This window comes from Streptomyces sp. DSM 116793 (genome assembly GCF_057320905.1).
In genome coordinates this window covers 8395339-8453009 of record NZ_CM170494.1, presented here as the reverse complement: position 1 = coordinate 8453009, position 57671 = coordinate 8395339, and the positions used below count along the sequence as shown (strand labels likewise).

39 protein-coding genes and 3 pseudogenes (1 of these 42 running past the window's edge) are annotated in these 57671 nt (G+C 71.9%); 10 read left to right on the top strand and 32 right to left on the bottom strand.

Annotated elements, in window-relative coordinates; genetic code table 11:
* Nucleotides 1-1067 carry the 3' portion of an aldehyde dehydrogenase family protein gene (locus ACSMXW_RS33310; protein WP_485808462.1) on the top strand. Its footprint begins 352 nt before the window's first position, so 1067 of the gene's 1419 nt are visible here — the last part of the coding sequence; its start codon lies beyond the left edge, outside the window; its stop codon occupies nucleotides 1065-1067.
* Between the two features lie 200 nt (nucleotides 1068-1267).
* On the opposite strand, the gene ACSMXW_RS33305 is transcribed toward ACSMXW_RS33310, so the two are convergent.
* On the bottom strand, nucleotides 1268-1390 hold the full coding sequence (locus ACSMXW_RS33305) for a hypothetical protein (protein ID WP_485801858.1): 123 nt from the start codon (nucleotides 1388-1390) through the stop codon (nucleotides 1268-1270).
* A 381-nt stretch (nucleotides 1391-1771) separates the two neighbouring features.
* On the opposite strand from ACSMXW_RS33305, the pseudogene ACSMXW_RS33300 reads away from it, so the two are divergent.
* Nucleotides 1772-1831: pseudogene (locus tag ACSMXW_RS33300) on the top strand (adenylyl-sulfate kinase); the annotation flags it as partial.
* 93 nt (nucleotides 1832-1924) lie between these two features.
* On the opposite strand, the gene ACSMXW_RS33295 reads toward ACSMXW_RS33300, so the two are convergent.
* The 10 genes from ACSMXW_RS33295 to ACSMXW_RS33250 form a co-directional block, all read right to left on the bottom strand.
* Entirely contained in the window at nucleotides 1925-3190 is a 1266-nt protein-coding gene (locus ACSMXW_RS33295) for an MFS transporter (RefSeq protein WP_485801857.1), read from the bottom strand.
* A gap of 170 nt (nucleotides 3191-3360) precedes the next feature.
* Nucleotides 3361-5169, bottom strand: coding sequence for a non-ribosomal peptide synthetase (locus ACSMXW_RS33290; RefSeq protein WP_485801855.1), 1809 nt, complete (start codon nucleotides 5167-5169; stop codon nucleotides 3361-3363).
* A gap of 8 nt (nucleotides 5170-5177) precedes the next feature.
* Nucleotides 5178-6140, bottom strand: coding sequence for a TauD/TfdA family dioxygenase (locus tag ACSMXW_RS33285; RefSeq protein ID WP_485801853.1), 963 nt, complete (start codon nucleotides 6138-6140; stop codon nucleotides 5178-5180).
* A 102-nt stretch (nucleotides 6141-6242) separates the two neighbouring features.
* Complete coding sequence (locus tag ACSMXW_RS33280; RefSeq protein ID WP_485801851.1) at nucleotides 6243-7061, bottom strand: thioesterase II family protein; 819 nt, start codon at nucleotides 7059-7061, stop codon at nucleotides 6243-6245.
* On the bottom strand, nucleotides 7058-7999 hold the full coding sequence (locus ACSMXW_RS33275; RefSeq protein ID WP_485801849.1) for a thioesterase II family protein: 942 nt from the start codon (nucleotides 7997-7999) through the stop codon (nucleotides 7058-7060). Before ACSMXW_RS33275 ends, ACSMXW_RS33280 begins: the two co-directional genes overlap by 4 nt.
* Nucleotides 7996-8202: an MbtH family protein gene (locus tag ACSMXW_RS33270; RefSeq protein WP_485801847.1), complete on the bottom strand. Its 207-nt coding sequence runs from the start codon at nucleotides 8200-8202 to the stop codon at nucleotides 7996-7998. Before ACSMXW_RS33270 ends, ACSMXW_RS33275 begins: the two co-directional genes overlap by 4 nt.
* A gap of 56 nt (nucleotides 8203-8258) precedes the next feature.
* Nucleotides 8259-14453 (bottom strand): amino acid adenylation domain-containing protein, encoded by a 6195-nt coding sequence (locus ACSMXW_RS33265; protein ID WP_485801846.1) that lies wholly within the window; start codon nucleotides 14451-14453, stop codon nucleotides 8259-8261.
* A complete protein-coding gene (locus ACSMXW_RS33260; protein ID WP_485801844.1) occupies nucleotides 14435-17803 on the bottom strand; it encodes a non-ribosomal peptide synthetase in 3369 nt (1122 codons plus the stop codon). Before ACSMXW_RS33260 ends, ACSMXW_RS33265 begins: the two co-directional genes overlap by 19 nt.
* Nucleotides 17803-24114, bottom strand: a complete 6312-nt coding sequence (locus ACSMXW_RS33255; RefSeq protein WP_485801843.1) for an amino acid adenylation domain-containing protein — start codon at nucleotides 24112-24114, stop codon at nucleotides 17803-17805. Before ACSMXW_RS33255 ends, ACSMXW_RS33260 begins: the two co-directional genes overlap by 1 nt.
* A gap of 978 nt (nucleotides 24115-25092) precedes the next feature.
* Nucleotides 25093-25713 carry a LysE family translocator gene (locus ACSMXW_RS33250; RefSeq protein WP_485801841.1) on the bottom strand — a complete coding sequence of 207 codons (621 nt, stop codon included), beginning with the start codon at nucleotides 25711-25713 and terminating at the stop codon, nucleotides 25093-25095.
* A gap of 638 nt (nucleotides 25714-26351) precedes the next feature.
* Here ACSMXW_RS33250 and ACSMXW_RS33245 point away from each other — a divergent pair.
* Complete coding sequence (locus tag ACSMXW_RS33245; RefSeq protein WP_485801840.1) at nucleotides 26352-27146, top strand: alpha/beta fold hydrolase; 795 nt, start codon at nucleotides 26352-26354, stop codon at nucleotides 27144-27146.
* A gap of 325 nt (nucleotides 27147-27471) precedes the next feature.
* Here ACSMXW_RS33245 and ACSMXW_RS33240 read toward each other — a convergent pair whose 3' ends face one another.
* From ACSMXW_RS33240 to ACSMXW_RS33210, 7 genes are all read right to left on the bottom strand, one after another.
* Entirely contained in the window at nucleotides 27472-28653 is a 1182-nt protein-coding gene (locus ACSMXW_RS33240; protein WP_485801839.1) for an enolase C-terminal domain-like protein, read from the bottom strand.
* A 136-nt stretch (nucleotides 28654-28789) separates the two neighbouring features.
* Nucleotides 28790-30229, bottom strand: coding sequence for an NAD-dependent succinate-semialdehyde dehydrogenase (locus ACSMXW_RS33235; RefSeq protein ID WP_485801838.1), 1440 nt, complete (start codon nucleotides 30227-30229; stop codon nucleotides 28790-28792).
* A 5-nt stretch (nucleotides 30230-30234) separates the two neighbouring features.
* The gene (locus ACSMXW_RS33230; RefSeq protein WP_485801837.1) at nucleotides 30235-31713 is read right to left on the bottom strand and encodes an iron-containing alcohol dehydrogenase; all 1479 of its coding nucleotides are present in this window, start codon (nucleotides 31711-31713) and stop codon (nucleotides 30235-30237) included.
* On the bottom strand, nucleotides 31710-32789 hold the full coding sequence (locus tag ACSMXW_RS33225) for an Ldh family oxidoreductase (protein WP_485801836.1): 1080 nt from the start codon (nucleotides 32787-32789) through the stop codon (nucleotides 31710-31712). Before ACSMXW_RS33225 ends, ACSMXW_RS33230 begins: the two co-directional genes overlap by 4 nt.
* A gap of 9 nt (nucleotides 32790-32798) precedes the next feature.
* Complete coding sequence (locus tag ACSMXW_RS33220; RefSeq protein WP_485801835.1) at nucleotides 32799-33614, bottom strand: ABC transporter permease; 816 nt, start codon at nucleotides 33612-33614, stop codon at nucleotides 32799-32801.
* Nucleotides 33611-34528 carry an ABC transporter ATP-binding protein gene (locus ACSMXW_RS33215; protein WP_485801834.1) on the bottom strand — a complete coding sequence of 306 codons (918 nt, stop codon included), beginning with the start codon at nucleotides 34526-34528 and terminating at the stop codon, nucleotides 33611-33613. Before ACSMXW_RS33215 ends, ACSMXW_RS33220 begins: the two co-directional genes overlap by 4 nt.
* Before the next feature lie 2 nt (nucleotides 34529-34530).
* Entirely contained in the window at nucleotides 34531-35658 is a 1128-nt protein-coding gene (locus ACSMXW_RS33210) for an ABC transporter substrate-binding protein (protein WP_485801833.1), read from the bottom strand.
* Nucleotides 35659-35749: 91 nt separating this feature from the next.
* Between ACSMXW_RS33210 and ACSMXW_RS33205 the strand changes: the two genes are divergently transcribed.
* The gene (locus ACSMXW_RS33205; RefSeq protein ID WP_485801831.1) at nucleotides 35750-36514 is read left to right on the top strand and encodes an IclR family transcriptional regulator; all 765 of its coding nucleotides are present in this window, start codon (nucleotides 35750-35752) and stop codon (nucleotides 36512-36514) included.
* A gap of 103 nt (nucleotides 36515-36617) precedes the next feature.
* On the opposite strand, the gene ACSMXW_RS33200 is transcribed toward ACSMXW_RS33205, so the two are convergent.
* The 3 genes from ACSMXW_RS33200 to ACSMXW_RS33190 all read right to left on the bottom strand — a co-directional run bounded on the left by ACSMXW_RS33200 (nucleotide 36618) and on the right by ACSMXW_RS33190 (nucleotide 40238).
* A complete protein-coding gene (locus tag ACSMXW_RS33200) occupies nucleotides 36618-37781 on the bottom strand; it encodes a mandelate racemase/muconate lactonizing enzyme family protein (RefSeq protein WP_485801830.1) in 1164 nt (387 codons plus the stop codon).
* A 154-nt stretch (nucleotides 37782-37935) separates the two neighbouring features.
* The gene (locus tag ACSMXW_RS33195; protein ID WP_485801828.1) at nucleotides 37936-39111 is read right to left on the bottom strand and encodes a mandelate racemase/muconate lactonizing enzyme family protein; all 1176 of its coding nucleotides are present in this window, start codon (nucleotides 39109-39111) and stop codon (nucleotides 37936-37938) included.
* Between the two features lie 26 nt (nucleotides 39112-39137).
* The gene (locus tag ACSMXW_RS33190; protein ID WP_485801826.1) at nucleotides 39138-40238 is read right to left on the bottom strand and encodes an ABC transporter substrate-binding protein; all 1101 of its coding nucleotides are present in this window, start codon (nucleotides 40236-40238) and stop codon (nucleotides 39138-39140) included.
* 321 nt (nucleotides 40239-40559) lie between these two features.
* On the opposite strand from ACSMXW_RS33190, the gene ACSMXW_RS33185 reads away from it, so the two are divergent.
* Together ACSMXW_RS33185 and ACSMXW_RS33180 are read left to right on the top strand one after the other, a co-directional pair.
* Nucleotides 40560-41396: an alpha/beta fold hydrolase gene (locus ACSMXW_RS33185; protein WP_485808460.1), complete on the top strand. Its 837-nt coding sequence runs from the start codon at nucleotides 40560-40562 to the stop codon at nucleotides 41394-41396.
* Nucleotides 41389-41985: a TetR/AcrR family transcriptional regulator gene (locus tag ACSMXW_RS33180; protein ID WP_485801824.1), complete on the top strand. Its 597-nt coding sequence runs from the start codon at nucleotides 41389-41391 to the stop codon at nucleotides 41983-41985. The genes ACSMXW_RS33185 and ACSMXW_RS33180 overlap by 8 nt, the downstream gene beginning before the upstream one ends.
* Before the next feature lie 31 nt (nucleotides 41986-42016).
* On the opposite strand, the pseudogene ACSMXW_RS33175 reads toward ACSMXW_RS33180, so the two are convergent.
* The 9 genes and pseudogenes from ACSMXW_RS33175 to ACSMXW_RS33135 all read right to left on the bottom strand — a co-directional run.
* A pseudogene (locus ACSMXW_RS33175) lies at nucleotides 42017-42485 on the bottom strand (hypothetical protein); the annotation flags it as partial.
* Nucleotides 42486-42646: 161 nt separating this feature from the next.
* A complete protein-coding gene (locus ACSMXW_RS33170; protein WP_485801823.1) occupies nucleotides 42647-43150 on the bottom strand; it encodes a peptidoglycan-binding domain-containing protein in 504 nt (167 codons plus the stop codon).
* Between the two features lie 223 nt (nucleotides 43151-43373).
* Nucleotides 43374-43903 (bottom strand): annotated as a pseudogene (locus ACSMXW_RS33165) (DinB family protein).
* A 267-nt stretch (nucleotides 43904-44170) separates the two neighbouring features.
* Entirely contained in the window at nucleotides 44171-44782 is a 612-nt protein-coding gene (locus ACSMXW_RS33160; RefSeq protein ID WP_485801822.1) for a GTP-binding protein, read from the bottom strand.
* The gene (locus tag ACSMXW_RS33155) at nucleotides 44763-45209 is read right to left on the bottom strand and encodes a DUF742 domain-containing protein (protein WP_485801820.1); all 447 of its coding nucleotides are present in this window, start codon (nucleotides 45207-45209) and stop codon (nucleotides 44763-44765) included. The genes ACSMXW_RS33160 and ACSMXW_RS33155 overlap by 20 nt, the downstream gene beginning before the upstream one ends.
* Nucleotides 45210-45219: 10 nt before the next feature.
* On the bottom strand, nucleotides 45220-45642 hold the full coding sequence (locus ACSMXW_RS33150; protein WP_485801819.1) for a roadblock/LC7 domain-containing protein: 423 nt from the start codon (nucleotides 45640-45642) through the stop codon (nucleotides 45220-45222).
* Nucleotides 45642-48842 (bottom strand): sensor histidine kinase, encoded by a 3201-nt coding sequence (locus tag ACSMXW_RS33145; protein WP_485801817.1) that lies wholly within the window; start codon nucleotides 48840-48842, stop codon nucleotides 45642-45644. The genes ACSMXW_RS33150 and ACSMXW_RS33145 overlap by 1 nt, the downstream gene beginning before the upstream one ends.
* A gap of 11 nt (nucleotides 48843-48853) precedes the next feature.
* Complete coding sequence (locus tag ACSMXW_RS33140; protein WP_485801816.1) at nucleotides 48854-49693, bottom strand: MHYT domain-containing protein; 840 nt, start codon at nucleotides 49691-49693, stop codon at nucleotides 48854-48856.
* A gap of 694 nt (nucleotides 49694-50387) precedes the next feature.
* A complete protein-coding gene (locus ACSMXW_RS33135; protein WP_485801814.1) occupies nucleotides 50388-51386 on the bottom strand; it encodes a hypothetical protein in 999 nt (332 codons plus the stop codon).
* A gap of 474 nt (nucleotides 51387-51860) precedes the next feature.
* On the opposite strand from ACSMXW_RS33135, the gene ACSMXW_RS33130 reads away from it, so the two are divergent.
* Entirely contained in the window at nucleotides 51861-52526 is a 666-nt protein-coding gene (locus tag ACSMXW_RS33130) for a lytic polysaccharide monooxygenase auxiliary activity family 9 protein (protein WP_485801812.1), read from the top strand.
* A gap of 255 nt (nucleotides 52527-52781) precedes the next feature.
* On the opposite strand, the gene ACSMXW_RS33125 is transcribed toward ACSMXW_RS33130, so the two are convergent.
* Nucleotides 52782-53174, bottom strand: coding sequence for a CopD family protein (locus ACSMXW_RS33125; protein ID WP_485801810.1), 393 nt, complete (start codon nucleotides 53172-53174; stop codon nucleotides 52782-52784).
* Between the two features lie 53 nt (nucleotides 53175-53227).
* Between ACSMXW_RS33125 and ACSMXW_RS33120 the strand changes: the two genes are divergently transcribed.
* Nucleotides 53228-53725, top strand: coding sequence for a GNAT family N-acetyltransferase (locus tag ACSMXW_RS33120; protein WP_485801809.1), 498 nt, complete (start codon nucleotides 53228-53230; stop codon nucleotides 53723-53725).
* Nucleotides 53726-53915: 190 nt separating this feature from the next.
* Here the strand turns inward: ACSMXW_RS33120 and ACSMXW_RS33115 are convergent, their stop codons facing one another.
* Nucleotides 53916-54581, bottom strand: a complete 666-nt coding sequence (locus ACSMXW_RS33115) for a peptidoglycan recognition protein family protein (protein WP_485801807.1) — start codon at nucleotides 54579-54581, stop codon at nucleotides 53916-53918.
* Between the two features lie 307 nt (nucleotides 54582-54888).
* Here ACSMXW_RS33115 and ACSMXW_RS33110 point away from each other — a divergent pair, with 307 nt between their 5' ends.
* Together ACSMXW_RS33110 and ACSMXW_RS33105 are read left to right on the top strand one after the other, a co-directional pair.
* Entirely contained in the window at nucleotides 54889-56292 is a 1404-nt protein-coding gene (locus ACSMXW_RS33110; RefSeq protein WP_485801806.1) for an MFS transporter, read from the top strand.
* On the top strand, nucleotides 56285-57475 hold the full coding sequence (locus ACSMXW_RS33105; protein ID WP_485801805.1) for an enolase C-terminal domain-like protein: 1191 nt from the start codon (nucleotides 56285-56287) through the stop codon (nucleotides 57473-57475). The genes ACSMXW_RS33110 and ACSMXW_RS33105 overlap by 8 nt, the downstream gene beginning before the upstream one ends.
* The last annotated feature ends 196 nt before the right edge of the window (nucleotides 57476-57671 follow it).

The window sequence follows — 57671 nt, the reverse complement described above, 5'->3', positions numbered from 1 at the left end:
TGGCGGAGTTCGACTTCGCACGGCAGATCGGCCGGGCCACCGTGGAACTGGCCCCGGTCGGTGTCGCCGGCTTGATCACGCCATGGAACGCGGATGCGTTCATCGTCTGCGACAAACTCGCGACCGCTCTGGCAGCCGGCTGCACCGTCGTCATCAAGCCCAGCGAGATGAGCGCGACGCAGACCCACGTCCTCACCCAGGCGCTGCACGAGGCCGGGCTGCCCAAGGGCGTCCTGAACATCGTGACGGGACGCGGGGACGTCGTCGGCTCGGTGATCAACCGCCACCCCGACGTCTCCAAGATCTCCTTCACGGGCTCCACCGCGACCGGCAAGGTCATCGCGAGCGAGGCGGTCGACACGTTGAAGCGCCTGACGCTGGAACTCGGCGGCAAGTCTCCGTCGATCATCCTCGACGACGCCGACCTCGAAGAAGCGATCTCCGGTGCGCTCCAGGCCGGGTTCTGGAACAGCGGCCAGGCGTGCGTCGCCGGTACCCGCATCCTGCTCCCGGAGAGCCGGCTCGACGAGGCGCTCACCCTCATCGCGAAGAAGGTCGAGGAGGAGTGGCCCGTCGGCGATCCGCGCGATACGGCGACGGCGATCGGTCCGATGGTGAGCGAGCGGCAGTGGGAGCGCGTCCAGAGCTACATCCGTCGCGGTATCGAGGAAGGCGCCCGAGTCGTCGTCGGTGGCCCCGGGCGCCCCGAGGGTCTCGAGAACGGGTACTTCGTGCGACCGACCGTGTTCGCCGACGTCACCAACGACATGACGATCGCTCGGGAGGAGATCTTCGGCCCGGTGCTGTCGGTCATCACGTACCGGGACGACGACCACGCCGTCGGCATCGCCAACGACACCACATACGGCCTGCATGCCTACGTGTTCGCGTCGGACCCCGAGCGGGCGCGCCGCATCGCATCGCGGATCGAGGCGGGCCGGGTCTCCATCAACGGTGGTTTCGAGAACCGGTCCCCCTTCGGCGGGTTCAAGCAGTCCGGCATCGGGCGGGAGTACGGCGTCTACGGTCTCGAGGGCTTCCTCGAACCGCGGTCCGTGATGGTGTGACCGGATAGGCACGGCCGGTCCCGGTCGGGTCGGTGTGACCGTGTGTACGACGATGCCACGGTTCACGGCGCTCCCGACCGGGTCGGCCCGATACCCGACCACGCTCTTGCGCGCCCTGCTTGTGCTGGCCAACACCGATGTCGCGGGCTGTTGGCCATCTGAGGAGTGGGCAACCGCCGGGGGCAAGCATCACGACCGGTTCACCGGTACGGCTCAGCGACCTGAGTCAGCACCGCGACGTACCCGCCCAAGGAGCCGTCCAGGTCTACTGCGAGCGCGCAGGAATCGCCGGTGGGGTCGTTGCGGCCCCAGGCCCTGAACATCTCGACGAGGGTTCACGTGGTTGCGGCACGGGCCATTCCGACTGCATCGCCATGACGTCGTCGTGGATCCACCAGGTCGCCGGTTTCGCCAGGTCCTCTTCCCGGACCGCCCGGAGGCTGACCTCGCGCTGCTGTCCGGGCATTCTGACGGGACTGTTTCGACGGACATCATCGCTGGTCGCTGTCACACCCTTTGACGATAGGCGCAGCGACTGCGCTCACAGCTGGCCTCTGTCTCATCATCGGGAGGAGGATCTCCCGTCAGCGCTCTGACAGTCCCTGACACACCGCGCCGGGTGAGAGACGCCGTCGAACACGGGAGGACACCATGAAAGCCTCAGCGGTGGTGGGCCGAAAAAACAGACGAAGGCCGGGGCCGTCATATGGATCACCGGTTTGTCCGGCGCCGGGAAGACCACCGTTTCCAGGGCGGTCGTGGAACTCCTTGAGCAGGGGGATGCCGGCCGGTCGTCCTGGACTTCGCCGGCCGACAACGGCGGTACGGCACCTGCCCAGGGGCTGTGTGCCAGGGAATCACGGACCAGGCGCGGACCTCCGCAGCAGCGGCGCGGCGAGCGCGCCGACCGTGATGAGGACGGCAGCGCCTGCTCCCACGAGCGGAGTACGCAGGCTCGTGGCGGCGGCCAGTGCGCCGGCGAGGCCGCTGCCGAGCGGGGTCAGGCCCCAGGAGACCATGCGGTACACACCGGAGACCCGTCCCATGGCGCTTGAGGGCGTGAGTCGTTGCCGCCGCGCGGCGCCCAGTACGTTCCACAGTCCCAGCCCGACGCCGGCCGCCACGACACCTCCCCAGACCATTTCCATGGTGTCGCTCGCCCCGACGACGAGAAAGCCGCCACCTCCCAGGGCCATGCCGGCAACCATCGCGAGTCCGTCGGTGATCCGCCTCGTCAGGCGGGGAGCGAGCCATGTGCCGACCAGGGCCGCCATGCCGAAGACCACCACCAGAAATCCGACGTTCCCAGGACGCATCGACAGCTGATCCACCGCGTACAGCGGCAACAGCGTGTTGAACACCGCCGCCGCCATGCTGCCGACCAGCACCATACAGACCAGCGGGCGCAGCCCGGTTTGGCCGAACAGGATCCGCAGGCCTTCGACGACGCCGGTGGAGAGCCGGGCGCCGGAGGTTCCTTGGGCGGCGAGGTCGGGCAGGGCCAGCGAGACGAGGGCGGAGAGCAGGAAGCAGGCGCCCAGCGCGGCGATGGCCGGTCCGGGGCCGAGGGAGAACAGGATCCCTCCCATGAACGGCCCGGCGAACCCGCCGGCGAGCGTGTTGACGGCGTAGAAACGGGCGTTCGCCGCGTCGATCTCCCGCGGCCCGGCCAGTCGCACCATCATGACCTGTGCGGCGGGGTCGGCGAAGGTCTCGGCGACCGTCAGCACGAACCCGAACGCGCACAGCACGGCCACCGACTCCGCCCCGGCGAGGACGATCGTCACCATGGCGGCCGTGACGAGGGCCCGAGCGGCATGGGCTGCGACCAGCACCGTGCGCGGCGGAAGCCCGTCCACCAGCGCGCCGGCCGGGAGTCCGCCCAGCAGCCACGGCAGGGCCTCCGCGACCGCCACCGCCGAGACCGCCAGCGGATCCCTGCTCTGTACTGCCGCGAGGAGCGGCAGGACGACGAATCTGATGCCGTCTCCGCACAGCGCGCTCGCCCACGTCAGGGTCAGCCTTCGGAAGCCGGGCGTGGCGATGCCGGTCGGCCGTTCGCACGACGGGGCCGGTGCGCGCCGGGCCGGCGGTGGTTGGCGAGCGGTAGGGGAGGTACTCACGGTCGTCATTCCTTCCGTGGCGTCCATGGCCGGGGCAGCCGGGTGTGGGCCTGTGGCCGGGGGCAGCCGGGTCTGCGCCGACGGTGCAAGCCGCGGGGCCGCGGCCTCCCGTCGTCGTGGGAGGCCGCGGAACCCCTGAAGGCGCACGTTGGTCGTGGCGGAAACGACCGTCAGCCCGCCGCCCGGACGCCGGCCCGGTCCGCAAGCGACTCGATCCGCTGCGCCAGATCACGCAGCCGTGGATTCTCGTAGACCATCCGGATCGGCAGGGTGAGGCCCAGTTCGGACCGCACCCGGGCGACCAGCTTGATCGCCAGCAGAGAGTGCCCGCCGAGTTTGAAGAAGTTGTCGTCAGCGCTGATCCGGGGCACCGCGAGCACCTCCGACCAGACCCGGGCGATCAGCTCCTCCGCCGAGCCTGACAGCCCGGCACCGGACGACCGGCCAGCCGGTTCCGCCGGCAGCGGCAGCCCCTGCCGGTCCATCTTGCCGCTGGCGGTGGTGGGGAAGCGTTCGAGCTCCATCAGCGCCGACGGCACCATGTACTCCGGCAGAGCGGCCGCCAGGTGCGCGCGCAGTTCCTCCTTCCCGAGCGCGGTCCGCGTCCGGTAGTAGGCGATCAGCCCCGGCGCACCGTGCAGGTCGTCCCGGTGGATCACGGCCGCCTCGACGACCGCCGGATGCCCCGCCACGGCGGACTCGATCTCGCCCAGCTCTATGCGGTGGCCGCGCAGCTTGACCTGTCCGTCCGCCCGGCCCACGTACTCCAGCCGGCCGTCGGGCAGCCGGCGGCAACGGTCCCCCGTCCGGTACATCCGGGTGCCGGTGCCGTACGGATCCGCGACAAAACGCTCGGCGGTGAGTCCGGTGCGGTGTCGGTAGCCACGGCCCACCTGCCGGCCTGCCAGGTGGAGTTCGCCGACCGCGCCGTCGGGTACCGGGCGCAGTTTCTCGTCCAGCAGCCGCCCGGTCAGCCCGGGCAGCACGGTGCCGATGTGTGGCTCCTCGCCGGAGGAGATGGCCCCGGCGGTTGCGTCGACGGTGCACTCCGTGGGCCCGTACAGATTGACCGCCCGCAGCGTTCCCTCGTCGACGAGTGCGGCGATGCGTTCCCACAGCTCCGCGTTGATCGCCTCGCCGCCGACGAGCAGGGTGAGGCGCGAGTCCGTGTGGCGCGACCGGAGCCGGGCCCCGTCGAGGTACTCCAGAAGCGGCTCCAGGTGGGACGGGGTGATGTCGAGGTCCGTGATTCCGGCCTCGACGACCGTCCGGGCCAGCAGCTCCGGGTCCGACCGGGTGGCCTCGCCGAGCATGACCAGAGTGTCGCCACGGCACAGCCGCACCCACTGCTGCACGGAAGCGTCGAAAGAGGGCGAGGCGTTCCAGGCGACCCGGCGTGTCGAGCCGCGGGCGATGCCCTCGGACTCCAGGTCCGCCAGCAGCGCGGCGATGGACGCCCGGCTGATCTCGACGCCCTTGGGGCGACCGGTCGAGCCTGAGGTGTAGATGACGTAGCACAGGGAACCGGGCCGGGCCAGCGCCGGGCGGAAGCCCGGTCCCTCCGGGCCGTGGTTCCCTTCGGCGGTGGGTGCGCACAGTTCGCCGACGGCCATCTGGGGGACGTCCGGGGCGTTGACCGGGGCGGACGGGCCGTCAGTGATCACCAGCCCCGCGGCGGCGTCCGTGACCAGGTAGCGCCTGCGCTCCGCGGGCAGCCGGGGGTCCACCGGCAGGTACGCGGCGCCCGCGGTGAGCACCCCGAGGAGGGCGGCCACCAAGGCGGCGCCGCGTGGCAGGCACAGAGCCACCACGCTCTCCTGGGTCATTCCCCTCTCGGCGAGCCTGGCGGCGATCCGCGCCGCGGCGGCCCGCAGTTCGCCGAAGGTGAGGCTCCGGTCCTCGGCGATCACGGCAGTGCGATCACCGGGAACCTCGGCGAGGCGGGCCAACAGGTCCTGTGGATCGGCAGTCTGAGCCATGGCGCGCCTCACTCCCCGCAGGCCGTCGTGGCGGGGGCGGTCACCGGACGGCAGTCGCCGAGCGCTACCGGATCACCCATGGCCACCAAGATCTTTCGATCGCCGCGGAACGGCTCCCGGCCGTGTGCGCACAGGATGTTGTCCACCAGCATGAGGTCACCGGGCTGCCAGGACTCGCGCAGCGTGACTTGGGAGTAGACCCGGTCCAGCGACTCGACCTCCTCCTTGGTCAGGCGGGAACCGTCCCCCACGTAGGTGTCGAAAGGCAGTCCGTCCTCGCCATAGGTCTCCAGGAGCACGTCACGCACGTCGGCGTCCAGGGTCCAGCTGTTCCAGAACGTGAAGTGGTTGAACCACACCTGCTCGCCGGTGACCGGGTGGGTGATGATGGCGGACCTGCGCTGGCGGGTGCGCAGCGAGCCGCCGGCGAGCCATTCGTGGCCGATCGTGTTGTCCCGGCAGTACGCCTCCACCGCCTCCGGGTCGTCGGTGGCGAAGCTCTTGTTCCAGGGCAGGCCCGCCAGCTCCGAGTAGGTGCGCACCAGCAGCCAGCCGGCCGCTTCGAAACGCGCGCGTAGCGCGGGCGGAATCATGCCGAGTGCCGCACGCATGTCGCCGACCGTGGTCGCGCCGCCCTCTTCCGGAGCGGTCACACATCCGAACAGCAGGATGCCCGGGAAGTCCAGCGTGTAGCTGTTCTCGTTGTGCAGCCTGATCGGCTGGACGGCGGGGAGGTCGGTGGACGAGTAGACGCCCTCGCCGAAGTCGGTACGGGGGGTGGCCTTCTCCTTGTACGCGGCCCGCTGGGGCAGGAGCACGTCACGCAGCATGGCGAAGTCCCCGGCGTCGGCCATGGGGAGGCCGCGGATCATGAGGCATCCTGAGCGGAGCAGTTCCTCCTTGATCGGAACCGCCTGTGCGGTCAGCCACTTGGCGGCCCGCTCGGCGTCCTTGAGGCCTGGAACATGCATGATGGGGGGTTTACCGGTCTCCCGGGAGATGTGCGGATCAGTCGGTGGCAGCACGGTGCCGGCTCCTGGCATGGTCGTCTCTCCTGGCAGTGGGTTGGTCGGTCAGGCGCATTCGGGCCGTGGCGCAGCGTCCTCGATCACCGAGGTGACGAGGGCGAGGAAGGCTCCGAGTTGCTCTTGGAAGTAGAAGTGCTCCCCTGGCAGCAGGGTCGCCGACGCCGGGCCGTCGGTCGTCTCGGACCAGCGGGAGAGCGCATCACCGGGGACGACGGGGTCAGCGGAGCCTCCGATCGCGGTGACCGGGCAGCGCAGGGCCGGCATGGCGCCGGTGAACCGGTAGGCGTCGTCGACAGCGAAGTCGGCCCGGAGGGAGGGGAGGAGGAGTTCGCGGAGTTCAGGCTCGTCGAGGATCGCGTTGTCGGTGCCGCCGCGCGCTTTGACGGCCGCGACAAGCTCGTCGTCGGCCAGCCGCTCCGGGTGGACGGGCGCGGGGTTGCGCAGGAACGGTGCGCGACACGCCGAGACGATCAGGGCCTTCGGTGGCCGTCCCTGCTCGGTCAGGACCAGGGCGACCTCGAAAGCGACAAGGGATCCCATACTGTGTCCCAGCACCACCAGATCGCCGGTGTCCGGCGGCAGGCTTGCGATCACCGGTGCGGCGAGTTCTCCGATGCTGCGCGGCAGCGGTTCGCTGAACCGGGCGCCCCGCCCCGGGTACTGGCCGACGAGCAGGCGCACATGGTCGGGCAGCCCCTCGCGCCATTCGGTGTAGGTGTGGGCGTTGCCGCCCGCGTGTGGCAGGACCAGCAGGGAGATGCCGTGGCGGGCCGGGTCGCCGTCCAGCGTCCAGACGATATCGTCGGCGGCTGTCGGGGGGTCGTCGCCGATCGAAGCCCGACCGTACATGGGAGTGCTGTTCACGAGGCGCTCCGCTCGCCGGTCGGGGGGACCGAGGTGGAACACGCGGGGGTCGGCAGGGGGTGGTCGGTCACAGTTCTCCGTTCGGTTGGCGGCCGGTGGCGCCCGGCGGCAGCCGGGTCCGCGGGGCCGAGCCCGGACACGATGCCGGCACTGATCCGGCGGACTACGTCGGCGGCTCTTGGGATGAGGTAGAAGTGGTTGCCCGGGAGTACCTCCACGGTGAGCCCCGCCGTCGTGGCCCGCTGCCACGACCACAACTGCGCCGGGGCGCACCCGGGGTCGTGGTCTCCCCCCAAGGCCGTGATCGGCACACGCAACGGCTGAAGCCGATCCGGGCGGTAGGTGTCGACCAGTCGGTAGTCGGCACGCAGTGACGGCAGAACCAAGGGACGCAGCTCCGGATCGTCGTACACGGCCGGGCCGGAGCTCCCCAGTCTGCGTGTGGCGGCGACCAGCGCCTCGTCGTCCTGCAGGTGAAGGGTGCCGGCCGGGCCCGTCCGCGGCGCCTGGTGGCTGGAGACGAACAGCCGTACCAGCAGTCGTCGGTGTCGCGCCTCCAGGCGCCGGGCCACCTCATAGGCGACCGAGGAGCCCATGCTGTGTCCGAAGAGGGCAAGAGGCCGGTCGCGGAAGGGGGTGAGGGCCTGAGTCACCTGGTCCGCGAGGTCTTCCAGGCTCTCGGCCGGAGAGTCCTCCAGGCGTTCCTGTCTGCCGGGGTACTGCACGGCAAGCATCTCGATCTCCGGGGGGACCCAGGGTGCAAAGCAGTGGTAGGTGCCGGCGGTCCCGCCGGCGTGCGGGAAGCACACCAGCCGTGCCTTGGCGGCCGGGGCCGGGTAGCGCCGCAACCACGGACCGGCCGCGATCGCCTGGACCGCACCGCTCGGCCGCCCCGGCGTTCCAGGGCCCGTCCCGGCGCCGACCGCGTCGCCCGTCATCCCGTGCTCTCGACGACGCTCTTGGGCCGCAGGTCGGTCCAGTTCCGCTCGACGTAGTCCAGGCAGTCCTGCTTGCTGCTCTCCGGATGGACGACCGTCCACCCGGCCGGCACCTCGGCGAAGGCGGGCCACAGCGAGTGCTGCTGCTCCTCGTTGACCAGCACGAGGAAGGTGCCGTCCGCGTCGTCGAAGGGGTTGCTCATGGCTGTCCTCTCTGAAGGGGTGTGGGACGTGGGGTGTAGGACGTGGTGAGGGCGGTTCAGGAGCGCGGTCGCCCGGTGTCGCGCCCGGCCAGGCGCGCCCCCAGGGCCGCGGGTGTGGGTGACTCGAACACCGTGCGGACGTCCACGGTGGCCTGCAGGGTGGCCCGTAGCCGGCCGACCAGTCTCAACGCCGCGAGGGAGTCCCCGCCGAGCGCGAAGAAGTCATCGTGCGCGGACACTTCGTCCGTGCCCAGGGCATCGGCGAACAGGGGGCGCAGCAGATCTGTGTACGCCGCGCCGGAGGTGACGGCCCTGTCCGCGTCCGTCCGGAGCGCGGTGCCGACGTGGCCCACCGGGCTCAGAGGGTCCGCGGCGAACCGAGCCAGCAGGTCCCGCAGGGCGCTAACCCACCGGCGGGCCGCGGCCGGGTCGATCAGGTCCGGGCGGCAGCCGAGCCGCAGCAGCAGACTCCGGTCGGGAACCGCCGTCAGGCTGACCGGGCAGTGGTAGGCGTCCGCGCCCCGGAACCGGGTGAGCCGCAGATCCGGTGCGAGCTCGGTCGCGGTGGCGCCCTCCGGGTAGTTCTCGAACGTCAGGATGGTGTCGAACAGCTCACGGCCACCGGCCAACCGCTGGATGTCTGGCAGCCCGAGGTGCTGGTGGGGCATGACGGTCGCCTGGTCCTCCTGGATCCGGGCCAGCAGTTGCTCCAGTGGCTCGTCCGGGTCCAGCCGGATGCGCACCGGTACTGTGTTGATCAGCAGCCCGACCATGTCCTCCATGCCGGTGAGCTCCGGGGGCCGGCCCGAGACGATCGCGCCGAACACCACGTCCTGCCTGCCCGTCAGCTGAGCCAGCAGCAGCGCCCAGGCCCCCTGCACGACCGTGTTCAGGGTCAGCCCCCGCCGGCGTGCGGCTGTGACGAGAGCCGCGGTCTGCTCTTCGGGCAGTTCCACGGTCACCTGGTGCGGCAGGCTGCTGATCGGCACCGCCTGCGCGCCCGGGGCGAGGAGGGTCGGCCCGTCCAGCCCGGCGAGGACCTCCCGCCAGACCTGCTCGGCCTGGGAACGGTCCTGGGTGGCCAACCAGGCCAGATAGTCACGGAAGGGGGGCGGCGGTGGCAGCTCCGCGGCTGCGTCGGGATCGGCGTAGAGCGTGAAGAGGTCGCGTATGACCAGCGGCAGCGACCAGCCGTCGAGCACGATGTGATGGGTCGTGAAGACGAGCGCATGCCGGTCCTCCCCCAGCCGCACAAGGGTGCAGCGCACCAGTGGCGGCTCGGTCAGGTCGAACCCGCGGGCGCGGTCGCGTTCCAGCAACGCCTCCAGCTCCGCCCCCTGGCGTGCGCCGTCCATGCCGGTCAGGTGTGCCTCGGCCCAGTCCAGAGGCACCTGACGGAGGACGGCCTGGAACGGCCGCCCGGAGGGCAGTTGGCCGTAGACGGTCCTCAGCTGGCCATGCCGTGCCACCAGACGCCGGCACGCCTCTTCGAGCGTCTTCGGATGGAGGACACCCTCCAGCTCCAAGGTGAGCTGCACGTTGTAGACGTCGGTCCCGCCGTCGTCGTAAAGGGAGTGGTACAGCAGTCCTTCCTGCAGCGGTGTGAGCGGCAGCACGTCCGCCAAGCCCTCTCGTGACCAACGGTGCTGAAGCGCGAGCAGTTCTTCGCGGCCGAGGTCACTGCCCTGCGCCAGCGAGCCGAGGGCAGTTCCGGAAGGGGTCACGAGGCGGTCCCCGCCCGCGGAGGCGTGTGCCACCAGTGCCCGCAGCGCGGTGAACCACGTCTTGGCCAGGGACCTCACCTCCGACTCGTCGAGCAGTTCGGCACCCCAGGACCACGTGGCGAGCAGCCGGGGGCCGTCCGGCCGGTCCAGGGTCGCCGCGTTGACGGACACGGCGTGCGAGAGCGGCATCGCGGCGTCCGCGACCGGAAGGGCCGTGTCGGGCACGATGGACCAGTTCGCTCCCTCCTCGCCGGAGTAACGCCCCAGGTAGTTGAAGCAGATCTGGGGGCGCGCACGACCTGACAACTCCCGTGTGGTGTCACCGTTGAGGTAGCGCAGCAGCCCGTACCCAAGACCTCGGTCGGGCAGTGCCTGCACCTGGTCCCTGACCGCGTGCAGCGCCCGGCCGATGTCGGGACCGCCCTGAGCCGCCGAGTTCCAGTCGACCGGTCCGGGATCCAGTCGCACCGGGTACAGGCTGGTGAACCAGCCGACCGTACGCGACAGGTCGGCCTGCACAGCGTCCTCCTCCCTGCCGTGGCCCTCCACGTCCAGGAGTACGTCGGTCCTCGACCCGCGGCCGCGCTCACGGCGCCAGCGCACCAGCGCCAGGGCCAGGGCCGTGAGCAGAACGGAGTTGACGTCGGCCTTGAGGACCTCGGGCACCGTCGAGAGCAAGGGCCGGGTGTACTGGGCGGGGAGCGCCAGCGTGAGCTCCCGGCCAGTGGCGTGGACGTCTCGTTCAGGGTCCAGCGGGCGTGCGGTCAGTGGCTCGTCCGGGGTCGCGAGCATGTCGGCCCACAGCCGCAGCTCCGCCGTACGCCGGGGCTCGTGGGCGGCCTCGTCGAGCCGCGTCGACCACGTGCGCAGGGAGGTCGGCACCGGTGCGAGGTCAGGCGGCGCGCCACGGGCCGTGTCATTCCAGGCGGCCTCCAGATCCGACAGCAGGATGCGCCAGGACACGCCGTCCACGGCCAGGTGGTGGATCATCAGGAGCAGCCGTCCGGGCCTGCCCCCGCCGTCGAACCAGACCGCCCTGATCATCGCGCCGCTGTGCGGGGCGAGCTGGCGCTGCGTGCGGCGGGCATGCTCGGCGACCAGGTCGCGCGGCGGACCGTCGTCGAACGCTGAGGCGTCCGCCCGGACGAGGCAATCGGCAGCCGGCACCGTGCCGCGCGGCGGCACCTCCAGCGACCAGGCGCCTGCGGTGTCGACGACCAGCCGCATGCGCAGTGCGTCGTGCCGGTCCAGCAGCGCCTGGAGGATCGCGGTGATCCGGGGAAGCTCGGCGTCGGCCGGCGTCCGGACGAGGACTGACTGGTTGAAGCCCGCCACGGAGCTGCCGTGTTCCCGCAGCCAGTGCATGATCGGGGTGGGCGCGAAGGTGCCGATTCCCGCGTCGGCCGGTTCGGCTCCCGGTGCTGCGGCTTCCCGGGTCAGCGCGGCGAGAGCGGCCGGGGTCTGGTGGCGGAAGACGTCACGAGGAGTGAAGTCGATCCCCGCCTTGCGCGCACGGGTGACGAGTTGGATGGAGAGGATGGAGTCCCCGCCGAGGGCGAAGAAGCCGTCGTCGGGTCCGAGCCGGTCCACGCCCAGTACCTCGGCGAAGAGGTCGCACAGCGTCTCCTCGCGGGCGCTCGCGGGCGGTCGGCCCTCCGCCGTCGCGGTGAACTCCGGCGCGGGCAAGGCCCTGCGGTCCAGCTTTCCGCTGGTGGTCAGCGGCAGCTCCGGAATGCGCACGAAGGCCGCCGGAACCATGTGTTCAGGCAACTCGGCCGCAAGGTGACTCCGTAGCGCCTCCCGCTGCCAGCCGTCGGCCGCCACCAGGTAGGCGACCAGCCGCCTGATCCCGGGCTGGTCCTCGCGGGCCACAACGGCCGCACGGACAACATCGGGATGCTCCAGAAGCCGGGCTTCGATCTCGCCCAGCTCGATGCGGAAGCCGCGGATCTTCACCTGGTCATCCGCGCGGCCGAGGAAGACCAGCGCACCGTCGGCGGTCCAGCGCACCATGTCACCGGTGCGGTACATCCGTGCGCCGGACGGACCGAAGGGGTCGGCCACGAAGCGGTCCGCGGTCAGCCCGGGTCGCCGCTGGTAGCCGAGTGCCAACGGGACGCCGGCGAGGTAGAGGTCCCCGGGGGTTCCGGCCGGCACCGGGCGGAGTCCCGCGTCGAGCACGTAGACCCGGGTGTTGGCGATGGGTCGCCCGATCGGCACCGACAGCTCCCCCGTGCCCGGCCGGGACTGCCAGTTGGTCACCTCGACCGAGGCCTCGGTGGGACCGTAGAGGTTGTGCAGCTCGGCATCGAGCACCGTGTGGAAACGGTCCGCGAGGCCCTGCGACAGCGCCTCGCCACTGCAGATGACCCTGCGCAGCCCGGTGCACTCGGCGGCCTCCGGCAGCAGCAGGAAGGACTCCAGCATGGAGGGCACGAAGTGGGCGAGCGTCACTCCCTCCTGCTGGATCAGACGGGCCAGGTACGCGGGGTCCTTGTGGCCTTCGGGCCTGGCGATCACCAGGGCGGCGCCCACCGTCAGAGGCCAGAAGAGCTCCCACACGGAGACGTCGAAGGTGATGGGCGTCTTCTGCAACACCCGGTCGCCCGGGCCGAGGGGATACTCCGACTGCTTCCACCGCAGGTGGTTCACCACGCCGGCGTGCGGCACAAGGACCCCTTTGGGCCGGCCCGTGGAGCCGGAGGTGTAGATCACGTACGCGGGATGGCGAGGGTCCAGGGCCGCGAGGGACGGCAGATCCACGCCGTCGGCCGGCTCCGCACTCAGCTCCCGGTAGGTGTCGGCAGTGATGACGAGGACGGGATCGGAGTCCTCCAGCATGAACTGCGCGCGGTCCGCCGGCAGGTCCGGATCGATCGGCAGGTAGGCGGCACCGGCCTTGTGCACCGCACAAAGGGCGACCAGCAGTTCCAGGGAGCGCGGCAGCCGGACCGCCACAAGCCGGGAGGGCCCTGCTCCCCTGGCCGCCAGCGCCCGGGCCAACCGGGTGGCCCGGCTGTCCAGCTCGGCATAGCTCATGGCGCGGCCCTCGAAGACCAGCGCGGTGGCGTGCGGGGTGCGTGCCGACTGCCGGGCGAACAGCGCCGGCACGGTGTCATCCGGCCAGTTCCGGGTCTCGGGCCGCGCCGTGTCGTTCCACTCCACGAGCACCTGCCGGCGCTCCTGGGGGGTGAGACAGTCGATCCGTCCGGTGAGCCCCCCGGGCTCGGCGGCGACGGCCTCCAGGAGGAGCCGCAGCCGAGCCGCGATCCGTTCGGCCGCCTTCCGGTCCAGCACGTCGGGACGGTAGTTCAGGTCCAGCCGGAGCCGGTCGCCGGGGACGGCCAGCAGGCTGAGCGGGTAGTGCATGGCCCCTGTCGTCGTTTCGCCGTGCCGCAGTGTGACCCGGAGCCCACCGACCGGGCGGTCGAACGCACCGGGGCCGATGGGGGCGTTCTCGAAGACGAGGGCGGTGTCGAACAGCTCACCCAGGCCGGCCAGCCGCTGGATGTCCGCCAGCGGCAGGTGCTGGTACTCGCCGAGCTCCGACTGCTCGTGCTGGATCCGGGCGAGCAGACGGTCGAACGGCTCGGCCGGGTGCAGCCGGACACGCACCGGGACCGTGTTGATGAACAGGCCGACCATGTCCTCCGCACCGGCGAGCTCCGGGGGCCGGCCCGAGACGGTCGCCCCGAACACGACGTCCTGGCGACCGGTCAACTGGGCGACCAGCAGCGCCCACGCGCCCTGCACCACGGTGTTCAGCGTCAGCCCCCGGGCCCTTGCGAGGCCGGTCAGTTCCGCCGTGGTGCCCTCGGAGAGATCCACCGGTACCCAGCGCGGCTGGAGCGGCTCCCGGCCGGCGTCGCCCGTGGCGATCAGGGTGGGGCCGTCCAGTCCGGTCAACGCCTGCCGCCAGGTGTCCTCCGCCCTGCTGCGGTCACGGGTGGCCAGCCACGCCAGGTAGTCCCGCAACGGGGGCGGCGGGGACGGAAGCACCGAGGTATCGGCGGCATGCTCGTACAGCTCGAACAGATCCCTCAGGACGAGCGGCAGTGACCAGCCGTCGAGCAGGATGTGGTGGTTGGTGAACACCAGCACATGCCGCTCGTCCGCCAACCGCACCAGGGTGAACCGCACCAGGGGCGGTGTGGACAGGTCGAACCGGCGGGCCAGGTCACGCTCCAGCAGCGCGTCGAGTTCCGCCTGCTGCGCCTCGGGAGCGAGGCCCGCCAGGTCGACCTCGGTCCACGGCACTCGGACCTGCCGGGCGATGGCCTGCACGGTCGTGCCGTTCTTCCGTGCGAGGAAGCCGGCGCGCAGGGCGGTATGCCGCTCCAGAAGCGCTTGCGCGGCCGCCCTCAGACCGGCCACCCGCAGCGGGCCCTCCAGCTCGACGGGGGTCTGCATCACATAGACGTCCACGCCGCTTCCCGCGTACGAGGCATGGAACAGCATGCCCGCCTGGAGGGGCGCCAGGGGAAGGACAGCCTCAATCGCCGGGCTCGTCACTTGGTTGTCTCCCATTCGGCCTCGAGGTCGGCCAGCTCGTCCTGATCCAGCGCCAGCAGGGGCTCCGCCGGTCGGAGCGGAGCCGGGGACACCGGCTCCGCGTCGTCTGCCGCCTCGGCAAGCGCGGCCACGGTCTGGTGCAGGAACACGTCCTTGGGCGTCAGCACCAGCCCGGCCTTACGTGCGCGGGCGACGAGCTGGATGGCGGTGATGGAGTCCCCGCCCAGATCGAAGAACCCGTCGTCGGCCCCGGGCGCGGAGACGCCGAGCACCTCGGCGAAGAGGCCGGACAGAAGCTCCTCCCGGGGAGTGCCCGGAGCCCGGCCGGCCGGCCGGGCCGGGCCACCGGGAGCCGGCAGCGCCGGGCGGTCCAGCTTCCCGTTGGGGGTCAGCGGCAGCCCCTCGACCACCACGATCGCGGTCGGCACCATGTAGTCGGGCAGTACCTCTGCCAACGCCCGCTTGAGCGCGGTGGGGTCCACGGCGACACCCGCCGTGGGCACCGCGTAGCCGACCAGTCGCCGCTCGCCCGGGACGTCCTCGCGGATCACCACGGCGGCCCTGCCCACCTCCGGGCAGCGGGCGAGCTCCGCCTCGATCTCGCCGAGCTCGATCCGGAAGCCGCGGAGCTTCACCTGGTCGTCCGCGCGGTTCAGATACTCCAGCGTGCCGTCCCCACGCCACCTGACCCGATCACCGGTCCGGTACATGCGGGCGCCCGCCGAGTCGAACGGGTCCGCCACGAACCGCTCCGCCGTCAGGGCCGGCCGGCCGACATAGCCCCGGGCCACATGGGTTCCCCCGATGTAGAGCTCGCCCACGCCGCCCACCGGTGCCGGGCGCAGCCGGTGGTCCAGGACGTACAGCCGCGTGCCGGCCAGTCTCCTGCCGATCGGAACCCGGGCACCGATCGGTGCGCCGGAGCGCAGCGGGTGCAAGGCGACGAAGGTGGTGGTCTCCGTCGGACCGTAGGCGTTGGTGATCACGGTGGACGGACACAGCTCCAGAGCGCGGCGGAACGATGCGGGTGATCCGGCTTCACCGCCGGTCAGTACTTCCTCCATGCGGGCCAGCAGCTCCGGGCTCTCCTCGACCAGCAGGTTGAAGAGCGTGGCGGTCAGGAACCCCGAGCTCACCCGGTGCCGGTCGAGCAACTGCCGCAGCACCTCCGGCTCCAGGTGCCCGGGCGGAGCCACGATCACCTGTCCGCCGGAGAGCAGCGGCACCCACAGCTCGTAGGTCGAGGCGTCGAAGGAGTGCGGCGCGTGCATCAACACCCGGCGGTGCCGGGAAGCCCAGCGGGGATCCAGCGCCAGGGCCACGACATTGGCGTGGGTCACCACGATGCCCTTGGGCGCACCGGTCGACCCGGAGGTGTACATCACGTACGCGGCCTGATCCGGATGCGTGCGCACCCCAGGGGCGGCGTCCTGGAGTCCCGGCGTGCCGGGATCGGCCGGCGCACCCACGGGCAGCACCGGGACGGGCGGTTCCGCGACCAGTTCGTGCCCGAGCAGGGACGTGTCGGCGAGCAGTGCGACGGCCCGGCTCTGCGTGAGGACGGCGCGCAGGCGCCCGGCGGGGAAACGGTCGTTGAGGGGCACGTAGGCGCCGCCGGCCTTGAGGACCGCCAGGATCGCCACGACGAGGTCCGCCGAGCGTTCCATGAGCAGGCCCACCGGGCTTTCGCGGCCCACGCCGACGGCGGCGAGCCGGGCGGCCAGGCGGTCCGAGAGCTTATCCAGCTCGGCGTAGGTCAGCTCGGTCGTCCCGCTGACCACCGCCACGGCGTCCGGAGTGCGGCGCACCTGTGCACCGAACAGAGCGGGCAGCGTCCCCGGAGGCCGGTGGTCCACGGTCGAGGCGATGCCGGTCCACTGCCTCCACTGTCCCTGGTCGACAAGATCGACGGTGGAAAGCGAGCGTCCGGGGTCAGCTGCGACGGCCTGAAGAAGCGTCACGTACAGGCGGCCGAGGCGGCGCGCGGTCTCCTCCTCGAACTGGTCGGCGTCCACGGTGAGGCGGCAGGCGACACCGTCCTCGGTGACGGTGACGAAGACGCTGACGTCGAACAGTGCCCCGCCGAAGTCGATCGCGACCGGCTCGACCGAGACACCGGGCAGGCGGAAGCCGGCCGTCTCGTCGCTCGCCTCCACGAACATCACCTGGACCAGGGGGTTGCGGTCCACCACCCGTTCGGGACTCAACCGCGACACCAGGCGGTCGAACGGCACCTCCTGGTTCTCGTAGGCCGCGAGCGTGGCTTCGCGCACCTGCTCCACGATGTCGTCGAAGGACGGATCGCCACGGAGGTCGCCGCGGAGGACGAGCGTGTTGACGAAGAATCCGACCAACTGCTCGAGCTCCGGGTGGCTGCGGCCGGCGACCGGTGTCCCCACGGCGATGTCGGTCCGGCCGCTGCAACGGGCGAGCAGTTCCTGAAAACCGGCCAGCAACACCATGAACATCGTCGCGCTGTGCCGCTCGGCGAGTGCGCGCAGCCGCTGTGTCACGTCGGCCGGCACGGTGCACTCCACCGTGTGCCCCCGACCGGTGCGGGCGCTCGGGCGCGACCGGTCGGCCGGCAGTTCCAGGGGCGACAGACCTGCGAGGCGCTTCAGCCAGTACTCCGACCGCGCGTCCATCTCGCCGCGGGAGAGGCGCTCGCGCTGCCAGTACGCGTAGTCCTCGTACGTGACGGGCAGTTCGGGCCATGCCTGCGGTGCGCCGTCGACCGCGGCGCTGTAACTCCGACCGAGCTCGTTCCACAGCAGCGACATCGACCAGCCGTCAGTGGCGATGTGGTGGACGACGAGGACCAGCAGGTGATCGTCCTCGTCGACCCGCAGCAGCAGGGCGCGCAGCAGGGGCCCGGCACTGAGGTCGAAGGGCTTCCAGGCCTCCTCACGGGCGATTTCCCGGGCGCGCCGAATCCTTTGGTCCGCGGTCAGGGAACGCAGGTCCACCAGCGGCAGCGGCACGTCGGCCGCCGGCATCCGGACCGGCGAGGGGCGCCCGTCACGCTCGTGGAAGACAGTGCGCAGCGGGTGATGCCTGCGTACCAGTGCGGTCAGGCAGCGGGACAGCAGGGCGGTGTCCAGCGGTCCGCGCAGCCGCAGAACCTCGGGCACGGCGTATCCCGGCGCGCCGCCGAGCATCCGGTCGACCAGCCACAGGCGCTCCTGTGCGAAGGAGGCCTCGGCCGGTCCGGGCGGCCTGCGGCCGACGGCGGAGCGGTCACCGGCCGCGTCCAGGCTTCGGGCAGCGCGGACGCGCCGGCGCAGCAGCTCGCGGACCGCGGCGGCCGGATCCTGCCCAAAAGGGCCGCTCTCCGGTGGGGGGTCGTGGGGGCTGAGGGTGTTCATCAGGAGTTTCCCTCGTGGTCGGAAGCCGTGAGATGGGGGTGCTCGGGGGCGTGTTGGGTCAGCTCGGCCAGCAGTGCCGCCTCGACTGCCTCGGCCAGTCCGGCGACCGTGGGGCTCTGGAAGAGGAGGTGCAGGGGTATCTCCAGACCGAGGGCGCCGCGCAGCCGGGAGACGACCCGGACCGCCTTGAGGGACTGGCCGCCCGACCGGAAGAAGTTGTCATGGCGGCCGATGCGTTCCCCGCCGAGGACGTCCTTCCATATCTCCGCGATCAGCTCCTCGGTCTCCGTAGCGGGTGCCTCGTAGGCTGCCGGAACCGGCACCCGCGGTACCTCGGCCGGAGCGGGCGCGTGGCCCTCGGCGGTGGGCAGCTCGATGGAGTCCACCCTGGCGTCCGGTGTGTCCGCTGCCAGGGTCAGCAGCCGCTCCAGCGCCGCAGCCACCTCCTCGGCGGTCCGAGGCATGGCCTGCGGCCGGTGGTCCAGTTGGAGGCGCAACCTCGTCCCGGGCAGGACGACCAGGTTCGCCGTGTAGTGGGTGGTGTCCGTGGCGTGCACGCCGACCAGCCGCAGGCCTGCCGAGGAGTGCCGGACAGCGTCCTGGTCGATCGGGTAGTTCTCGAACGTCACCACCGTGTCGAAGAGCGTGCCGAGCCCGGTGTCCTCCTGGATGTCCGCCAGGCCGAGGTGCTCATGGCCCAGCAGCCGCGCCTGCTCCTCCTGGAGGCGGGCCAGGGCACGGCCCAGGGTTTCGTCCGGCCGGAGCCGGAAGCGGACGGGGAGGGTGTTGATGAACAGGCCCACCATGTCGCCGACGCCTTCCAGTTCGGGGGAGCGTCCCGACACCACGCTGCCGAACACCACGTCCGTGCGGCCCGTGAGCCGGCTCAGGAGGACGGCCCAGGCACCCTGGACGATGGTGTTCAGGGTCAGGTCCTGGGAGCGGGCGGCATCGGTCAGCCTGCCGGTGAGTTCCTCCGGGAGTTCGATCACGAGCCGTTCCGGCGGGGAGCCGGCGACCTGGCCGTGCGCATCGGCGGATCCGGCCAGCAGCGTCGGTGCGGCCAGGCCCGACAGAGCCTGCCGCCAGGCCGTGAGGTCCGCTGCTCGGTCCCGTTGGGCCACCCAGGCGAGGTAGCTGCGGTAGGGCCGCGCTGGAGGGAGTCCCGCGGCATCCGGTCGGCCGTCCTCCCTGACGGCGCTGTAGAGCGCGAGCAGCTCCTTGATGAGGACGGCCGTGGACCAGCCGTCCCAGAGGATGTGGTGGTTGGTGACGATGAGCTGGTGCCGGACGGCGCCGAGGTGCACGGCGGTGAGGCGCAGCAGCGGCGGACGGGCGAGGTCGAAACGCCGCCGCCGGTCCTCGGCGAGCAGTCCGGCGAGGGCGTCCCGCTGCTCCGCGTCCGGCAGAGCGCCGAGGTCCGCCACGGCGACCTCGGGTGCGGCCTCCCGTAGCACGAACTGCACCGCGCCGGGCATGCCCTGGTCGGTGAAACCGGCACGGAGAGCCGAATGGCGCTGTATCAGTGCCTCCCAGGAGGCCCTCATGGCCGGAACGTCGAGTTCGCCCTCCAGGTCGAGCAGGATCTGCCCGGTGTAGGAGTCGACCTCGGCCGTCGCGTCCAGGGACGCGTGGAAGTACAGCCCTTCCTGGAGGGGGGACAGCGGCAGTACGTCCTCGATGCGGGGATGGTCGGCGACCAGGTGCTCCAAGGCCGACCGGTCGAGTGCCACCAGGGGGAAGCGGCCGAGATCCGGTCCGATGGGCGCAGCGCCACCGGACCAGCGGGACAGCAACCGCAGCGCCCGGGTCCACTCTTCCGCCAGCCCGGCCACGTCCGCCTCGGCCAGCAACGCTCCAGGCCAGGTCAGTACGGCGTCGAGCTCGGAGCTGCCGGCGTCGTCGCGGACCAGGACATCGATCTCCAAGACGTGTTCCATCGGCATGGACGGGTCGACGTCGGCCATGAGGTGCTCAGCGCCCGGAACGGGGAGCCAGTCCCCGGCCTGTCCGGCCGGGAACCGTCCCAGGTAGTTGAAGAGGATCTGCGGTGCGGCCGATCCGGCCAGCTCCTGGCGCGTGGTGGGGTTCAGGTAGCGCAGCAGGCCGTAGCCTGAACCGTTGTCCGGCAGGCTCCGCACGGCGCCGGCGATCCGGCCCACCACCCCGGCCAGCTCCGGCCCTGACCGCCACGCCTGGTGGAAGTCCAGTCCCACCAGGTCGAAGCGGACCGGGTACTGGGTGGTGAACCAGCCGACGGTACGCGAGACGTCGAGCCCTTCCGAGCCGTCACCACGGCCGTGCCCCTCCAGATCGACCAGCAGCGAGTCGCAGCTCTGGCCTCGTCGCTGCTTCCAGCGGTGCAGGGCGAGCGCAAGGCCGGAGAGCAGGACTTCGTCGGGGCGGGCACCGAGCCCGGCGGTCACGCTGGAGAGCAGGGGCCCGACGACCTCCGCGGGCAACGTCACAGCGAGTCGCCGGGAGGTGCCGGCGGTGTCCTCGGCCGGGTCGAGGGCTCGCAGAGGAAACGTTTTCTCATTCGATGTCAGCAGGCGCCGCCACAAGGGGAGTTCGCTCTCGACCGAGGGGTCCGTGGCCCGGGTCGTGAGGTGCCGCGCCCAGGTGCGGAAAGAGGTGCCGGGGCGGGGCAGTTCCACCGGCCGCCCGGCTTCCACCGCTTCCCATGCCGCCGCGAGATCCGGCAGCAGGGTGCGCCACGAGACGCCGTCCACCACCAGATGGTGCAGGCAGAGCAGGAGCCGGCCGGGCCGCTCCTGCCCCGCGTCGAACCAGACGGCCTGGAGCATCCGTCCGCGGGACGGGTCGAGCCGGCCGACGGCGGCCTCCCGTTCCCGTGCGGCGGCCGGCGTCATCCGGGCTTCGTCGAAGTCCGCCGCGTCGACCCGGGAGACCAGGGCGGCGGCGTCCACCGAGCCGCGGGCGGGGATCTCGCACCTCCACCCGTTGCCCCCCTCCGGGGCGGTCTGCTCGGTGCGTAGCCGCAGCGTGCCGTGGTGGTCCACCAGTGCCTGGAGCACGGCGGCGATCCGGCCGAGTCCCGCGCCCGGTGGCGTCCGGAGCAGCACGGACTGGCTGAAGCGGCCGATGGGGCCGCCGCGTTCCCGCAGCCAGTGCATGATCGGCGTCAGCGGCACTTCGCCTTCGTCGCCGTCGGAGGTGCTGTCCGCCGCGCTCGCGGCCCTGTCCGGCAGCACGGCGGCCAGCGCGGCCGCCGTCCGGTGCTCGAAGACCTCCCTGAGCGTCACGGCGAAGCCGGCCTCGCGGGCCCGGCTGACGAAGCTGATCGCGCTGATGCTGTCGCCGCCCCGCTCGAAGAAGCCGTCGTCGGCACCGATGCCGGACTGGCCGAGAACGTCCGCGAACAGACCGCACAGGATCCGCTCCCGCTCGGTCCGCGGAGCCCGACCGGGGCGTGCCGGGTCCGGTGGTGCGGGCAGAGCCCGGCGGTCGAGCTTCCCGGCCGTCGTCAGCGGCAGCCGGTCCAGCATCACGAAGCTCCGCGGGACCATATAGCGGGGCAGTACCTGGGCCAGGTGCCGCTCCAGGTCCGCCTGGTCGGGTACCCTCCCGCCCCGGCCGACCGCGTAGGCGACCAGGCTCCTGCCGGTCACCGTGTCCTCGTGCACTGCGACGGCCGCCTGCGCCACCCCTGGGTGGCGGGCCAGCACAGCCTCGATCTCACCGAGTTCGATCCGGTGGCCGTTGATCTTCACCTGCTGGTCGATCCGCCCGAGGAACTCCAGCTCGCCCACGGGGGACCACCGCACCAGGTCGCCCGTTCGGTACATGCGGGTGCCGGGCACCTGCGCCCAGGGGTCGGGGACGAAACGCTCGGCGGTCAGCCCCGGCCTGCCCAGATAGCCGCGAGCCAGCCCCGGACCGGCGACGCACAGCTCACCGGCGACACCGGGCGGCACCAGTCGGAGCCGTCGGTCCACCACATACGTCCGGTGGTTGGCCATCGGCCTGCCGATCGGCGGCACCCCGTCGTCCGGCGGCGTCCCGCAGCGGTGCATGGTGACCGTGACCGCGGCTTCGGTCGGACCGTAGGCGTTCCACACCTCGCGGCCGGGCGCCGACCACCGGGCGACCGCCTCCGCGGACGGCGCTTCCCCGCCGGTGGACAGGAAGCGCAGCGCCGGCAGTTCGCCCGGGTCGATCAGCGGCAGCAGGGCGGGCGGCAGGTCGGCCACGGTGACCCGGTGCTGCGCCAGCAGTGTCCGCAGCCGGTCGACGTCCGTGCGCTCCTCGTCGGTGGCAAGCACCAGGGTCGCCCCGCTCAGCAGCGAGCCGAAGAGGTCCAGCACGGACACGTCGAAGTTCAGCGCGGCGAAACCCAGGAACCGGTCGTCCGCCCCGGCACGGCACAGGGCGAGATGCCCCATGACGAAGTCGACCACCGACGCGTGGGAGACGACCACGCCCTTCGGCTGTCCGGTGCTGCCCGAGGTGTAGAGGAGGTAGGCGGCGTTGGCCGGCCTTGCCGCGTGAGGTCCGATGTGTCGGGCGGCTGGAGCCTCCCGTTCCCCCTGTTGCGGCACCCTCTCGAGGGTCACCAGCGAGCCGACCCCGTCGGGCAGCCGGGGGGCGAGGCCCTCTCGGGTGACCACCGTGTCGATCCCCGCGTCCCGGACGATGTACTCAAGCCGTTGGCGCGGCAGTCCCGGGTCGAGGGGCACGTAGCACCCACCGGCCTTCAGGACCGCAAGGACCGCGACGACCATGCCGATCGAGCGCTCCGTGCAGATCCCTATCGGGGTGTCAGGCCCGGCCAGGGGTGCCAGTCGTGCGGCGAGGGCGTCGGCCAGGCAGTCGAGGTCCCGGTAGCTGATCTCCTCGCCGTCGCACACGACGGCGACCGCGTCCGGCGTGCGCTCGGCCTGTTCCTCGAAAAGCTCCTGCAGGCACCGGTCGGAGGGGAAGGGCGCGGCGCCACCGCGGCCGGCCTCCAGCAGCCACGTGAGCTCGCCGTCGTGGAGCAGTTCGAGGTCCCCGATCGCCGTCTCGCCCCCAGCGGCGGCGAACCGGCCCAGGAACGCCACGAAACGCCGTTGGTGAGCCGCAAGTTCGTCGGCCCCACAGCGGGCCGCGTCGACTTCGAGCTGCACCTCGAGGGGAGCGCCGTTCTGCCGGTCGTACACATTCAGCGCAAGATGGTCGACGGGCCCCACGCCGAGGGTGCGGGCCGTGGCCGGGGCACCGGCAAAGGTCTTGTCGTAGTCGAACGACATGATGTTGACCTCGGTGCCCCACAGCCTGTCGTTGCCACGCCCGTCGGCCACTTCGCGGCGCAGGTCCTCGCCCCGGTAGCGCTGGTGGCCCAGCGCTTCACGGACAGCCCGGGACGCCGCCCGTTGCAGTTCGTCGACGCGTGTCGAGGCCTGTACGCGAAGCCGGAGCGGCAGCACGTTGGAGAACACCCCGATGGTGCCGCGGGCGGCTTGGGTGGCTCGCCCCGTGACCGGCATCCCGATGACCAGGTCCTCCTCACCGCTGGTCCGGTGGAGGTATGCGGCTGTGGCGGCCAGCACAGCCACCGGCAGGGCGGTCCTGGCCCGCCTGGCGGCAGCACGCAGGGCCTCGTCGGCCGTGGCGGGCAGGTCCCCGCTCTGACGCAGCACCCGACCGGACGGGGCGACATCCACCCGTCCGGCGAGGTCCACCGGCTCAGGGGGCGCGGCCAGGCGGGACGTCCAGTAGGCGCGGTCCCGCCGGTACTCCTCCGAGGAGCGGTATGCGACGTCCTCCTCGACGATCCGCGCCAGCGGTGCGGCGGAGCCGGGCGGTACATCCGCCCCGGAGACCAGCGCGGAGTAGACCTCGGCGACCCGCGTCACGAGAATCCGTGCGGACACGCCGTCGAACGCCAGGTGGTGATAGCCGTAGAACCACAGGTGGACCCCAGGTGCGACCTTGAAGAGGATCTGCCCGATCACAGGCCCGGTGGACAGGTCGACGGGCTTCGCCATCGCCGCGCGCATCGTCTGCTCAGCGGCCGTTCGTGCGTCGTGCCGGCTGCTGAGGTCAAGGAACTCATAGCGGAGATGTGCGGTTGGACACGGAATCTGCCGTACGCCACTGACGTCCTCCACGAACCGGACATTCAGCGCTTCGGTCTCGGCCGTCACCCTGACGACTGCGTCCCTGAACAGCTCGTGATCCAACTGACCACATATTTCGAGAAACTCCCCGACGTTGTAACCGATGCCGGTCGGATCGAGATGCTGAGCAAGCCATATGGCGGCCTGCGGCGACGTCAGGGGGAGGTACCTGCGATCGTCAGCGGGCATTCGATTTTCCATTCTCTGCGAAAGAGCATTACCGAACAACAATCGCGCGATACAGACATACTCCCTGTGCCTGCTCCAGCCAGCAGCGCCTTTCACTCGGCCTGCCCCTCCGGAGAGACACCGGGCATCAGAGAGGTCGAATCTCATGCGTCACGCCAGCTCGGCGGCGAGGCCAAGGACGGCGAGGAAGTGGCCGGCTCCGTACCGGCATTGAGGTGTCGGCAGCCGAACGGCCAGCAGAGGTGCTACCTCCTACCTGCCATACCGGGCGAGTCCGACGGACATCGAATCCATCGGCCGTGCCCCGCCACTCACATGTCTGCCGCTCCCCCGAACAGAATGAATTCGAGGCCGATCAAGAGAAGACTGGTTCAAATCATCCACACGTACCGCACCTCGGCAGATTAACCCGGTGTCAGACACATGCAACGGTCACCAATCAAAGCAAAGACCAGATGATCAAGTAATTTCCGGCACCTGAAATCGACCGAAATGAAAAAACCCTATCGTCCTTAAATGCCCGGCTTGCCGCACATTTCAGTCTTTCACTTGGAAAAGGCTCCTGATAGCTGACTCCACGGGGCCGGAAACCGTTTTCCCCACCCGGTCGACCTGGTGGTGGCGCTCGGGCAGGCCGTGGGGTCGCCTGTCCAGGCGAGGACGGCTGGGACCAGCCGCTGGTGGACTCCGCGGTCGAACGGAAGCACTCGTGCCGAGCCCGTGGCCGGGGGTGCGAAGCAGAGGGTCGGTCCGCTGCTGTCGGCCGACTTGATCACGCGGCGCACGGCGCGTCCAGGGATGGCGCCGCACGCAGGATCCAGGCTGCTCGAAGGCCGTTGTGACGAAGCGGCCCAAAGGCCGAGGCCGGCCAGAGCAGGGGCTGACCGGGCCCGGTGGGGCCCTCGGTCTTCGGAAGCCGCACTGATGGGGGCCGCTCGACCGGATACCGCTCGGCGGGGCGCCGGGGAGGTGGGCTTGTCAGTCCACGGCCGCGCGGATGGCGAGGCCGATCATCGCAAGCCCTGAGACCTGGCTGATCCGGCGCCAGACGCGGGGGGTGGTCAGGAGCCTCCGCGTCTTCCCGATCCCCCAGATGACACCCGTGAACCACAGCGCGTCCATCAGGGCCCACCCTCCCGCCAGGAGCAGGAATCCCCAGAAGTGCGGAAGCCCCGAGGGAGCGAACTGGGGGAGGAACGACATGGCGAAGACGCCGGCCTTCGGGTTCATGAGATTGGTGAACAGGCCCGTGGAGTAGGACTGCCAGATACCGCGTGAGCGCGGACCGTCATCCGGCGCCTCGGCAGGAGGCCGGGCACCTTTGAGGCTCACTAGCGCCTGGACGCCGAGAACGAGCAGGATGGCGGCTCCGGTGAAGCGGATCGCGTCGTAGGCCACCTCGGACGCCGCTATGAGGGCCGTCAGGCCGCACGCCGCCGCGACTCCCCAGGCGAGAAGAGCCGTCTCGTTGCCGATCAGCGTGATGAACGCGACCCTGCGCGTGTCCCGGCTCGCCTGCCTGATGATGACCATCGCTCCCGGCCCGGGAACCATGGCCAGCAGAAAACACACCCCCAGGAAGACACCCAACCCGTCCATCACGCGACTCCCACGCACACGGTCATACGCCTTTCCTCAGCGGCACCCGGCACGGGGAATGCCGACCGGCCCTGCTCGCGTACGCGCCGTTGCGCAACGGACAGCGGTGGACGATCTCCGTCCCCCTCCTCTGGTACGGACGGAGCCGGGTCTCCGGTTCACCATACGGGATGGCGCATTTCGTCCCTCACTCCGTGCCGAGGGCACCCTCGTGCCGGTGACCGCCTCTTCTCCACGAGCCCCCAGGGCACCCTCCACTGCGCACCCACGTGTCGTCCCGGTGACCACCGGCTGCACGCCGCCGCCAGAGACGCGTCGGTCACCGACAACCGCGGCACAGGTGACCCGCACCCCTATTGACTCTCACATCGATGTGAGACTTTAGCGTGCTGGTCATGGCCACCGGCACGGCGTCCTCGGCGACCGAAGACGTCCTTCCTGTCTGCACCGGGGCGGGCAGCCGCGTGTTGCGGACGCGGGTGGTCCCGGGCCCATCCCCCGCCTGGCGTGCGTGGATCGGGCCCCCTGCTCACCAGCGGCGCCGTGCTCCCGCCGCCGCGAGCGCGCGCCACAACCACACCCGGCCCAAGCCGCCGCCCAGCAGTGACCACCCACTGCCGCGTCTGAAGGAGAAAGACATGCCCAACGCCCTGCCACCCTCCGGCCTCGGCCGCGTGGTGCACGGAACCGGCCCCGGCCTGCTGCTCGCCCATGGCGCCGGCGGCGGCATCGACGCCAACTTCGGTCCCGTCATGGACATCCTGGCCGCCCAGCACACCGTCGTCGGCCCGGACTATCCCGGCACCGGCCGCACCGAGCGCGCCGACGCACCGCTCACCCTGGACGGTCTGGCCGACGAACTGGTCGCCACCGCCGTCGAGGAAGGCCTGGAGACCTTCGCCATCGCCGGCTACTCGCTGGGCAGCGCGATCGCCGTCCGGGCCGCCACCCGCCACCGGGACCGCGTCACCGCACTGGTCCTCACCGCGGGCTTCGCCCACCCCAGCCCGCGCTTCCTGCTCGCCGCCCGACTCTGGCGCGACCTGCTGCGCGCCGGCGACCTGGAACACCTGGCCGGCTACCTGTCCCTGATCGGCCTCAGCGCCCCGACCCTGGACGTCATCACCCAGGAGGACCTCGACACCGCTCTCAAGACGACTGCGGCCACCATCCCGCCCGGCACGCCGGACCACCTCGACCTGCTCATCGAGCGCACCGACGTCCGGGCTGACCTCGCCGCGCTCGCCGTTCCGGCCCTCGTCATCTCCACCACGCTCGACCAGCTCGTCACCCCGCACCACCACCGGCAGCTCGCCGATGCCATCCCCGGGGCGCGGTACGCCGAGATCGCAAGCGGTCATCTCCCCTTCATCGAGCAGCCAGGCGAATGGGCCACCCTCATCGGCGACTTCCTGCGCACCAGCCGCCCCTGACGGCGTCCCGCACCCGCGTCGGGCGGCAGTCCTCCCCGGGATGTCCCACCTCGGTCGATCCAACTTCGGGGCCCCGCTCTGACCAGGCTTGACGCCATGTGGTGGGCCACCCGGCACGGCCCGTCCCGTGGTGAAGGCAAGGCGGCCACGGGCGCACGGAAGCGTGACGGGCCGGTGGGCGCGACCTGTCCGTCGGGGGCCGGCCCGCCCCGGCCCGGCCCGGCCCAAGGGTCCCGCGCCCACCGGCGAGCGCGCCCCGGGCCGTGTGGCGGCGCCGTGCGCGGCCCGGACGAAACGGGAACCCCGCGGAGCCGGGGAGCGGCCCCTACTCGTACACCGCCGCCCCCGTCTCACTGCGCCGGATCCACTCCCAGTTCAGCGTCACACCGAGTCCGGGTCCTTCCGGTACGTGGACGCGGCCGTCGGCGTCGACGGAGGTGAGGTCGTCGGCGTAGCCGTCCGCGTAGGCGTGGTAGTGCCTGCTCTTCGGGTCGAGCTTGGGGCCGACCAGGGCGAGTTCGTAGTAGTTGGTGTTGCGGATGGCCGCCATGCAGTGCCGCTGCGCCGGGCCCGCGGCGTGGATCTCCACGTCCAGGCCGAGGCCCTCCGCGGCGTGCGCGATCTTCATGACGCCCGTGATGCCGCCGTCGTAGTCCGGGTCGGCCCGGACGAAGTCGGTGCCCTCGGCGAGGATCTGGTCGACGTGCGCCTCCAGGCCGCGCACGTGCTCGCCGAGCAGCAGCGGGGTCCTGATCAGCTGGCGGAGCTTGCGGTGCGCGAAGGACGAGACGCCGCCGTCGCGGTACGGGTCCTCGTACCAGAAGTAGCCCGCCTCGTCGCAGGCCCTGCCGACCTTGAGCGCGTCGGCGAAGGTCTCGTACTCGCAGGCCGGGTCGATCATCAGGTCCATGGCGGGGCCGACCGCGGCCCGGGTGGCGAGCACCGCCGCCACCTCGCGGGCGATCGGCCCGCCTCCCCAACCGTGGATCTTGAAGCCGGGATAGCCCAGTTCCTTGCAGCGCACGGCGAAGTCCGCGAAGGCCGCCGGGCTGTCCAGGCCGCCGTGCTCGTCGCCGAAGTGCGTGGAGGCGTACGCGGGCAGGGCCGTGCGGTAGGTGCCGAGCAGTTCGTGCACGGGGGCGCCGAGGCTCTTGCCCGCGATGTCCCACAGCGCGATGTCGAGCGGCCCCATGCCGAAGCGGTCCTGCTTGCGCAGGGCGCGCTTGAGGTCGTTCCAGATCCGCTCGCGGTGCAGCGCGTTCCTGCCGATCAGATAGCGGGCCACCATGGCGATCTGCGCGGTGGACACGCCCTTGCCGCCCTGCGACCAGGAGTACTCGCCGGTGATGCCGCCGGCGGTCTCCACGGTCACCACGTAGCCGGTGTTGGTGGACCGGGCGCCGGGCCGGTAGGCGTGGTTGAGGCCGGTGCGGTCCGGCGCCAGGTCCGGCATGGTCCACTCCAGCTCGCGCGCCACCACCCGGCGGATGGTCAGGTCGTCCCGCATCACAGCTCCTCCCGGCGCACTACGCCACCGCCCGGCACTCCTGACACCACCGCGTACCCGGCCGGCAGCGCGGCCGGTACGGCGCCACCGCCCGGCAGCCCGGCCTGCGCCGCGCCACCGCCCCGTACGCGCGCCCTCACCACGCCACCGCCACGTACTTCTGCTCGGTGAACTCCCTGAGGCCCTCGCCGCCGCCCTCGCGGCCCAGGCCGCTCTGCTTGACCCCGCCGAACGGTGCCGCGGGGTCCGAGACCAGGCCGCGGTTGACCGCCACCATGCCGCTCTCCAGGCGCTCCGCGACGGCCAGACCGCGGGCAAGGTCGCGGGTGTAGACGTAGGCGGAGAGGCCGTGCTCGGTGTCGTTGGCGGCGGCGACCACCTCGTCCTCGGTGCCGAACGGGATGACTCCGGCGACCGGTCCGAACACCTCCTCGCGGGCCATCGCGGCCGCCGGCGGGACACCGTCGAGCACGGTCGGCGGGTAGAAGTAGCCGGCCCGCCGCGGCCGCTCACCGCCGACCACCACCGAGGCGCCGGCCGCCACGGCATCCGTCACCAGCCGCTCGACCTTGCGCACACCGGCCTCGTCGACCAGCGGACCGCACTGCGTCCCGGGTTCCGTCCCCGGCCCCAGCACCAGCGCGCCCATCCGCTCGGCGAGCCCGCGTACGAACGCCTCCCGGACGCCATGCTGCACGTAGATGCGGTTCGCGGCGGTGCAGGCCTGGCCGCCGTTGCGCATCTTGGCGATCATCACGCCGTCCAGCGCGTCATCGAGGTCGGCGTCGTCGAAGACGATGAACGGGGCGTTGCCGCCCAGCTCCATCGAGCACCTGAGGACCTGGTCGGCCGCCTCGCGCAGCAGCAGTCGGCCGACCGCCGTGGAGCCGGTGAAGGACAGCGCGCGCACCCGCGGGTCGTGCAGCATCGCGGAGACCACGGGAGCGGGTTCGCCGGTGGTCAGCACGTTGACCACGCCCGCGGGCACCCCGACCTCGTGCAGGATGTCGGCGACGGCGTAGGCGGTCAGCGGGGTCTGCGCGGCGGGCTTGAGGACCACCGAGCAGCCGGCGGCCAGCGCCGGGGCGATCTTGCGGGTGGCCATGGCGGCCGGGAAGTTCCACGGCGTCACCAGCACCGCGACGCCGACGGGCTGGTGCTGCACCATGATCCGGTTGGCGCCGCCGGGTGCGACGGACAGCTCTCCGACGACCCGGACGGCCTCCTCGGAGTACCAGCGGAAGAACTCCGCCGCGTAACTCACCTCGCCCCGCGCGTCCGCCAGCGCCTTGCCGTTCTCCAGCGAGATCAGCGCCGCCAGTTCCTCGGCGCGCTCGGTCATCACCTCGTAGCAGCCGTGCAGGATCTCGGCGCGCTCCCGGGGTGCGAGCGCGGCCCAGGCGGGCTGGGCGCGGTGCGCCGCCTCCACCGCCGCGAGCGCGTCGGCGGGCCCGGCGTCCTCGACCCGGGCGATCGGCTTCTCGGTCGAGGGGTCGAGCACCTCGAACGTGCGGCCGTCTTCCGCGGTCCGCCACTCACCGCCGATGAACAGCCGGGTCCTCAGTTCTTCCGTCACCGTCTTCACCGCTTCCTCTCCGTACCGGTCCGTGTCCGTGTCCGCTCCCCGGCCGGGCGCCGTCCGGCGGCCGGTGCGCTCGCCGCCTCGTCCACCGCCGTGCGCAGCAGCCCGTCGAGGTCGCCCTCGAACGCGGCGTCGACGATGAGCCTCAGCCGGCCGGCGTCCAGCGGGCGCGGGTTGTTCTGCACCAGGCGCCCGGCGTTCATGCCCTGCTCGGCCACGGTGGCGAGCTGGCCCGCGGTCAGGCCGAGGCCGTCCAGGGTGCGGGGGATGCCGACCGCGCCGAGCAGTTCGGCGACCCGCTCGACGGCGGCCCGGGCCCGCGCCAGGTCACCGCCGCCCGAGCCGCCGTCCCGTACGCCCGAGCCGCCGTCCCGTACGCCCGAGCCGCCGTCCCATACGTCCGGGCCGCCGTCGCCGCCACCCGGGCCGCCCTCGTCGCCGGGGCAGCCGAGGGCCGCGGCGAGCTGCGCGAACTCCGGGGTCCTGGCCGGCAGGTTGTAGGCCATCACATACGGCAGCAGGGCGCCCACGCCGACGCCGTGCGGGGTGTGGGTGAGCGCGCCGATCGGGTACTGAAGGGCGTGTGCGGCGGCCGTTCCCGCGGTGCTCAGCGCCAGGCCGCCGTAGAGCGCGCCGAGCTGGAGGTCGTGCCGGGCCGCCGCGTCGGCGCCGTCGCGCACGGCCGCCACGATGCTGCGGCCGATCAGCTCGGTGCCGGCCAGGGCGTAGCTGTCGGTGAGCAGGGACTTGCCGACGAACACGCGCTCACGCGCCAGCCCCGGCTCCGGGGTCCTGCGGATCGCGGTGAAGGACTCGACGCAGTGCGTCAGCGCGTCCGCGGCGGTGTGCGCGGTGAGACCCGGCGGGCAGCTGCGGCTCAGCTCCGGGTCGACGATCGCGGTGTCCGGGATCAGGTACGGGCTGGAGATGCCGACCTTGGTGGCCCGCTCGGGGTCGGCGAGCACCGCCACCGCGGTCGCCTCCGAGCCGGTGCCCGCCGTGGTCGGCACCGCCACCACCGGCAGCGCGGGTCCCGGCACGGCGAACTCGCCGTAGTAGTCGGCCGGCCGCCCGCCGTGCACCAGCAGCAGGGAGACCACCTTGGCGTGATCGATGCAGCTGCCGCCGCCGATGCCGACGATCACGTCCACGCGGTGGCCCGCGACCCGGGCCACACAGTCGACGAGGCCCGCCACCGGCAGCTCGGGCTGCACGTCGTCGTAGACCTCGACGAACGGCACCGCGCGGCGCAGCCCGTCGAGCAGCGTCCGGAACTCGTCCTGCCCGGCCATCCTGCGGTCGGTGCAGACCAGCGCCCTGCTGCCGAGCCCGGCCACCGCGGGGCCGAGGCCGTGCCGCTGGCCCGCGCCGAAGACGATCTGCCGGGGGCCGCGCAGCAGGCCGTAGCCGTCGGCGGCGGGGGTGGTGTCCGCCGGCGCGCCGCGCGGGGCGGGGGCCGTCGGGGGTGCGTCCGTCATGAATGCTCCCTCTTCTTCGCTGTCGCCGGGAGAGTGCCGCCCGCCGCCGGGACCCCCGGGGCCCCCGGAGCCCCCGGGACCGCCAGGTCGGTGAGGTCCTGCCAGACCTCCTCGGTGACCTCGATGCCGTCTGCCTGGGCCGCCGCGCGCCGCAGCCGGGCCCGGTCGCCGGGCACCCGCACCGGGCCGTGGCCCGCCGCGGGCTCGGAGTCGCGGACCAGTTGGAGGTACCGGCCGATCGCCTCCGCCGCCTGTGGCCGCGGCTCGTCGAAGACGATGAACACGTCGCCCTTCGAGCTCGGCAGCTCGGAGTCGAGCGTGCCGCGCACCCCGGTGCCGGTCGCGGAGCCGGTCAGCGCCGCCACCAGCGCCTCCAGCGACAGGCCGAGGGCGTAGCCCTTCGACTCACCGAACGGGGCGATGGCGCCGAGCGCCGCGCGGCGCGGGTCGGTGGTGGGTTCCCCGTCCGCGTCCAGGGCCCAGCCCTCTTCCAGCTCCAGGCCCCGGTAGGCGTAGTCGTGGATCTTGCCCATGGAGACCACGCCGGTGGCCATGTCGAAGACCAGCGGCTCGTCGCCGGTGGGCACGCCGATGGCGATCGGGTTGGTGCCGATCAGGGCGCGGCGCCCGCCCCACGGGTGTACCAGGGCCTCGCTGGTGCAGGTGGCGAGGGCGATCTGGCCGTCCCGCGCGACCCGCTCCACGTACCAGCCGAGCATCCCGAGGTGGTTGTTGTTGCGGATCACGGTGGCGGCCACGCCGCTGGTCCTGGCCCGCTCCTGTACGGCGCCGAGCGCCTGGACCGCCACCACCGGGCCGAGCCCCTGCTCACCGTCCACGTCGAGCAGCGCGCTGCCGCTCCAGTGGTGCCGGCCGCGGGCCTTCGGGTCGGCGATCCCGCCGCGGATGCGCTCGACGATGCGGCGCAGCCGCAGCACGCCGTGTGAGGGGTGGCCGCGCAGTTCGGCGGCGATCAGCAGGTCGGCCTGGAGGTCGGCGGCGTCCTCGGGGACTCCGTGGGCGGTCAGGATGGTGTGCAGGGTGGCCCGCAGGCGGGCGGTGTCGACGAGAACCATGGCCGCGCATCAGTTCCCGGAGACCGAGTCGTGCCAGGGGATCAGGAACCGTTTCAGCGAGCTGACCACGGCGAACAGCAGCGAGCCGATCACCGCGAGCAGGATGATCACCGCGAAGAGCCCCGGCGCGTCCAGCGCGTTCAGGCTGGACACCACGCGGTAGCCGAGCCCGGTGCTGCCGCCCAGGTACTCGCCGACGATGGCCCCGATCACCGAGAACACGATGGCGACCTCGGCCCCGGCGAAGACGTACGGCAGCATGCTCGGCAGCTCCAGGCTCTTGAACGTCGCCCACCTGGTGGCGCCGAGGCTGCGCATCACGTCCCGGTGGCCGGTGTCCACCGAGCGGACGCCCAGCAGGACGTTCAGCATGATCGGGAAGAAGGCGAGGATCGCCGCGATGATGATCTTCGAGTTCATCCCGAAGCCGAACCAGATCACCATGATCGGCACGAACGCCACCTTGGGCACCACCTGGAACGCCACCAGCGTCGGCTGCAACGCCCGCTCCAGCCAGCGCACCCGGCCCAGCACCGCGCCCACCGCGATCCCGAGCACCAGCGCGATCACGAAGCCCACCACGACCTCGACCAGTGTGGTGCGGACGTCGCTCCACGCCGACCCGCCGCCTGCCCCGGAGCCGCCCGAACCGAAGCCGAGCATCGCGCTCAACGACGTCCACACGGAGTGCGGCGAGGGGATGATGAAGGGCGAGACCTTCATGACCGACACCGCGAACTGCCAGGCACCCAGCAGGATCGCCAGGATGATCACAGAGGACACCCAGGGCAGCGTCCTGGACTGGCCTTCACCCGCTTTGCTCATGACTCCTCGTCCAATTCGTGCCTGAGCGCCCGTACGACCTGCTGGAAGTCACCGTTGCTCTGGGTGTCCAGGGACCGGGGCCGCTCGAAGGCGACCGGGGTGACGGAGCGGATCCGGCCGGGGCGCGGCGTCAGCAGCACCACGCGGTCGGCCAGGAAGACCGCTTCGGAGATGGAGTGCGTGACGAAGACGATCGTCGCGCCGGAGGCGGCGTGGATGGACTGGAGCTCCAGGTTCATCTTGTCCCTGGTCAGCGCGTCCAGAGCGCCGAACGGCTCGTCCATCAGCAGCACGCTCGGCTGGTAGCTGAGCGCCCGGGCGATGGCGGCGCGCTGCCGCATGCCGCCGGAGAGCTCACGCGGGTAGGCGTTCTCGAAGCCGCCGAGGCCCACCAGCGCGCACAGCCGCTCCGCCTCCGCGCGCCGCTCGGCCTTGCCGACACCGCGCAGCTTCAGCGGCAGCACCACGTTCTCCTGCACCGTGTACCAGGGGAAGAGGTTGGCCTCCTGGAAGACCACGCCGAACTTCGCCAGCGCCTCGCCGCCCCGCCGCGCACCGTTCCACACGTTGAGGCCGTCGGCCTGCACGGTGCCGGAGGTGGGTGCTTCCAGACCGGCGAGGATCCGCAGCAGGGTGGTCTTGCCGCAGCCGGAGCGGCCCACCAGCGAGATGAACTCACGGCGCCTGATGTGCAGGTTCACATCGCTGAGCGCGGTGACCTCGCCGCGCCTCGCCTGGTAGACCTTGTTCACCCCGGACAGCAGCAGGCCCTCGCCCGTGGCGTCCCCGGCTCCGTCCGGCGCGCCGCTCGCGGCTCCGTCCGGCGCACCGTTCGCGGCTCCGTCCGGCGCACGGTGCGCCGCGCCGGTGGCACCGGCGCCCGGCCCCTTGGCCAGCATGCCCTCGCCCGCCATGGTCACTGCCCCTTCCCGGTCGGCACGGAGCGCGGCGCGGCGGCCTTCGGGGCGCTCCCCGACGCGCCGGCCCCCTTCGGGACCTGTGCGTTCGTGTACCACTCGGCCGGCTTGAGGCCCTTCTTGATCAGGCCGGCCGCGGTCAGCTCGTCGTAGGCCTTCTGCCAGGCCTTCGGGTCGGTCTGGAGCAGTTTGTCCGCTCCGCCCGTGGTCCAGGCCCGGACGTAGGTGTCCAGGGAGCGGCGGGCCACCTCGTCGTCCCTGAGGCTGGCCACGTCGTACTTGGACGCGATGCACTTCTTGGTCTTGGCGTAGTCGTCGGCACGGTCGGCGATGATGAACCGCATGGAGGCCTGGATCGCCGCCTCGAACCGGTGGATCCGGGCCGCCTTGGCCGGGTCCTTCAGCTGCCTGGCAGAGGTGACGTAGTTGTTCGAGCCCGCCGTGATGAAGTCCGCGGGGTCGGTCACCACCACGTCCTTCTGCTGCTTCTGCAGCGTGTACGCGGTGTCGAGCGAGACCACGTAGCCGTCCAGCTTGCCGCTGCGCACCAGGTTGAAGACGCCCGGCGTGAGGCCCACCACCTGGCGCGTGAGCGCGTCCGGCTTGAGGTGGGCGGTGGCCAGCATCAGGTCGAGCATGACCTTCGTGGAGCCGCCCGTGGAGCCGACGCCCATGGTCTTGCCCTTGAGGGACGCCGGGGTGCTGAGCGGGTGGTGCCTGTCGGAGACGATGCGCAGGGTGGCGCCGCCCTTCTGCACCGCGCCCACGTTCACGATCGGCGCACCGGTCGCGATGGACTGCATGGTGTCCGTGTCGCCGGGCCGCACCAGCAGCGCGGAGCCGGCGAGCACGGCCTGCACCCCGGCCGGGGCGCCGTTGATGTACTGGAACTTCACCTTCAAGTGCTGCTTCGCGAACTGCCCGCAGGTGTCGGCGACCAGCTCCGGGGCCCAGGTCAGGCCCGCGGTCGGCACATTCGTCAGGAAGGTGACGGTGTCCAGGCCCCCGGCGCTGCCGGCGGCGGCGTCACTCGCCGGCCCACCGCAGGCCGTCAGCGCCAGCGTCGCCGCCGCGCCGAGGGCGACGCAGCACCTTCTGGGGCTCGCTGCCCGTTTCAGCGCAGTCATGATCCGCCTCCTTTGGCGTTCTCCACTGCTTCGTCTTCGTCGGACGCAACCCTGGTCAGCGGACCGATGTCGTGGAAGGGTGCATTCCGATATGCGGAACCCAACCTCGTCCCTCAGCAGGGCCCTCACCCTTCTCGACGCGTTCGACAAGGGCGACGGCGAACTCACCCTGACCGAGCTCGCGGCCAAGGCAGGCCTGCCGAAGTCGACCGCCCACCGCCTGGTCGGTGACCTCGTGAAGTGGCGCGCCCTGGAGCGCACACCCGGGGGCCTGCGCCTGGGCATGCGGCTGTTCGAGCTGGGGCACCTCGTGCCGTCCGCGCGCAACCTGCGCGACATCGCCCTGCCGTACCTGGAAGACCTCTACGTGACCACGCGCAGGACCGTGAACCTCGCGGTCCGGGACGGCATGGACATCGTCTACGTCGAGAAGCTCTTCGCCCCTGACGTGCCGGTGCCGCACTCCCGCGCGGGCGGGCGGCTGCCGCTGCACTGCACGGCGCTCGGCAAGGCGATGCTCGCCTTCGCCCCGCCGGAGCTGGTCGACGAGGTCATCGCGGCCGGCCTGCGGCGGCGCACCGTCAAGACCAATGTGGACCCCGGGGTGCTGCGCAGCGAGCTCGGCACGGTCCGCAAGCGGCGCATCGCCTATGACCTGCAGGAATCCCACATCGGCCTGCACTGTGTGGCCGCGCCGCTGTTCGCGGGCAGCGGCGAGGCGGTCGCCGCGGTCTCCGTCACGGGCCTGGAGAGCCTCCGCTCCGCCCGGCATCTCGCCCCCGCGGTGCTCACCGCGTCGCTGTCGCTGTCGCGGCAGCTCGGCGCGTTACGGACGGCGGACCGGGCGGCCGCCTAGGGGGCTTCTGATGGATCTCCGTGGCGTCCCGGGCCCTGTGGGGCGTCTCGACGGTCCGTCGGCGTGTCGACCGTCCGGTGACCGCCTGGCCGAGGGTGGGCCCTCACCACACGCGCGGGAACGGCGACCCCGTCTCGCCCGGGTACGAGGCCAGTGCCGCCTCGTCCACCCTCACGCCCAGCCCCGGCGCGTTGGGCAGCCGCACCCGGCCGGCCGAGAACGTGATGCCGCTGGAGAACACTCCGTCGCGGAACGGGTTCACCGCACTGCCGTCCGCCTCGAAGGTGCCGTCGCCGACGGCGGAGATCACGTGCAGCGTGGCGGCGTGGTTGAGGCAGCTGTGCGAGATGTGCGGCGCGAAGCGCAGCCCCGCGGCGCGCGCCAGCGCCCCGATCCGCACCGCCTCGGTGATCCCGCCGACCCGGCTGACGTCCGGCTGGACGACGTCCAGGGCGCCCCGGCCGATCCAGTCCGCGAACTCCGCCGCGCCGCCCAGGTTCTCCCCGCCGGCCAGCGGCACGAGGCCGCGCGCCCGCAGCGCCGCGAACCGGGCCGGCTGCTGCGGCGGGTACGGCTCCTCCAGCCAGCCCACGCCCAGCTCGCCCAGCGCCCCGGCGATCCGCGCCAGGTCGTAGCGGTGGCCCAGGTTCGCGTCCACCATGATCCCCAGGCCGTCCCCGAACGCCTCCCGCACGTGCCGCACCCGGTCCAGGTCGGCGCCGGGGGCCTGGCCGACGCGCAGCTTGACCGCGTCGAGGCCGAAGGTCTCCCGCATCCGCCGCACCTCGTCCGCCAGCCGCCCCGGCGGCTGGAAGCCGAGCGTGAACCCACCGCCGTAGACGTCCGCCTCGGTGAGCGAACCGCCCAGCAGCCGGTGCACCGGCTGCCCGCAGACCTTGCCCCAGGCGTCCCACATCGCGAGGTCCACACCGCTGAGCGCGAGCAGGAACCCGCTGGACATCCCGGCCGCGTACACGAACCGGTGGAAGGTCTCCGCGCCCACGTCCCGCGTCTCGTACGGCGCCCGGCCGACCACGACGTCCTGCAGGGTGGTGTTGACGATCTCGGCGACGGCGCTGCCCGCATGCCCGTGGAACGCCTCCCCGTACCCCACCGTCCCGTCCGCACACCGCACCCTCACCAGCACCACGTCCCGGCGCTCGGCGCTCCCCACGGCCAGCGGCTCGGGCGGCACCGGGAAGCGGTAGCTGACCAGCCGGGCGTCGAGCGAGGTGATCGGCGGCACACAGGACGGGACGGCGGGCATGAGGACTCCTCGGGGTGACGGGGGCGGTGGAGCCGCGGACGGCCGCACGGGCCGCGGTGGAGCCGCGGACGGCCGCACGGGCCGCGGTGGGGCCCGGACGGTGCCGGGCGGAGCCCGGCGGCCCCGGGGCGCACGGGACGGTGGTTCGCCGGGCTCAGACGGTGGTGGGTGGATGTGCGCGGATCGCCTCCTCGTCCGGCTCGCAGCCCCAGCCGGGGCCGTCCGGCACCGTCATCCTGCCGTCGGCGATCTCGGGAGCGCGGGTGAACACCTCGTCCCGCCAGGGCACGCCGTCCACGTCGTACTCCAGCACCGAGAGGTTGGTGGTGGCCGCGGCGAGGTGGGCGCTCATGAAGGTGTAGAGGTGCCCGGCGCAGTTGTGCGGGGCGATGTTCAGGTCGTACGTGTCGGCCAGCGCGGCGACCCGGACGGCCTCCGGCATACCGTTCCACGCCACGTCGACGATGGGTACGTCCACCGCGCGCGCGTCGAGGAAGGGCCGGTACGCGCGTGCCGTGTGCACCGACTCGCAGGAGGCGATGCGCACCCCGCCGCCGCGGGCCGCGAGCAGCGGCCCGGGATCGTGGCTGTCGACCTCCAGCCAGTCCACGCCGAGCGGTGCGAGGGCCCTGGCCAGGCGGCCGATCGCCGGGCCCTTGATGTTGAAGTTGACGTCGAGCATGATCCGCACGCCGGGCCCGGCGCCCTCGGCGAAGGCGCGCAGCACGTCCGCGGCACCCGCCAGCAGCTCGGGCTCCGGCTCCAGCTCCGGAAACCCGGCGCCGCCCCAGGCCGGCAGCCACAGCCGCACCCCGTCGGAACCCGCGACGAGCAGGTTGGTCTTCAGCGCGCGGTAGCCGCGCTCGCGCACCTCGGCGCCCAGCGCGCGTACGTCGTCCAGGTCCCGCAGCGCCGGCGTGCCGAGCGCCTCCGACATCCGGATCCGGCCGAGGCCGCAGTGCGACCAGTACAGCGGGACGGTGTCCCGGACGGCGCCGCCGAACAGCTCGTACACCGGGACGTCGAGGTCGCGTGCCTTGGCGTCCAGCGCGGCGTTCACGACGGCGGCGACGGCGCGCTGCGCGAGGCCGCCGGCGGCCTCGCGCAGCCGGGCCCGGAGCGTGGCCTCCAGCAGCCCGACGCGCCGCGGGTCGTGCCCGATCACCCGGCGGCCCAGGCGCTCGATCACGCCGGACAGCGCCACGCTGCCCAGCTCGCTGTCGCTGTACTCGGCCCATCCGGTGACCCCGGTGTCGGTGGTCAGCTTGAGGAACGACCAGGTACGGGTGCCCGCACCGCAGTGCAGGCTGTCCAGTGCGGTGATGCGCATGCGGTGAGCCCTCCCGGCATCCGTCGTCAGGACGCCGGGGACATCCGGTCGTCCAGCCACTGCTCCGGGTCCTTGCCACCCGGCACCATGCCCGCCTTGACCATCTCGCCGTAGACGGTCTTCCAGCGCTTGTGGTCGGTCTGTACGGCGCTGTCGACCCCGCCGTGGGTCCAGGAGGCCACGTAGCCGTCCAGGGAGGCCTTCGCGACCTCGGGATGGTCGAAGGCCGGTACGTGGTACTTCGTACCGATCGCCTTCATCGTCTTGGCGTAGCCGTCCTTGCGGTCGGCGACGATGAACCGGATGGCCGACCTGATGGCCCGCAGGTAGCGGTGGATGGCGTCGCGCTTCTTCGGATCGCCGGCCTGCGCGGGCGAGGTGATGTACGCCTGCGAGCCGGCGGCGATGTACTTGGACAGGTCGAAGGTGACGGCGTCCTTGTGGCCGGCCCCGAGTTCGGTGGCGGTGTCCAGCGAGGGCATGAACCCGTCGAGCCGGCCCTTCTGGACCAGGCTGAAGGTGCCCGCGCTCAACGGCACCACCTGCTGGTGCACATCGGAGAGCTTCATGCCGGCCGAGGACAGCAGGAGGGTGAGCAGGCCCTCCGTGGTGCCGCCGAGCGCGGACTCGCCGATGGTCTTGCCGCGCAGGTCGGCGGGCTTGCGTACGGCGTTCGAGGTGTCCGAGACGATCCGGATGGTGGCACCGCCCTTCTGCACGGTGCCCACGTTGGTGATCCTCGCGCCCTTGGTGACGATGCTCTTGATGATGTCGGCGTCTCCGGCCCGGGTGAGCTGGCCCCTGCCGGACATCACGGCGGCGATGGCGGGCGGCGTGCCGTTGACGAACTGGAAGTCGACCTTGAGGTGCTGCGCGGCGAAGAATCCCTTGGTGTCGGCGACCAGCTCGGGCGCGTAGGTGAGGGTCTCGATCGGCAGCGTGTTGAGGTACGTCAGCGTCGCCGTACCGCCCCCGCCGCTCCCCGCGGCCCCGCTCCCACCGCCCGGGTCCGCACACCCCGAGGCCAGCAGCCCCACGCCCACCACCCCGGCCCCGACCACCCGCCACTTGTGCGACACACCGGAACGCACCGTCCTCCACGTCCCCCGAGCAACCCCACGGCTCATGACGCCTCCTCCCATATCGCTCGTCCCACGGCGACTTCCGGCCGGCCGCCCACACGACCGATCCAGCGCCAGACGCTGACACCGGCTGCGCGGGGGAACAAGCGGGGGTTCCGGTATGCGGTACGGGACGGAACGGCGACGCAGCCGGCGATCGCTCTCAGCCGAGGGGCCGGCCGGTCCTCTTCCGCCGCACCGTCCGCGCCCCTCTCACGGTGCTTCGCCGCTCGCCCGTCCCTGCCGGGATAGGCGGCCTTGACGGAGCTAGCTATAGCCAATAGCTTTATGGCTAGTAGCACTAACCACCTGGACCCGGAGGATGTCATGGCCGAGCACCTCGCCGTCGACGGCGGCACGATCGCTTACGAGGTGGCGGGGTCCGGCCCGCTGATCGTTCTCGCGCACGGCATGGGCGACAGCCGCGCCGCGTACCGTGCCGTGATCCCACCGCTGGTGGCGGCGGGTTATCGGGTCGCCGCGGTCGATCTGCGCGGCTGCGGCGAGTCCAGCGTGGACTGGCCGGCCTGGAGCCGCACCGCCATCGCCGGTGACCTGCTCGCGGTGATCCGCCACCTGGGCGGCCCGGCCGTGCTCGTCGGCCACTCGGTCTCGGGGGGCGCCGCCACCATCGCCGCGGCGCAGGCCCCCTCGCTGATCACCGCCGTCGTCGAGGTGGCGCCCTTCACCCGCAGACAGTCGGTACACCTCGGCGACCTGCGGGTGAAGCGCATCCGGCGGGGCATGCCGCGGTTGCTCGGCGCGGGGGTGTTCGGCAGCGTGCGGCTCTGGCGCTCGTACCTCGACGTTGCCTACCCCGGTGTGAAACCGGCCGTCTGGGCCGAGCGGCTCGACCGCATCGACTCCACGCTGCGCGAGCCCGGGCGGATGAAGGCCCTGCAGGGCATGGGCCGCAGCGCCCCGACCGACGCCGGGGCGCAGCTCGGCAGCGTCCGCTGCCCGGTCCTGGTCGTGATGGGCACGCTCGATCCCGACTGGGCGGACCCGCACGCCGAGGGCTCGGCGATCGTGGACGCCCTGCCGTCCGGCCTCGGCCGCCTTGAGATGATCGAGGGCGCCGGACACTACCCGCACGATCACTTCCCCGACCTGGTGGTATCCCTCATGCTGCGTTTCCTCGACTCGGAGGCCGCCCGTGCCTAGGGCCGGCCTGAACACGGAACGGGTGGTCACCGAAGCTGCGAAGCTGGCCGACGAGGTGGGGCTCAACCGGCTCACCCTGGCCGCCCTCGCCGCCCGCCTCGGGGTGCGCCAGCCGTCGTTGTACAAGCACATCGACAGCCTCGACTCCCTCCAGCAGCGCCTCGCCGTACAGGCGAAGGCCGAGCTGGCGGAGGTGTGGGGCAGGGCCGCCACGGGCCGGGCTCGCGACGATGCGCTGATCGCCATGGCACACGCCTACCGCGCCTGGGCGCTGGCCCATCCGGGCCGCTACGAGGCGGCTCAGCGGGCCCCGGTCCCCGGTAACGCCGAGGACGAAGAAGTCAGCGCCCGGACTCTCGAAGTGGTGGCGGCGGTGATAGACGGCTACGGCCTCGACGGCGATGACGCCATCGACGCCATCCGGGCCTTTCGGGCCGCCCTGCACGGATTCGTCTCCTTGGAGGCCGGCGGTGGTTTCGCTCTCCGCGCCAGCGTCGACCGCAGCTTCGACCGCCTCGTCCATGCCGTGGAGGTGGCTCTGTCGAGCTGGAGTGACGTCTCCGAGCCCGATCGCGAGGTGCGGAGCTGATGACTGCGTCACCCGCGAGAAACGGGCCGTCCACGGCCGTGACCCGGCTGACGCCCTTGAGCGTGCGCTTCAGCGCGCCGTATGCCGTATGCCGTATGCCCTATGCGGGGAGGGCGGGGTTCGCGCGGCGGCTACCGGTGTTCGAGGTGTTGACGACCGCCCCGCCACCGTTCCGTCGCATGAGTGCGGCCTCGGCGGCCTCGGCCGTCACGGCGGTCACGGCGGTCACGGCGGTCACGGCGGTTCAGTGCGAGCGGCGTTCACGGCGAACTGCTCGTCGATGTCCTGACGTCCTCGTCGCTCGTGGTGTCGAGCGGGCCGGGCCGCTGGATCACCGCGCCGTTGGTGAAGGCACCGTCGAGCCGGCCGTGCGGTTCTCGACGCGTTCGGCCGCCGCGGATGCCCGCATGGTCGGCGAGGTCCAGGGTGACGGCGTCGGCGGTGCCTCCCGCGGTGCGGACCTCGGTGATGACGGTGCTGAGCGAGGGCGTCCGTGCGGCTGGCGGCCCAGGTCGGTCCGCGGGGTGCTCGACCCGGTGACGAGAGCATGGACAGCGGCGATCGACCGACATCAGAAGGGCGCCGCCCCGTCGCACGCGCTGGAACCCGCGCCCCGGTCGGGCTGTCGCGGGGTGGGCCCCCGCGACAGCCCGACCAGATATCACAAGCCGTCTTCCTCGATGAGTGTGTCGGCGTAACGCGCGAACGCGGCCTCGGTCTCGGGGTTGGCGATTCCGTCGATCGGGCCGGTGTAGCCGGCGATGGGCGGCGCGAGGAGCTGCTGCAGCGCCGCTATCGTGTCGGAATCGACGATTCCGTCGATGGGGCCGCTGTACGACCCGAACCTCTGAAGCTCGCGCTGGAGCGCCATCCAGCTGTCGGTGCCCAACTGCCCGTCGATCGCGCCGGTGTATCCGTAGCGGGCCGCGAGGAAGCGCTGCACGGCTTGCGCCTCCCGGGTGGTGAGGCCGAGGTTGATCGTCTCGTCGGCAGCGAGGGTGTGAGCCTGCCCAAGGCTCACCGTGGAGTCCGCGGTGCGGGCCCCGGTGGTCGGTGCGGCGGTCGCGGCCTGCGCGGGGCCGGCGAACGCGAGCGCGGCGAGACCGACCGCCGCGGCGCCGGCCGCAAGCGTGGTGGTGAGGCGGATTCTGGCCGAGCGGGACATCGCGAGGTTCCTCCAAACAGACGTGGTCAGCAGCTGGTTCGCCAGGTGCCGCGTGCCTATACGCAGTCCGCCGGCCACCTGTTCAACCCGGCTGTCAGGTCATGTGAAGTCAACTGCACTACGCAATCGGTTCCTGGTCGCCGCCTGGCCGCCACCGTCGTGGGCGAAGCCCGGCGGCGTCGGCTGCCGCTTCGGCGGCTCGCTCGATCTTCGTATGCCGGGCTTAACAGATGGCCGCGTCGCGCTGCGGGATCGCGTACGCGGCCGATGTCCCCGTCGAGCCGTCGAGTTGTTCGCGCAGGATGTCGGCGTGTCCGGCGTGCCGGCTGGTCTCGGTGAGCATGTGGACCAGGATGTGGAACAGCTTCACGTCGGGCCGTGGCCACCAGGGCACGTGGCCGGGCGAGTCGAGGGTGAGGGCGTTGATCGTCGCGTCTGCGTGCTCCCCCACGCGACGGTAGCGGTCGGTGATCTCCTCGCGTGTCTCGTGCTCGGTCGCCCACATGTCGGCGTCGCGTTCCCGGGCGTCGTCCACCGGGGCAGAGGTTCCGGGAACGGCCGGTCGAAGACCTCGCCGAAGTACCTGGCCTCCCAGGTCGACAGGTGCTTGACCAGGCCGAGAAGATTCGTACCCGTCGAGGTCAGGGGGCGGCGGACGTCGTACTCGCTCAGCCCGTCGAGCTTCCAGAGCATCACCGTGCGAATCTCTCGCAGATCGCTGTGCAGATACTCCTTCACGAAATCATCGATCACGTGCCACGAGCCTGTCATGCTCGGCACGCGGGCTCAACCTGCAACCCCCGGCACTCGGCAGACGCATGAGCCGAGCGGGTTCACCGGTGTCCTGCGTGGTCGGGTGGCAGAGCGTGCCTACGAGCTCCCGGCCGCAGGCGGCAGCGCCTCGCTCCTGACGTGCCGTGGGGCGTGGGGCGCCGCCGACACCACCACTCCGGCCCCGCGACAGGGCGGCGGGACGGCACGGTGCCCGGAGGGCCCGCGGATGTCGTGTCGTGCCGGGCGTCAAGGGGCCGTGCCCTCCAGGCCCTTGGCGTAGACGCGGCCGGCGTGCTCGACGAGGGTGATCAGTACCTCCTTGGCGGACTCCTTCTCGCGGGCGTCGCACAGCACCACGGGCGTCCCGGGATCGAGGTCGAGAGCGTCCCGTACCTCCCCAGGGGCGTAGGTGTGGAAGCCGGCGAAGCAGTTGACCGCGACGACGAAGGGGATGTCGCGGCGCTCGAAGTAGTCGACGGCGGGGAAGCAGTCCTGCAGGCGCCGGGTGTCGGCGAGCACCATGGCCCCCAGCGCGCCGTTGGCCAGTTCGTCCCACAGGAACCAGAACCGGTCCTGGCCCGGCGTGCCGAACAGGTAGAGCGACAGGCCCTCGCGGAGGGTGATGCGTCCGAAGTCCATGGCGACGGTCGTCGTGGTCTTGCGCTCGACGCCGCCGAGGTCGTCCACCGAGCGGCTCGCCTCGGTGAGCTGCTCCTCGGTGCGCAGCGGACGGATCTCGCTCACCGCGCCGACCAGGGTGGTCTTGCCGACGCCGAACCCGCCGGCCACCAGGATCTTCAGCGACAGGAAGGAGCCGGGGGCGTCGGGACGGCGGTCGTCACAGTGCGCGGAGTCCATCGATGACCTCCTTGAGCAGGCCCGCGTCGGGGAGTTGTGCCGGGGCCACGGGGCGACTGACACGGATGTGCCCGGCGGACAGCAGGTCGTCGAGGAGCACCCGCACCACGCCGACCGGCAGATCGGAGTCGGCTGCGATGTCGGCGACGGTCCGGGGCCCGGTCCGGCACAGCGCGGCGATCGCCGCGTGTTCGGGTGAGGGAGGGAGCGGGGCCCCGGCGCCGGGCTCGGCCGCGTGGATGACCGCGGCGAGGTCGAAGGCCTCACTGGTGGGCCGCGCACGGCCCGCGGTCATCGCGTAGAGGCGTACCAGTGGTCCCGCCTCGTCGTCGAACCACTCGGGGGTGGACGGCGGGCGGCCCGGCGGGCGGGACGGTGCGGGCCGCCCCACTCCGTCGCGGAACCACTGCCGGGGATCGTCGGTCATGGCGGCGGCGTCACTCCTGGAAGGGCGCGGCGTCATCCGTGCGCGAGGGCACGCCGAGGTGCTCGGCCACTCGCGTCACCAGCCGTGCCATCTCGTAGGCGACCAGGCCCACATCGGCGTCGGCGTCCGTGAACACGGACAGGTTGGACCCCTCCCCGGCCGAGGCGACGAAGAGGAACCCGCCCTCCAGCTCGACCAGGGTCTGCACCACGCGGCCCGCCTGGAAGTGCCGCCCCGCGCCCTTGGCCAGGCTGTGGAAGCCGGAGGCGATGGCGGCGAAGCGCTCCCTGTCGTCCCGGGTCAGTTCACCGGACGCGCCGATGGGCAGGCCGTCGCCGGAGAGCACGACGGCGTGTCTGATCTGCGGCACGCGTGAGACCAGGTCGTCCAGCAGCCAGTTGAGCTCACCGGAGGTCTCCATCGTTGCGGACATCACGCTTCATCTCCCTGTGACGGTGTCTCGGTGTGGCTCGGACCCCGGGCGGGCGGGGGCGGCCGGTTCCCTTCGGCGTCCCGGTTCCCTTCGGCGTGCCGGTTTCCTTCCGCGTGCTGGTGCCCTTCCGCTTGTCGGTCGCCCACCGTGTTCCGGTCTCCTGCCGCATGTCGTCCTCCCAGCGTGTTCCGGTCCCCCACCGCGTTCCCGCCGCCCACCGCGTTCCCGCCGCCCACCGCGTTCCGGTCCCCCACCGTGTTCCGATCCGCGTTCCCGGCCGCCCGGCCACCGCTCAGCCAGCCGGCGCGGAGGGCGGCCATGGTGGCGCGGGCGCGCTCGGGCGAGCGCCCCGTGGCCGCGGGATCCGCGATGTGCGGGACACTGCGCGGCGGGCGGGCCGGCGCGTCGCGCAGTTGCGGCGCGATGCTCGCCTGCCGTACCCGCCGGGGCAGCGGCGCCGGCTCCCCCGGCGGGCGTTCCGGCGCCGGTGCCGGGGGCTCCTGGGCCGGCGCGGCATCCGCCGGCGGTGCGACGGCCGGGGGCGGTACGGCATCCGGCCGGGCAGGCGCGGCTCCGGCACCGAACCCGGCCCCAGCACCAGCACCAGCACCAGCACCAGCACCAGCACCAGTCTGGGACCGGTCGGCCGACACCCGTGCCCCCTCCGCCGTCTCAAGGGGTGTCACCCCGGGCCGCTGCGAACCACCCGGCTCACGGGCAGGGCCGCCCCCCGGCCACGCCGAGTCGCCCCGCCCACGACCGGGCAGCGCACTCGGCCGCCACGAACCGACTGGCCGGCGGACGGGCACGCCCCGCACTCCCCGCCCGGGAGGTGCCGGCGAGGCGGGCGCGCGGTCGTCCGAGGCCCCCGCGTGCCGTCCCGGGCCCGGACCGGACAGACGGCGCGCCGGGGCGGCGGCCGGCGGCCGGGGCGCCTCCGAGGGCTCTGGGGACCCCGAGGGCTCTGGGGACCCGAGGGGCTCTGGGGACCCGAGGGGCTCTGGGGACCCGAGGGGCTCCGAGGACGCCGGAAGCCCCCGCTGAACCGCCGTTCCCGGCCGTCGGCCGCCGCGCCGGCCGGGAACGGCCGGGAGCTCCTGGGTCGCCGGGTCTGGTGCGTGCTCGGGGTCCGCCGGCTCCGCCGCCTGCGCCGCACGCTCCAGCAGGTTCTCCGGTATGAGAACGACGGCCGTGACGCCGCCGTACACGGACGGTTGCAGCGCGACCTGGACACCGCGGCGGTGTGCGAGCCGGTTGACCACGAACAGGCCCAGCCGGTCGGTGTCGAGCAGGTCGACCTGGGAGGCGTCCATGATCTTGCGGTTGGCCTGGGCCAGGGCCTCCCGGCCCATGCCTAGCCCACGGTCCTCGATCTCCAGGGCCAGGCCGGCGCCGACCGCCTCGCCGCGTACCCGCACCCTGGTGTGCGGGGGCGAGAAGGTGACCGCGTTCTCGACGAGCTCCGCGACCAGGTGGGTGAGGTCGGCGACGGCCGAGCCGGCCACGCGGACGTCCGCGGGGACTCGGACCTCGACACGGGTGAAGTCCTCGACCTCGGCGACCGCGGCACGCACCACGTCGAGCATCGGCACGGGCCGGCGCCAGCCGCGCACGGGCGCGGCCCCGGAGAGGATGATCAGGCTCTCCGCGTGGCGTCGCATCCGCGTCGTGAGGTGGTCGAGCCGGAAGAGGTCCTCCAGTTCGGCAGGGTCCTCGATACGCCGCTCCATCGTGTCGAGCAGGTCGAGTTGCCGGTGGAGCAGCACCTGGCTGCGCCGGGCCAGTTTCACGTACACGTCGGAGATTCCGCCGAGCACCTCGGCGCGCTCGACGGCGGCCTGGAGCGCGGCCCGGTGGACGGCGTTGAGCGCCGCGCCCACCTGCCCGATCTCGTCCGCGCCGCGCCGCTGCACCGGCGCTTCGGCGTCGAGGTCCACCTCCTCGCCGGCATGCAGCCGGCGCAGCGACTCGGGGAGCTTGCTGCCCGCCAGTTCCAGGGCCGAGTTGCGCATGCCGACCAGCTCGTCGACGAGGCCGCGGCCGATCCGCATCGAGATCAGCAGGGAGAGCAGGACGCCCACGAAGCCCAGGATCACCGCGACGCCGGGCTGGCCGAGCACGTCGAACGAGAGCGGGTCGGCCTTCTGTGCCGCCGCCGTGCTCGCCCTCGCCTGGGCCCCCCGCAGACCCTCGAGGACGGGACCCGCGACCTGGTCCCATGTCGTCGTGACGGCCCTGCTCACAGCATGTCCGGGCCCGGCGTCCTCGATCGCCTGTTCCTGGGCGTGCAGTTCGTGGTAGGGCCGGCCCCGCAGTACGGCGCGGTAGGCGGCCTCGTCCGACGGGCTCAGGTCGTCCACGGCCGACTGGAACAACGTCTGCTGGGACCGGGCGGCGCCGACGAAGGCGCGGTAGCGGTCGGCGGGCATCCGCCCGTCTGCCGGGGAGCCGCCGACGAGGGCGTCCTCGCGGGCGATCATCTCCCGCGCGCGGGAGAGCTCCTGCACGACGCGCGCCTGCGAGGCGGCCTCAGGCCCCTGCCCCCGCCCCTGCCCCGCGGCGGAGGCGCTGACGCCGCTCAGCGCGCCGGTGACGGAGAAGCCCAGGTCGATCGCGCCGGTGTAGCCGGTGTACGCGTCGTCCCAGCTCGTCTTCCGCGCGGCGACCAGCTTCCGCAGCGCCGGCAGCCTGCCGGAGGCGTCCGTCAGGCTGCGGGTGCGCGAGGGGAGGTCGGGACTGAGCTCGGCCGTGTCGGTACTGCTGGCGTCGATGCCGCGCCGCAGGGCCCCGGCAGCGGCTTCGGTGCTCCTGCCCCGGGTGTCCAGGGCGTCGAGACGCGCCGGGCCGGGCTGTGCGAGGTAGCGGGCCGCGGCACTGCGCTCGGCCTGGACGGCCGTGACGTAGTCGCTCACCGGAGCCAGCAGGGTCGCGTCGACCTCCTTCGACCGGGTGAGGTCCGAGACGTTCTGGGCCGTGGTGACCGTGGCGAAGGCCCACAGCGCCATCAGCGAGACGACGGGGACCATCAGAAGCGAAACGATCTTCGCCCGGACGGATCTGGGACGCAGCCGGCCCGGCAGGAGCGGCCAGGACACTCCGCGGGCGGCTCGCGGCGCGCGCGGCACGTGTCCCGAGCCGCCGGTGGGCGAGGGTTCCTCGCCGTCGTGCCTGCCCTCGGCCCGTACACGGCGTACACGCATGACTTCCTCGTTCAGTGGGGTGGCGGAGACGTGGGGGTCGGGTGGGGGGAGCGTCGGCCGGAGGGGAGCTCGACGCCGTGCGCCTCGACGTCGTGCAGGCGCTGCGCGGCCGACTCGGCCGCCCTGCGCTGCTGGGCGGTGGGCGACAACGCGACGAAGGCAGACGTCAGGAAGAGGAACGAGCCCAGGAGGACGGCGAGCGGAAAGATGAACTCGGTGGCCGTGGCGCCGGGCAGCTCGGCCTGCCCGGGTGCCAGCCGTACGGACACCGCGGCCATGCCGGTGTAGTGCATGCTGCTGACGGCGACGCCCATCACCAGGGAGGCGCCGACGGCGCCCGCCGTGCCGTGCACCGTGAGCGCGGCCCACAGGGCGGCGGTCGCGGCCACGACGGCGATCAGCACGGACAGGGTGACGAGGAGCGGTGCGTACCCGATGTCGCCGTGCAGCCGCAGCGCGGCCATGCCGATGTAGTGCATGGCCGCGACGCCGAGCCCGGTGCCCAGGCCGCCCACCAGGACCGAGCGGACCCGCGACCGCCCGTAGCCGGCGGTGAAGACGCCGGCCCCGACGACGAGGATCGCGACGACCAGGCTCAGCACGGTCAGCGGCACGTTGTAGCGGATCGCCGAGCCTGAGACACCGAAGCCGAGCATGGCGATGAAGTGCATCGTCCAGATGCCCGAACCGATGGCGACGGAGGCGATCGCGAGCCAGTTGCGCCGGCTCGTCCCGGTCGTGGCGAGCGCGCGGACGGTGCAGCGCAGTCCGAGCGCCCCGCCGACGCACGCCATCGCGAAGGACAGCAAGGGCGTCAACCACCCGTAAGTGAAGTGATGCATTTCCCCCACGGGGCCTTCCTCCCTCGCCTGTTTGATCTAGGCGAGGGACGCTAACACAGGAATTTCACATTCGCATTGACGCCCTCCATGTTCAACAGCGGGAAGTCACGGCTACCCGCCGGTATACCGCAAGTAACTAATAGCCCGTCACTTTCGGAAAGTATGCTTTCACTTATCGCTCGGGCATCAAGTCCCCGCGTTTTTCCACGAGTTGGCGAGGCGACCGGAAAGCGACCGGCACACCCTTCCGGAGTGCGCGCCCGAGCCGCCGTTCGCAGCGAACACCGAGGGAGCGGGGCGCGCCGCCGGAAGGCCGGCGGGGCTGCCGTGGCGCACCGCGCCGTGCCGCGCAGTGCCGCGCGGTGCCGCACGGTGCCCTGCCGGAAGTGTGACGGGGATGACACCTGAACCGGCATCACCGACGAGAACGCCACCGCGCTCCGCCCCTTCCGGACGAAAACCCGGAATATTTCCCGCCAGCCCCGACATGTGACACTTCCGGAGGATTTTCGGCTCTGCGCGGCGACTTATCAGTGCGCAATTTCATCGGCCACCCAGTAGCCGGTGCGGGGCCGGCACATGACCCGGCACGAAAAAGACCCCGGACCTTTCGATCCGGGGTGCTCGGCGTGCGGCCGGCGCACACGGCGGGGCTGCCTCGTCTCGGCTTCGGCGGGCGGTCACCGGCCGTGGCCGCCCGCGCTCACTGCTGGAAGTGGCCGGGGCCGACGACCTTCCACTGCGGGTTGGTGGGATCGCTGATCGCCTTGTAGGGAGCCTTGAACGTCAGCACCTGCTTGGCCGAGCGTTTGATCGCCCACAGTTCGGGGTGCTGGGTCGAACGGTCCCAGGCGATGGCCTGGCCCTCCACGTCGGGAAGTGTGACGGTCGCCACCCACTGCAGGTCCGAGCCCTCGGACGGGATCTTCATCACGTAGGCCTCGCCGAAGTCGTGTCCGGTGAGCCAGAGCCGCCCGTCGGGACCCCACGAACCACCGGAGTTGCTCATCGGCCTGACCTTGTCGAGGATCGCCTGCGGCACGGTCCAGGACTGCACGACCTGGAAGTCGTCGTCCAGCTTGACGATCTGGGTGTTGTCGGTCCCGCCGTACGGTTCGGTGCCGCCGTCGGGGACCTCGTCGTAGTTGGCGAAGGCCGCGTACCAGGCCCCCTCGTGCCGGTCGAGCCAGGTCAGCGAGCCGCGGTAGATGCCGAAGCTGAAGGTGTCGATGTGCTTCATCGTCCTGGTGTCGAACACCTCGATGGAGCTCTTCTCGGGCGTGGTGTCGTAGTTGGACGTCGCCGCGTACAGCTTGTCGCCGACCACGGTCGCGCTGTCCATGTGGATGATCGGGCCGTCGCCGTCCCCCACGAACTGCAGCAGGGGCTTGCCCGTCACCTTGTCGTGCTTGGTGATGGTGCGGTTGTTGACGGCGTAGAAGTGCTCCTTGTCGACGGCGACACCCTGGTTGGCGTCGAAGGTGTCGAAGGTCTTGTCCAACGTCGCCGTCAGCACCGGCGGCTGAGCGGCGCCGGCCTGCGCCGCGGCGGACCGGGAGGTGGTGTCCGCCGCGGCGGACATGGCCGTGGTGTGCTTCGCCGGCACGGAGGCCCGGGCAGAGCCGAGGACGCCGACAACGGCGAGTGCCGCCGCGGCGACCGCGGCAGCGGCACCGCCGGCGATCTTGGTTTTTACGTGCATCGAATACCCCTACCGGGACGCGAGAATCCGGAAGAACCGAGCAGATCGCCCAACGGTTCCGATGACTGACGCGTGTGGCGCACCACACGCCCGATCAGTCCGACAGGGACATTCACGGGGCTGGTGTTCTTTCCCGGTAACACGATTCGACGGTTCGGTGAACCGCACACGTAGGGTTGCCCTCGGGGTGAGGGCGAGGCGTCCGCCCTCCCCGCCGGCGTCCGGAGGGTTCGAGGCTGTCCCGGTCGGCGGCGGGGGTGGGCCTGGCGGTGGGTGAGCCGAGCGGTGGGTGGGCCGGAGGTGGACGGACGGCCGCCAGGGGGACCGGCGATGGCGAACGGGCGCGCCGGGCGCGCGAATCCCGTCCGGAGGACTGTTTCGGCGACGTGTCGTCGGGTAAAGTCCACGTAATCTTGGGAGCGCTCCCACGATGCGCCGGAACCCCCATTCCTTCCGGAAGACGGAGACCGCACTATGCATGCAGACACCTCCCCCCGCCGTTGGACCTTACGGGTGATAACACCCGCGCTGGCCGCGATCGTCGGCCTGCTCACCCTGTTCATGAGTCCCGCCAGCGCCCACGGCTCGATCGTGGATCCCTCCTCCCGCAGCTACGGCTGCTGGGAGCGCTGGGGCAGCGACCACATGAACCCGGCCATGCAGCAGCAGGACCCCATGTGCTGGCAGGCCTTCCAGGCCAACCCGAACACCATGTGGAACTGGATGAGCCTGTTCCGGGAGAACCTGGCCGGCAAGTTCCAGGAGAACATCCCCGACGGGCAGCTGTGCAGCGCCGGCCACGCCCAGGGCGGCCTGGCCAACTCGCTCGACAACCCGGGCCCGTGGAAGGCGAAGAACGTCGGCAGCAACTTCAGCCTCCACCTGCACGACCAGGCCAGCCACGGCGCCGACTACTTCCTGGTGTACGTCACCAAGCAGGGCTACAACCCCGAAACGCAGCCCCTGCGGTGGAGCGACCTGCAGCAGGTCGCGAAGACCGGTAAGTACGCGCCGGCGACGGACATCACCTTCAACGTCAGCGCCCCGGGTCGCACCGGCCACCACGTCGTCTACACGATCTGGCAGGCATCGCACCTGGACCAGACGTACTTCATCTGCAGCGACGTCAACTTCACCTGAGCCGGCGACTGAGCCGGCCGGCCGCAGCCGAGCGGCCGATGCGGCCGGCCGGCGAGCCCGCACCACCCACCGGGTCCCGGACGGGGCCCGGTGGACCGCTGTGGATCCACGGCGAGGGCGATCACACGGGCACGACGGGGACGCCCCTGCCGACATGGCGCGGACGGCGCGGCCGAGTTCGGCGCACGCGTCCGGCCGGCGCCGTGGCGCGGCCCGCGCCGCGGGCACCGGGCGGCTCCGGGTGCGCCGGCGGCGTCAGGAGTCGGCCGGCACCGTGCTCCTGGTCCTCTCCTCGGTCGGGTCGTGCACGGGGCGGGAGAGCCGGTCGGACACCTTTGCGGTGGTCACGAAGGAGACGACCAGCAGCACCACCAGCACGGCGCCGACGGCGAAGATCGTGCCGCTGAGGGCCGGCTCGGGGTCGTGCGCCTCGTCCCGGGCCGAGCCGGAGAGGAAGGCGAGGACGAAGAGGACGCCGACCGCGAGCGCCACCTCCACCGTGACCAGCGACGGGAAGACCCTCAGCGCAAGCCGGAAGACCGAACCCTCCTCCCCCGCGGCCCGCGCCCGGGCGATCCGGGGCATCAGCACGAACTCGTTCACAGCGCCCACCAGGATCATCGCGGCCACCAGGATCATCGCGGCCACCGGGGAGACCTTCACCAGCAGGAAGCGGCTGAAGCTGGTAGAAGAATGTGTGCGTGATCGACATACACGCTCTGGGACCGGACGAGTGGCGCGTGTGGCGGGAGCTGAGGCTCGCCGCCCTGGCCGAGGCACCGGACGCCTTCAGCTCGAAGCTGGCCGACTGGCAGGGAGACGGGGACCGTGAGGAGCGCTGGCGCGCCCGGCTCGCCCTTCCCGGCTCCCTCAGCCTCGTCGCACTGGCCCACGGCGAGCCCGTCGGCATGGCCGGCGGTGTCCCGGCCGACCGGACGGACGTCGTGGAGCTGATCTCGATGTGGGTCAGCCCCACCGCCCGGCGCCGGGGAGTGGCGAACTCCCTGATCGGCGAGGTCGGGCGATGGGCCCTGCGGCGGGGGGCGACGGTCCTTCGGCTGTCCGTGATGCCCGGCAACACCGCGGCCGTCGCGCTGTACGAGAGCCAGGGCTTCAGGGACACCGGGGTCCCGGGTGACCCGCTGCCCGACGGCACGGGCAGAGAGGTGGTCATGGAGAAGACCCTTCACGCCGGGTAGGGCGCGCCTCGCCCGCAGGGGGAGGCGGAGCCGGTCCGCGCGTCGGTCACGGGGACGGTCGGCGGGACTCGCACCGGGGCCCCGCGGCCGCCCCTCCCCGCTGCGGGCAGCAGCTGGTCGTCGCCGGCGAAGTGCGTGTTCTTGAGGCGGGTCAGGCCGGCGCCCCCGGTCCTGCGCGCCCGCCGGCCGGCTACAGCGCGGCGGCGACGTCCCTGCGCAGTTGCGGAAGCATCCCGTACAGCACGTCGCCCGGGCACTGGGTGTCGTTGAAGTCCCGGTGCCCGAAGATCTGGCTCGGGTCGAGGCCGTACTGGGTGCAGATGTAGGCGCAGAGACTCACCAGGCTGGTGTACAGCACCTGGGGCGGGGCGACGGTCGTGTAGGTGCCGTTGTTCTCGATGCCGATGCCCTGGCTGTTCTGGCCGACGGTGTGGGCGCCGACGACCATGTCGCTGCCCGCCTTGAGGCGTTCGAGGCTGCGGTGGCGGCCCTCCATGACGATCCCGGTGCGGCTGATGGTGAAGTGCTGGCCGGAGTCGATCCAGCCGTTGGTGTCCATGTGCAGGTCCTGTATCTCGTGCGCGATGGCGAAGGAGCCCGTCTGCCCGGTGTCGGGGGTGTTCGCGAACGCGGTGTGGTGCACGACGATCTTGTTCGGGTCGTTCCCGGCCAGGCTGACCGGGGAGGACGGCGGCCTGGCACCCCAGGCCGTGGTGTCGAAGACGGTCGGCGCCCCGGCGGCCCGGGCGGGCACGGAACCGAGGAGCACGGCTCCCGTGCCCAGGCCGGCCGCCGCGGCGGCGGTGGCGAGGAATCTGCGGCGCGGCATCCCGAGGGCGTGGTGGATCGAGGACATGTCAGCTCCCGCGAGGGTGGGGGACGGAGTGCGACTGAGGCCTGTTCGATCGGTGTTGAAACTTACTGCCACTCAGTAGCCGATGAACAGAGCGGAGATGAAAGTTTCTGTCAGGCCTCCCGCGCGGACAGCATCCCCGGTTCCCGGCCTTGTGCGGCACCGAGCGCGGGTCTACCGTGTTTTCGCGTTTCTTCGAAATCGTTTTACATAGCCGAAAGCGGTGGTCAGAAGAGGGAGGACGGGGAACGGAGCACCGTCGTGCCCCACACGGCGCACAGCCCTGACCACGCGCTGGCAAGGGAGCACCATGGCACTGCCCGAAGAGCACTCGGCCCCCGCGCCGCCGCCGGAGGAGCACGCCGGTGACGGATATCTGACGGAGCAGGAGAAGAGAAGGACGATCCGCAGGATCGGCTGGCGACTGATGCCGGTCCTGGCGTTCGGCTACTTCGTCAACTCCATCGACAAGACCAACATCAGCCTCGCCGCCCTCACCATGAACAAGGAACTCGGCCTCACCGACGCCGCGTTCGGGCTGGCGTCCGGCCTCTTCTTCGTCGGCTACTTCGTTTTCGAGGTGCCCAGCAACATCATCCTCTACAGGGTCGGACCACGCCGGTGGATCACCCGCATCATGGTGAGCTGGGGCGTCGTCTCCGCTGCCACCGCGCTCGTGCACGGCAGCGGCAGCCTGTACGCGGTGCGCGTCCTGCTCGGCGTGGCCGAGGCGGGCTTCTACCCCGGTGTGCTGCTCTACCTGATGTTCTGGTTCCCCAGCCGCTACCGCGGCCGCATGCTGGCCTTCTTCGTGCTCGGCGGCTCGCTCTCCGGGGTGTTCGGGAACCCGCTGACCGGACTGATCCTGGATCACACCGACGGACTGTTCGGCCTCTCCGGCTGGCGGATGATGTTCGTCCTGGAGGCCCTGCCCGCCGTCGTCATCGGCGTGGTGGCGCTCTGCGTGCTGCGCGACGACCCCGCGGACGCCAAGTGGCTCACCGAGCGGGAGCGCACCTGGCTCACCGGGGAGCTGGCCGCCGAGCGATCGGGGGTGCACGGGCGCAACGCGCACGCGGGAAGCTTCCGGATGATCAGGGACATCCGGGTGGCGATGCTGTCGGCCATCTACTTCTGCAAGAGCGTCGGGCAGTACGGGCTGACGTTCTTCATGCCCCAGATGATCGTGCTGTTCGAGGCGAACGCCCACCACACCTACTCGGCGACCACGGTCAGCCTGCTGACCTCCATCCCCGCGCTCGCCGCGGTGCTCGTGGCCGTCCCCTGGGCCATGCACTCGGACCGGACGGGCGAGCGGATCTGGCACAGCAGTCTGCCGCTGTTCGCCTCCACGGTCGGCCTCTGCGCTGCGGCCGCCTTCGACCAGCCCGTCGTCATCATGATCGCGCTCTGTGTGGCGAGCATGGGCATCGGCACCATGAGCCAGGCGTTCTTCCAGATCCCCGGTCAGTTCCTCACCGGTCTCGCGGCGGCCGGCGGCCTGGCCCTGATCAACGCGGTGGGCAACCTCGGGGGGTTCGTCTCGCCGTATGTGACGGGCTGGCTCAAGGACACCACCGGGACGTTCTCCACGGCGTGCTACGTGATGGGCGCGGTCATGGCCGTCGGCGGTCTCGGCATCCTCGCGTTCCCCCGCGTCGCCCGCCGGAAGGCGCAGTCGGAACTCCTCGGAAAGGCCAGGGCCCATGCCTGAGATGACGATCTCCTCCGTCGAGGTGCAGGCGGTGCGCGGACCGCGTCCGGCACCGCCCCCGGGAGGGGCCCAGAGCCAGGTCAGGCCGCTGCACATCTACCCCGAGCACCGTCCCGTCGCGGGCGCGCCCCGGCCCGCGGAGCCCGAGTGGGCCGAGTCGCTGTACCTGCGGATCGGCACCGACGCGGGGCCGTACGGCTTCTACGGGCCGATCGACCGCGAGGCGGCCTGGCCGGTGGTGCAGGTGTACGCGGACTTCCTGATCGGCCAGGACCCGCTGGCCGGCACGATCCTCTGGGACAAGCTGTGCCGACTGGACCGGCATGCCCGGCACGGCCATCTGAAGATGGCGCTCAGCGCGGTCGACAACGCGCTGTGGGACCTGCGCGGCAGGGTGTTCGGCGTACCCGTGTGGCGGCTGCTCGGCGGCGCCGGGCGCAGCCGGGTGCCCGCCTACGCCAGCACGCTGGGCACCTCCCTGGAGCCGGAGACGGTGCGGCAGGTCGCGGAGCGGCTGGCCGGGGAGGGCTTCGCGGCACAGAAGTGGTTCCTCGCGCACGGGCCCGGCGAGGGCTGGGAGGGCCTTCGCGCCGACGTGGCGCTCGCCGAGACGGTGCGGGAGACCCTGGGCCCGGGTGCGGAGCTGATGTTCGACGCTTTCATGGGCTGGGACCCGCACCACGCGACGACCTGGGCGCGGGAGGTGGAGGGGCTGCGGCCCCGCTGGCTGGAGGAGCCCTTCCCGCCCGCCCAGTACGGGGCGTTCACCGAGCTGCACCGTGCGACGCGGGTGCCGCTGGCCGCCGGCGAGCACCTCTACGACCGCGCGGACGTGCTGCCGTACCTGCGGGACGGTGTGCTGTCGGTGCTCCAGACCGACCCGGAGTGGTGCGGCGGGGTCACCGAACTGGTGCGGATCTGCGCGCTGGCCGAACCGTACGGGGTGCCGGTGATCCCGCACGGCCACGGGCTGCACGCCGCGCTGCACGTGGTGGCGAGCCAGCCGCCGGGGACCTGCCCCATGGTGGAGTACCTCTTCCGGCACATCCCCGTCCGGCACCACTTCGAGGCGGACCCGCCGGCGCCGGTCGACGGCGGCTTCGTCCTTCCGGACGAGCCCGGCTTCGGTATCGAACTCGACCAGACGAAGATCGACGGCATCCGCACCTGGCACCCCGCGTAGGCCGTTCGCCCCCGGCTTCGCGTGCCGTGCCTCTTGACAAGGCGGGTGGCGGGGTCGCATGAAGGTGGGTGGCAGTACCGCCCGGGAGGACGGGGCGTACCGGGGGCGCGGCATGCCCCGTCCGATGGCGTGGACGGAGGTCGTACGCGGAGGATGAACCGAGGTGGGCTTACACCGCCGCGTACGACCCCTCCCC

What these genes read in the sequence shown, in the direction of transcription:
- ACSMXW_RS33305 (WP_485801858.1), bottom strand. Translation starts at nt 1,390, where the DNA reads ATGTTCAGGGCCTGGGGCCGCAACGACCCCACCGGCGATTCCTGCGCG.
- ACSMXW_RS33290 (WP_485801855.1), bottom strand. Translation starts at nt 5,169, where the DNA reads ATGGCTCAGACTGCCGATCCACAGGACCTGTTGGCCCGCCTCGCCGAG.
- ACSMXW_RS33285 (WP_485801853.1), bottom strand. Translation starts at nt 6,140, where the DNA reads ATGCATGTTCCAGGCCTCAAGGACGCCGAGCGGGCCGCCAAGTGGCTG.
- ACSMXW_RS33275 (WP_485801849.1), bottom strand. Translation starts at nt 7,999, where the DNA reads ATGACGGGCGACGCGGTCGGCGCCGGGACGGGCCCTGGAACGCCGGGG.
- ACSMXW_RS33270 (WP_485801847.1), bottom strand. Translation starts at nt 8,202, where the DNA reads ATGAGCAACCCCTTCGACGACGCGGACGGCACCTTCCTCGTGCTGGTC.
- ACSMXW_RS33265 (WP_485801846.1), bottom strand. Translation starts at nt 14,453, where the DNA reads ATGGGAGACAACCAAGTGACGAGCCCGGCGATTGAGGCTGTCCTTCCC.
- ACSMXW_RS33260 (WP_485801844.1), bottom strand. Translation starts at nt 17,803, where the DNA reads ATGAACACCCTCAGCCCCCACGACCCCCCACCGGAGAGCGGCCCTTTT.
- ACSMXW_RS33255 (WP_485801843.1), bottom strand. Translation starts at nt 24,114, where the DNA reads ATGCCCGCTGACGATCGCAGGTACCTCCCCCTGACGTCGCCGCAGGCC.
- ACSMXW_RS33250 (WP_485801841.1), bottom strand. Translation starts at nt 25,713, where the DNA reads ATGGACGGGTTGGGTGTCTTCCTGGGGGTGTGTTTTCTGCTGGCCATG.
- ACSMXW_RS33245 (WP_485801840.1), top strand. Translation starts at nt 26,352, where the DNA reads ATGCCCAACGCCCTGCCACCCTCCGGCCTCGGCCGCGTGGTGCACGGA.
- ACSMXW_RS33240 (WP_485801839.1), bottom strand. Translation starts at nt 28,653, where the DNA reads ATGCGGGACGACCTGACCATCCGCCGGGTGGTGGCGCGCGAGCTGGAG.
- ACSMXW_RS33230 (WP_485801837.1), bottom strand. Translation starts at nt 31,713, where the DNA reads ATGACGGACGCACCCCCGACGGCCCCCGCCCCGCGCGGCGCGCCGGCG.
- ACSMXW_RS33225 (WP_485801836.1), bottom strand. Translation starts at nt 32,789, where the DNA reads ATGGTTCTCGTCGACACCGCCCGCCTGCGGGCCACCCTGCACACCATC.
- ACSMXW_RS33220 (WP_485801835.1), bottom strand. Translation starts at nt 33,614, where the DNA reads ATGAGCAAAGCGGGTGAAGGCCAGTCCAGGACGCTGCCCTGGGTGTCC.
- ACSMXW_RS33215 (WP_485801834.1), bottom strand. Translation starts at nt 34,528, where the DNA reads ATGGCGGGCGAGGGCATGCTGGCCAAGGGGCCGGGCGCCGGTGCCACC.
- ACSMXW_RS33210 (WP_485801833.1), bottom strand. Translation starts at nt 35,658, where the DNA reads ATGACTGCGCTGAAACGGGCAGCGAGCCCCAGAAGGTGCTGCGTCGCC.
- ACSMXW_RS33205 (WP_485801831.1), top strand. Translation starts at nt 35,750, where the DNA reads ATGCGGAACCCAACCTCGTCCCTCAGCAGGGCCCTCACCCTTCTCGAC.
- ACSMXW_RS33200 (WP_485801830.1), bottom strand. Translation starts at nt 37,781, where the DNA reads ATGCCCGCCGTCCCGTCCTGTGTGCCGCCGATCACCTCGCTCGACGCC.
- ACSMXW_RS33195 (WP_485801828.1), bottom strand. Translation starts at nt 39,111, where the DNA reads ATGCGCATCACCGCACTGGACAGCCTGCACTGCGGTGCGGGCACCCGT.
- ACSMXW_RS33190 (WP_485801826.1), bottom strand. Translation starts at nt 40,238, where the DNA reads ATGAGCCGTGGGGTTGCTCGGGGGACGTGGAGGACGGTGCGTTCCGGT.
- ACSMXW_RS33185 (WP_485808460.1), top strand. Translation starts at nt 40,560, where the DNA reads ATGGCCGAGCACCTCGCCGTCGACGGCGGCACGATCGCTTACGAGGTG.
- ACSMXW_RS33170 (WP_485801823.1), bottom strand. Translation starts at nt 43,150, where the DNA reads ATGTCCCGCTCGGCCAGAATCCGCCTCACCACCACGCTTGCGGCCGGC.
- ACSMXW_RS33160 (WP_485801822.1), bottom strand. Translation starts at nt 44,782, where the DNA reads ATGGACTCCGCGCACTGTGACGACCGCCGTCCCGACGCCCCCGGCTCC.
- ACSMXW_RS33155 (WP_485801820.1), bottom strand. Translation starts at nt 45,209, where the DNA reads ATGACCGACGATCCCCGGCAGTGGTTCCGCGACGGAGTGGGGCGGCCC.
- ACSMXW_RS33150 (WP_485801819.1), bottom strand. Translation starts at nt 45,642, where the DNA reads ATGTCCGCAACGATGGAGACCTCCGGTGAGCTCAACTGGCTGCTGGAC.
- ACSMXW_RS33145 (WP_485801817.1), bottom strand. Translation starts at nt 48,842, where the DNA reads ATGCGTGTACGCCGTGTACGGGCCGAGGGCAGGCACGACGGCGAGGAA.
- ACSMXW_RS33135 (WP_485801814.1), bottom strand. Translation starts at nt 51,386, where the DNA reads ATGCACGTAAAAACCAAGATCGCCGGCGGTGCCGCTGCCGCGGTCGCC.
- ACSMXW_RS33130 (WP_485801812.1), top strand. Translation starts at nt 51,861, where the DNA reads ATGCATGCAGACACCTCCCCCCGCCGTTGGACCTTACGGGTGATAACA.
- ACSMXW_RS33115 (WP_485801807.1), bottom strand. Translation starts at nt 54,581, where the DNA reads ATGTCCTCGATCCACCACGCCCTCGGGATGCCGCGCCGCAGATTCCTC.
- ACSMXW_RS33110 (WP_485801806.1), top strand. Translation starts at nt 54,889, where the DNA reads ATGGCACTGCCCGAAGAGCACTCGGCCCCCGCGCCGCCGCCGGAGGAG.
- ACSMXW_RS33105 (WP_485801805.1), top strand. Translation starts at nt 56,285, where the DNA reads ATGCCTGAGATGACGATCTCCTCCGTCGAGGTGCAGGCGGTGCGCGGA.